The following is a 55338-nucleotide window of genomic DNA, read 5'->3' as shown; positions in this document are numbered from 1 at the left end:
CGGCGCCGTGGCGCTTCGGGGAGTGCTGCTTCCGGTGCTTGACCCTGCGCGGGATGAGCACGTCTCAGCCCTCCGTCTTTTCTGCGGTCTCGGTGGCCGGGGCCGCCTCGGTCGTGGCGGCCGCGGCGGCGCGACCGGCTTCGGTCGAGGTGGCGGTCGTGCCCGACGCGCCGGAACGACGCGGGCGGGACGGCCGGTCGCTGCGGTCACGGTCGCGACGCGGCGCGCGCTCGGCGGCGTCACGGGCCTCGCGAGCCTTCAGGCCACCGACGAGCTCACCCTTGTAGATCCACACCTTGACGCCGATGCGACCGAACGTCGTCTTGGCCTCGAAGAAGCCGTAGTCGATGTCGGCGCGCAGCGTGTGCAGCGGGACGCGGCCATCGCGGTAGTGCTCGGAGCGGGACATCTCGGCACCGCCGAGACGACCGCCGCACTGCACGCGGATGCCCTTGACCTGCGGCGAGCGCATGGAGGTCTGGATCGCCTTCCGCATCGCGCGGCGGAACGCCACGCGGTTGGAAAGCTGCTCCGCGACCGCCTGGGCGACCAGCTGGGCGTCGGCCTCGGGGTTCTTGACCTCGAGGATGTTCAGCTGGACCTGCTTCTTGGTCAGCTTCTCCAGCGCGCCACGGATCCGGTCGGCCTCCGCGCCGCGGCGGCCGATGACGATGCCCGGCCGGGCGGTGTGGATGTCGACGCGGACGCGGTCACGAGTGCGCTCGATCTCGACCTTGGAGATGCCGGCGCGCTCCATGCCCGTCGCCAGCAGCTTGCGGATCTTGACGTCCTCGGCCACGTACTCGGCGTACTGCTTGTCGGCGTACCAGCGCGACTTCCAGTCCGTGGTGATACCCAGGCGGAAACCGTGCGGGTTGATTTTCTGGCCCACTACCGGCCACCTGCCTTCTTCTTGCTCTGAGCCTTCTGCGCGACGGCGGGACGCGACTCCACCTCGACGGTGATGTGGCTGGTCCGCTTGCGGATCCGGTACGCGCGGCCCTGGGCCCGCGGACGGATCCGCTTGAGGGTGGGGCCCTCGTCGGCGTACGCGTTCTTGACCCAGAGCGTCTCCGGGTCCAGCTGAAGGTTGTTCTCGGCGTTGGCCACGGCGCTGGCGAGCACCTTCGCGACCGGCTCGCTGGCCGCCTGCGGGGCGAACCGGAGCACGGCCAAGGCGTCGGCGGCGCTACGTCCCTTGATGAGCTCGATCACCCGGCGCACCTTGGTCGGCGAGTCCCGGACGAAGCGAGCCCGCGCGTACGCCGTAGGCAGTTCAGCCTCGGTCGTCACGTCGTTCTGGGCGTTCATCGCTACTTCCTGTCTGGTTTCGTGCCCGCTCAGCGGCGGCGCGACTTGCGGTCGTCCTTGATGTGACCCTTGAAGGTCCGCGTCGGGGCGAACTCGCCCAGCTTGTGACCCACCATGGCCTCGGTGACGAACACCGGGACGTGCTTGCGGCCGTCGTGCACGGCGATCGTGTGACCCAGGAAATCCGGGATGATCGTCGAACGACGCGACCAGGTCTTGATCACGGTCTTCTTGCCCGATTCGTTCAGCGCGTCCACCTTCTTGAGCAGGTGGTCGTCCACGAACGGGCCCTTCTTGAGGCTACGTGGCATGTTGTTCTACCTCCCTGCTCAGCGCTTGTTCTTGCCGGTACGGCGACGGCGGACGATCATCGCGTCGGACGCCTTGCGGCGACGCGTGCGACCCTCGGGCTTACCGTTCGGGTTGACGGGGTGACGACCACCGGACGTCTTGCCCTCGCCACCACCGTGCGGGTGGTCGACCGGGTTCATGACGACACCACGGACCGTCGGGCGCTTGCCGCGCCAGCGGTTGCGGCCGGCCTTGCCCCAGTTGATGTTGGCGTGGTCGGAGTTGCCGACCTCGCCGACCGTGGCGCGGTTGCGCACGTCCACGTTGCGGATCTCACCCGAGGGGAGACGCAGCTGGGCGTACGGACCGTCCTTGGCGACGAGCTGCACCTTCGCGCCCGCGGACCGCGCCATCTTCGCGCCGCCGCCGGGGCGGAGCTCGATCGCGTGGATCACGGTGCCGACCGGGATGTTGCGCAGCGGCAGGTTGTTGCCCGGCTTGATGTCGGCCCGGGGGCCGTTCTCGACGGTGTCGCCCTGCTTCAGCTTCTCCGGCGCGATGATGTAGCGCTTCTCGCCGTCGGCGTAGTGCAGCAGCGCGATGCGAGCGGACCGGTTGGGGTCGTACTCGATGTGCGCGACCTTGGCGGGGATGCCGTCCTTGTCGTTGCGACGGAAGTCGATGACTCGGTACGCGCGCTTGTGGCCGCCACCCTTGTGCCGGGTGGTGATCTTGCCGGACGAGTTGCGACCGCCCGAACCGCTCAGCGGACGAAGCAGCGACTTCTCCGGGGTGGAGCGGGTGATCTCGGCGAAGTCCGAGACGCTCGAACCGCGACGACCGGGGGTCGTCGGCTTGTACTTGCGGATGCCCATTGTCAGCTCAGTCCTTTACGCGGTGGGTCCGCCGAAGATCTCAATCGCCTTGCTCTCGGGCGAAAGAGTCACGATGGCGCGCTTGGTGTCCTTGCGCTTGCCGAAGCCGGCGCGAGTCCGCTTCCGCTTGCCCTGGCGGTTGGCCGTGTTGACGCTGACCACCTTGACGCCGAACACCTTCTCGACCGCGATCTTGATCTGGGTCTTGTTGGCGTCCGGGCGGACGATGAACGTGTACTTGTGGTCCTCGAGCAGCCCGTAGGACTTCTCGGAGATGACCGGCGCGAGCAGGATGTCGCGGGGGTCCGGAATGGCGACCGAACTCACTTCTCGTCACTCCCTTCCGTGACCTCGCCCGACCGCGCGGAAGCCTTGACGGTCTTACCGCGGACGGGGCCGGCGACGAACGCGTCGTACGCGGCCTTGGTGAACACGACGTCGTCGTTGACCAGCACGTCGTAGGTGTTGAGCTGGTCGGCCCAGAGGATGTGCACCTCGGGCAGGTTCCGCAGGGAAACCCAGCTCAGCTCGTCGTCCCGGTGCAGCACCACGAGCACGCGCTTCGCGGCCGTGACGGCGGCGAGGGCGACCTTGGCGGCCTTGGTCGACGGCTTCTCACCGGTCACCAGCTCGGTGACGACGTGCAGCTGGCCGGCGCGGGCCCGGTCGGAGAGGGCGCCACGCAGGGCGGCGGCCTTCATCTTCTTCGGGGTCCGCTGCGAGTAGTCACGCGGCGTGGGGCCGTGGACGACGCCACCGCCGACGAACTGCGGCGCGCGGGTCGAACCCTGGCGGGCACGGCCGGTGCCCTTCTGCCGGTACGGCTTCTTGCCGCCACCGGAGACCTCACCACGGGTCTTCGTGTCGTGCGTGCCCTGGCGCGCGGCGGCCTGCTGGGCCACCACCACCTGGTGCATCAGCGCGACATTGGCCTGCACGTCGAAGATCTCCTCGGGGAGGTCCACGGTGCCGTCGGCTTTACCGGCCGGGGTCTTCAGCTCGACGCTTGTCATTCGGAGTTACCACCCTTCGCGGCGCTGCGCACGAACAGCAGGCCGCCCTTGGGACCGGGCACAGCGCCCTTGATCAGCAGCAGGCCGTCCTCGGCACGCACGGCGTGCACGGTCAGGTTCTGCGTGGTGACCCGGTCGTTGCCCATCCGGCCCGCCATGCGCAGGCCCTTGAAGACGCGGCCGGGGGTGGCGCAGCCACCGATCGAACCCGGCTTGCGGTGCACGGCCTGGGCACCGTGGCTCGCGCCCTGGCCCTTGAAACCGTGGCGCTTCATGACGCCCGCGTAGCCCTTGCCCTTGCTGGTACCGGTCACGTCGACCTCGACGCCGGCGGCGAACACCTCGGCGGTGATCTCCTGGCCGACCTCGTAGGTCTCGGCGTCGGTGGTGCGCAGCTCGGCGAGGTACCGGCGCGGCGTCACGCCCGCCTTGTCGTAGTGGCCGGTGCGCGGCTTGTTCACCTTGCGCGGGTCGACCGCGCCGAACGCCAGCTGCACGGCCTTGTAGCCGTCCTTCTCCTGGGTCCGAACCTGGGTGACCACGTTCGGACCGGCCTTCACGACGGTGACCGGGACAACCCGGTTCTGCTCGTCGAAGACCTGGGTCATGCCGAGCTTGGTGCCCAGGATGCCCTTCATCTGCCTGTCAGACATGAGTCTCTTATCTCCGCCGCTCGCCCAACGCTTACTGGATGTTGACGTCGACGCTCGCCGGCAGGTCGATGCGCATGAGCGCGTCGACCGTCTTCGGCGTCGGGTCGAGGATGTCGATCAGACGCTTGTGCGTGCGCATCTCGAAGTGCTCGCGCGAGTCCTTGTACTTGTGCGGCGAGCGGATGACGCAGTAAACGTTCTTCTCGGTGGGCAGCGGCACCGGCCCGACGACCCGGGCGCCGGTGCGCGTGACCGTCTCCACGATCTTGCGCGCCGAGGTGTCGATCGCCTCGTGGTCGTAGGCCTTGAGCCGGATGCGGATCTTCTGTCCCGCCATGGTGGCTGCTCGTTCCTTGTCGTCTCGTGCCGCTATCTCACAAACCCCGCCCCGGTGTCCCCACCTTGGCCTGGGTTTCCGCAGTTCAACGGCCCTGTCCCCGGTCCACGCGGTCGGGCGTGTCGCGCCCGACGCACAGACGGATCCCGCGGGATCGTCGTCTTGCCTGGTCTTCCTCAACGTGAGGAGGCTATGAGCCGGCTGACCGTCTCACTGCCCTTGCCCGCTCGCCTGCAACCCGAAGGAAGAGCTCGGCGGACCGTGGCCACTCGCACCGAGGCGGCCGGACCCTTTCGTCGAAAACCCGAAGGGCTCGGCCGCCCCAGGACGAGCAACCTGAATAGTGTCGCACACGTGATTTGACGCCCCTGACCCGGGGGTGTATTGCCCCCCGGGGGGCGCCTAAATCACTTGATGATCTTGGTGACCTGACCCGCACCGACGGTGCGGCCACCCTCGCGGATGGCGAACCGCAGGTTCACGTCCATCGCGACCGGCTGGATCAGCGCGACCGAGATGTCGGTGTTGTCGCCCGGCATGACCATCTCGGTGCCCTCGGGGAGGGTCACGACGCCGGTCACGTCGGTGGTGCGGAAGTAGAACTGCGGGCGGTAGTTGTTGAAGAACGGGGTGTGACGGCCACCCTCGTCCTTCGACAGGATGTAGACCCGGCCCTCGAAGTCGGTGTGCGGGGTGGTGGTACCCGGCTTCACGACGACCTGGCCGCGCTCGACGTCCTCGCGCTTGATGCCGCGGACGAGGAGGCCGACGTTGTCGCCCGCCTGGCCCTGGTCGAGCAGCTTGCGGAACATCTCGACACCGGTGACAGTCGTCTTGGTCGACTTCTCCTTGATGCCGACGATCTCGACCTCTTCGTTCACGTTGACCACGCCACGCTCGACGCGGCCGGTGACGACGGTGCCGCGACCGGTGATCGTGAAGACGTCCTCGATCGGCATGAGGAACGGCTTGTCGAGCTCGCGCACCGGGTCCGGCACGTTGTCGTCGACGGCGGTCATCAGCTCGAGAACGGCCTCGGCCCACTTCTCGTCGCCCTCGAGGGCCTTGAGGCCCGAGACGCGCACGACGGGGGCGTCGTCGCCCGGGAACTCCTGCGAGGACAGCAGCTCGCGGACCTCGAGCTCGACGAGCTCCAGGATCTCCTCGTCGTCGACCATGTCGGCCTTGTTCAGCGCGACCACGATGTAGGGCACGCCGACCTGGCGGGCGAGCAGCACGTGCTCACGGGTCTGCGGCATCGGGCCGTCGGTCGCGGCGACCACCAGGATCGCGCCGTCCATCTGGGCGGCACCGGTGATCATGTTCTTGATGTAGTCCGCGTGACCGGGGGCGTCGACGTGCGCGTAGTGACGCTTTTCGGTCTGGTACTCGACGTGCGAGATGTTGATCGTGATGCCGCGCTGCTTCTCTTCCGGCGCGTTGTCGATCTGGTCGAACGCCCGGGACTCGTTGAGCTCCGGGTACTTGTCGTGCAGAACCTTGGTGATCGCCGCGGTCAGCGTGGTCTTGCCGTGGTCGACGTGACCGATGGTCCCGATGTTGACGTGCGGCTTGCTCCGCTCGAACTTCGCCTTCGCCACTGGAATGTCCTCCTGGACTGATTTCGCTTTGTGCTCGGAGGGCAGCGTGGCTGCTGCCCTCCGAATGTTCCTTCGTCGGTGCTGCGGACGTTCAGGAGAGTCCCTTAATGCCCGCGCGCGGTGGGGGAGTTACTCCCCCGTCGCCTTCGCGATGATTTCCTTCGCGACGTTCGCGGGAACCTCGGCGTAGGAGTCGAACAACATGGAGTAGTTCGCCCGGCCCTGGGTACGGGACCGGAGGTCACCGACGTAGCCGAACATCTCCGACAGCGGGACCAGCGCCTTCACGACGCGGATGCCCGCCCGCTCCTCCATGGCCTGGATCTGACCACGGCGGGAGTTGAGGTCACCGATGACGTCACCCATGTAGTCCTCGGGCGTGGTCACCTCGACCGCCATCATCGGCTCCAGGATCACCGGGCCGGCCTTCTTCGCGGCTTCCTTCATCGCCATGGAACCGGCGATCTTGAACGCCATCTCCGAAGAGTCGACCTCGTGGTACGCACCGTCCAACAGGGTGAACTTCAACCCGACGAGCGGGTAGCCGGCCAGGACGCCGTACTGCATCGCGTCCTGCGCGCCCGCGTCCACCGACGGGATGTACTCCCGCGGCACGCGACCACCGGTCACCTTGTTGTCGAACTCGTAGAGCGCGCCGTCGGTGCGCTCGAGCGGCTCCAGCTTCACGATGACCTTCGCGAACTGGCCGGAACCACCGGTCTGCTTCTTGTGGACGTAGTCGAGCTTGTCGACCGTCCGCTTGATCGTCTCGCGGTAGGCGACCTGCGGCTTGCCGATGTTCGCCTCGACCTTGTAGTCGGACTTCATCCGGTTCACCAGCACCTCGAGGTGCAGCTCGCCCATACCCGCGATGATCGTCTGGCCGGTGTCCTCGTCCAGCTTGACCTGGAACGTCGGGTCCTCTTCGGCCAGCTTCTGGATCGCCAGGGACAGCTTCTCCTGGTCGGCCTTCGTCTTCGGCTCGATCGCGACCCGGATGACCGGCTCGGGGAACGTCATCGACTCCAGCACGATCGGGTTCTGCGGGTCCGCCAGGGTGTCACCCGTGGTGGTGTCCTTCAGCCCGATGACCGCGTAGATGTGGCCGACCTGGGCGTCGTCCACCGGGTTCTCCTTGTTGGAGTGCATCTGGAAGATCTTCCCGATGCGCTCCTTGCGCTCCTTGGTCGCGTTGATGACCTGCGCGCCGGCGGCGACCTTGCCCGAGTAGACCCGGATGTAGGTCAGCTTGCCGAAGAACGGGTGCGCGGCGATCTTGAACGCGAGCGCGGCGAACGGCTCGTCGACCGACGCCTTGCGGGACGCCACGGTCTCGCCGTCGGGCAGCAGGCCCTCGACGGCCGGGACGTCCAGCGGGGTCGGCAGGTAGTCGATGACCGCGTCGAGCATGGGCTGCACGCCCTTGTTCTTGAACGCGGAACCGGCCAGCACCGGGAAGACCTGGCTGGTGATGGTGAGCTTGCGGATGCCGGCCTTGATCTCGGCCTCCGTCAGCTCCTCACCCTCCAGGAACTTCTCCATCAGCGCGTCGTCCGCCTCGGCGACGGTCTCGACGAGCTTCTCGCGGTACTCCGCGGCCTTCTCGGCCAGATCGGCCGGGATGTCCTCGACGGAGTAGTCCTCGCCCTTCTGGACCTCGCCGCGCCAGGTCAGCGCCTTCATGCGGACCAGGTCGACGACGCCTTCGAAGTCGTTCTCGGCGCCGATCGGCAGCTGGATGACCAGCGGGCGGACGCCGAGGCGGTCCACGATGGTCTGCACGGTGTAGTAGAAGTCCGCGCCCAGCTTGTCCATCTTGTTGACGAAGCAGATGCGCGGGACGTCGTACTTGTCCGCCTGCCGCCAGACCTGCTCGGACTGCGGCTCGACGCCTTCCTTGCCGTCGAAGACGGCGACCGCACCGTCGAGCACCCGGAGGTTGCGCTCCACCTCGACGGTGAAGTCGACGTGGCCCGGGGTGTCGATGATGTTGATCTGGTGGTCGTCCCAGAAGGTGGTGGTCGCAGCCGAGGTGATGGTGATACCCCGCTTCTGCTCCTCCTCCATCCAGTCCATGGTGGCGGCGCCGTCGTGGACTTCACCGATCTTGTAGTTGACCCCGGTGTAGAACAGGATCCGCTCGGTGGTGGTCGTCTTGCCGGCGTCGATGTGGGCCATGATGCCGATGTTGCGGACCTTGTTCAGGTCGGTCAGCACTTCACGTGCCACGAGAGTGTTCCCCTGTTCTCAAGCTTGGGGCCCGGCATGGCTTGGTCGACAGCCGGGCGGTCATCACCAGCGGTAGTGCGCGAAGGCCCGGTTGGACTCGGCCATCTTGTGCGTGTCCTCGCGACGCTTCACGGAGGCACCGAGGCCGTTGGAAGCGTCCAGGAGCTCGTTCTGCAGGCGCTCGATCATCGTCTTCTCGCGGCGAGCCTGCGAGAAGGAGACCAGCCAGCGCAGGGCCAGCGTGGTGGAGCGGCCCGGCTTGACCTCGATCGGCACCTGGTAGGTGGCACCACCGACGCGGCGGCTCTTCACCTCGATGGTGGGCTTCACGTTGTCGAGGGCGCGCTTCAGCGTGACGACCGGGTCGGTGCCCGTCTTCTCGCGAGCGCCTTCGAGCGCGCCGTACACGATGCGCTCGGCCAGGGACCGCTTCCCGTCCTTCAGCACCTTGTTCACCAGCTGGGTGACCAGCGGGGAGGCGTAGACGGGGTCGGAGATCAGCGGCCGCTTCGGGGCCGGACCCTTGCGGGGCATTAGCTCTTCTCCTTCTTCGCGCCGTACCGGCTGCGCGCCTGCTTGCGGTTCTTGACACCCTGCGTGTCGAGCGAACCGCGGATGATCTTGTAACGGACACCCGGAAGGTCCTTCACACGACCACCACGCACGAGCACCATCGAGTGCTCCTGCAGGTTGTGGCCCTCACCGGGGATGTAGGCGGTGACCTCGATGCCGCTGGTCAGCTTCACACGCGCGACCTTGCGAAGCGCCGAGTTCGGCTTCTTGGGGGTCGTGGTGTACACGCGAGTGCACACGCCACGCCGCTGCGGGCTCCCCTTGAGGGCCGCGGTCTTCTGCTTGGCAGCCTTGTCCTGGCGGCCCTTGCGGACCAGCTGCTGGATCGTGGGCAATGGACCAGCTTCCTGTCGTGATCTGCTTCTTCGTGTCTTCACCGGCCCCCGCGGTCGGGCGTGTCGGCCCGCGTCACGGTCTCTCGACCGGTAACTTCCCGGAGGGATTTTCCGTCGGAACCCCGACCTGCCGAAGCCGGTGACCGGGTGCCTCAGCACCCCGCCCATGCCGCACGGCACGCGGAGCGGCCCGACGCATGCCGGGCACGGTCTCCAAAGATACCCGCCCGGGTCGGGGCGGAACGCGGCGGGGGGTCCGAAGGTCGGCGAACCTCCAGCGTACCTCCGAACAGGGCCGGGCCGCGGGATGTTCCGGAGTCCGGTCGTCGCGAGGTGGCGCCGCGGTTTCCGGCACCGGCCGCCCCGGGCGTCACTACTGCCCGGGCTTCCGGCCGCACCTGTCCCAACACTCCCGGCCTGGGGAATGTTCCCAGTCCGGGCTCACCCGCTTCCCGTACCCAGAGGGTCGGCTCACGTACCCAGAGGGTCGGGTCGCGTACCCAGACGGTCGGCTCGCCGGCCGACCCTCCAGGTACGCGAGCCGACCGTTCAGGTACGTGAGCCGACCCTCCGGGTACGCGCACCGGCGGAGCCCCCGCACCGCCGGTGGTGGCTCAGTCCTCGTCGGGCTTCGCGTGGTCCGGCTTGCCCGGGTTCGGGTCGCGCGAGAGGTCGATCAGCGGGTGCACGCCCGCCCCCTCGGGAGCCGCGTGGCTACCGGTCGACTTCGGCTCTTCGGCGGGCCGCTCGGCCCCTTCGCTGCTGGTCATCACACACTCCTGGCGACTCTTCCCTGCTTCCCCTTGCAGGCGGAACCTACCCATTACCCGGTCGGGTGACGCAGTGGGATCGGATCGGGCGTTCCGTACGTCACACCGTCGCCGAGGCGCCACGATGGGTGGCGAGCACCGGGCGAGCGGGGAGGAACGAAAGACATGTCGGCCGAGTTCGACCAGCTGCTGGCGGAGTTCGAGCGGTTCGAATCGAGCATCCGGGACGTCGACGACCGGTTCGCCGGCGTCGGCGCGATGCGGCAGGAACTGACGGAGCTGCGCGCGAGCGCGTCCTCGCCGGACGGCGGCGTGACCGTGGTCACCGGCCCCGGTGGCGCGGTCCTCGACGTCACGTTCACCGACGCGGCGCTCGCGAAGGGCCCGCAGGCGCTGTCGGCGACGTTGCTGACGACGCTGCGCGAAGCCGTCGGCGAGGCGGCCCGCCGGCAGGCGGTGCTCGTCCAGCAGCACGTCGGCGACGACCTCGGCCTGGTCGACCAGGTCCTCGAAACCCAGGCCGTCGCGTTCGGAACCACCGTCGAGGAGCTGCGGTCGAAGCTCGCGGAAGGACCGCCGGAGCCGCCGGCCCCGGCCGAGGACTTCTCCGAGGAGCGGGTGCTGCGCCAGGCCGACGCGCCGCCCCCGCCGCAGGCACCTCCCGCGGGCGGGTCCGCCGGCGACACCTTCCTGCGCACCCTGTTCGACGAGGAGGACTGATGCCCGACGGAGCCGGCGGTTACCAGGTGGAGGTCGCCGCGCTGCGCGCGTACGTCGGCGTGCTGGGCAAGTACAAGGACCAGGGCGCGAAGTTCACCGAGAAGGTCGGCCAGGCCGACGTCGGCGACAAGTCGTGGGGCGTCGTGGGCCTGTTCACCAAGCACGGGTACGACGAAACGCTGCACGAGCTGCGCGACCTGCTCGCGTCGATGGCCGAGGGCCTGACGTCGGCGCAGGGCAAGTTCACCGACGCGGCGAACGTCTACCAGGGCACCGAAGACGACCACACGGCCTTCTTCGGGCAGGTCGAGATCCTGCTCGACGGCCCGAAGCAGCCCTGAGGGAGGCACGATGGCGGAGTTCCAGGACGTCGCGAGCGGCGTCGGCGTGAAGAGCGACGACCCGGCGACCGTGCTCGGGGTGAACGTCGAGAACGCGGTCAAGGCGACGCCGTTCGCGGGCAGCGCCGTGACCGTCGGCAAGGACGTCGGCTCCGTGTACCAGGCGGTGACCGCGCCCCACCCCGACGGCGTCGACATCGCGCTCGGCGTGGCGACGATCGCGTCGGACACGACGAGCTTCATCCAGTCCAGCGCGAGCACCATCACCGACATCGCCACCGACCCGCTCGGCTGGCTCGTCGGGCAGGGCCTGAACTTCCTGATCAGCGCGGTCCAGCCGATCCAGGACGCGATCCACTTCGTGAGCGGCGACGGTCCCGCGCTCGCCACCGCGGCCGGCAACTTCGGCGCCATCGCCACCGGGCTGGACGAGCTGGCGAAGAACTTCGCCGCCGTCGCCGACACGTCGCTGGCGGCGTGGAAGGGCGACGCCGGCGACGCGGCGCGCAGGTCGCTCGGCGAGTTCGCGCACGGCATCGCAGGCGTCTCCGCGAAGTCCGGGGACATGGCGCAGATGCTGCAGCTGAGCAGCATGCTGATGAGCTTCGTCGAGGACCTGATCAAGGCGATCCTCACCGAGCTGGCCACCTGGCTGATCATGATCTGGATCCCGGCGCTGGCGGCCGCGGTGCCCACCTGCGGGGCGTCGGTCGCCACCGCGGGCACGGCGTCGGAGGTCAAGCTCGGCACGACCACCGCGAAGACGACGCAGAAGGTGTCGAAGGTCCGCGAGCTCCTGCAGAAGATCCTCGACTGGCTGCGGAAGATGAAGGCCAAGCTCGCGGCCACGAAGCTGGGCCAGGTGTTCGCCGAGGGCAAGACCGCGGACAAGCTGAAGGAGATCGCCGAGGGCAACGCGGGCAAGAGCATGGTCGGCAAGCTCACGGGTGCCGAAGGGATGATCGGCAAGCGGGCCGGGAAGAACGCCTTGTCCGAGATCGCGAAGAAGGGTGGCGAGGCGGCGGCCAAGGGCGTCTTCGGGTTCAACCCGGCCAAGCCCGGCGACAACCCGGCGAAGACGCTGAACGACCACCTCGGGAAGCTCACCAGCCACGTCAAGAACGCCAAGAAGGCAAGCGACTACGGCGAAACCGGCCGGAACCAATCCGACGAAGAGACGCGCGAGGACCTGGACTTCTGATGGCAGGCGTGGTGGCGGTCGTCCTGATCGCGGCGGTGTTCGCGGTGGTCGCGGCGATCTGGTGGCGGTCGCACACGAAGTACGTCGAAGGCCGCAAGGAGCACTGGTTCAAGGCCTTCGCGGCCGAGCGCGGCGGCACGTTCCACAGCGGGGTCGCCGGCGAGCCCGCCCCGGCGCCGACGTTCGGGGTGATCCACTCGACCGGCCGCCCGCTGGCGGAAAGCACCCACACGTCCTGGGTCGAGTTCCGCCACCGCGACCGGCCGGTGATCGCCGTCGACACCCAGGAGCCGTACCGGCACTTCGACGACCACACGTACTTCCGCGACCTCCACATCACGCAGGTGCAGGTGCCGCCGTGCCCGGAACTGCGGATCGCGCCGGGGAAGGCCCTGTCGATGCCGACGCTGCCTCCGGACTCTCCGCTCGAGGGCGAGCTGACCCGGTGGCTGGCCGCGAACCCCCACTTCGCCCAGCGAGACGTCGTCGTGGCGCACGGCTCGGCGCGGACCTGGGCGCAGGGGTGCGCGACCCGGCAGAACATCGTCGCCGAGGCGGGCTACCTCGCCGACCTGGCCGATCGGTTGCCCGCCGCGCTGTGGAGCGTCAACGACGGCGCGTCGTGAGGTGCGTCAAGCCCGCCGACAGCGCGAAAACCAGGCCCAGGCCTACGATGTAGGGCCCCGCCAGCAGCGCGAACCCCGCGCCGATGTTGGCGTCGGCCTGCTCGTCGGACCGGAAGCCGATCGCCCCCACCGACAGCAGGATCGCTCCCACTGTGATCAGCAGGACGGCCACCACAGTCAGGCGCTTCGTGATCGTCGTCATACCTTCATGGTGCCCGGGGCCCGGCCAATTCGCTGGACAGCGGCCCCAGGATGAGGACGTGAACTGGAAGATCACCCAGATCGACGTCGCTCACCCGGACGCCGTCGCGATCATGCGCGAGTACATGGACGAAGTCGCTTCGCGCTACTACGGGCGCCCGATCACCGAGGCCGAACTCACGCAGTACGTCGCCGAGGAACCCGGGACCGACCTCGTGCCGCCCACCGGGGCGTTCCTCATCGGCTACCGCGACGGCGACGTCGCGGGCTGCGCCGGTACCCGCGTCGTCGCGCCCGGGGTCAGCGAGCTGACGAAGGTGTTCGTCAAGCCGGCCCACCGCGGTTCGGGGCTCGCGCCCGAGCTGGTGGCGGCCGCCGAGGACGCCGCCCGGCAGCTCGGGTCGGACCTCATGCGGCTCGACACCCGCCACGACCTCGTCGAGGCTCGCGCTCTCTACGCGAAGAGCGGTTACGCCGAAGTAGAGCCCTTCAACGACGGGCAGTTCGCCGAGCACTGGTTCGCGAAGACCCTCAGCTGACGCAGGCGGCGACCTCGCCCGGCGCCGACTGCTGCGTCTTCACCACCCGGCCGCCTACGGAGACGCGGCATTCGACCGCCCCGCTCCCCTGCCCGAGCAGCTGGATCGACCCGGCCGCCGGCCACGAGAGCACTTTTCGCCACGGCAAGGCGACGTCGAGCTCCTGGTGGACCAGGCCGAGGCCGTTCGAGTCGTAGACGACCGTCGCCGTGCCGGAGCCCGTCAGCTCGTACGTCACCTGGTACCCGGACGGCGCCGGCGGGGTCGAGGTGTACGTCGCCGTCGCCATGATCGTGCGCGGCGGCACCGACGACAGCGACGGCTCCCCCACCACCGCGACCGACGGCGGAGGAGGCGGCGAACCGTTGTCGCCCAGGATGAAGATGCCGGCGGTGACCGCCGCGATGGCGATCACCGCGATGCCGAGCCTGCCGACGAGCTGCCGGTTCATGGGGACTCCCGAGGAAACGGCGGCCCCTCGCCCGAGGGGCCGCCGGAGGGTCAGAAGGAGGGCAGGAGCTTGCCCGGGACGCCGTTGATCGACTGGATCAGGCCGAGCACCGGGACGCCGAGCGGCGCGAACGTCCAGATGTTGTCGAGGCCGCTGGTGTCCGGCTCGTCGACCACGACGACACCGGGGGCGTCGGCCGCGAGAGCCGGCGCGGCCGCGCCGAACAGGGCGGCACCGGCGAGGACCGCGGCACCGGCCGCGCGAGCGAGGTTCTTCTTCATCGTTTCTCTACCTTTCAGGAAACCGCGGTGATCAGGTCGAAGACGGGGGCGAGCAGGTCGACCGGCTGGCCGAGCGGGCCGAGGACACCGCCGAGGTCGACGCCGGGCACGAGCCAGACGGAACCGTCGGTCGGGTCGGCGGACGCCACACCGGCGGCCAGGCCGGTGAACGCCGTCGCCGCGACGAGCGGCAGCAGCACGCGGGCGGCAAGACGCTTCATGCTTTTCCTTTCGTAGCTGGGGTTTTCAGCGGAGAACCGACGTGATGGGCACGATGGTTCCGTCGGGGACCCACTGGCCCGCGTAGTCGCGGTCCATCACCATTCCGGTGGCGTGGGGTTCGGTGGGGTACATCGGCATGGCGTTGACCTGGGCGGCGGCGAAGATCTGCACATCGCCCGCCGACCGGTCGGCGCCCAGCCAGCTCCGGAAACCGCCGAGCGTCGGGCTTTCGCCGCCGAAGCGGTCGCCGACCGCGACGGCGTACCCGACCGCGGTCGCTTCCCGCGGGTCGAACCGCAGCGGCAGCGACGCGCTCGCGACCGCGTTGACGATGGGCCCGTTCAGCAGCCACGGCGCCAGGTAGAGCCCGTACTGGTGGGTGGGTTCGAGGCGCTGCAGCTCGGCGGCCCGCGTCATCGCCGTGTACCCGGCGGCCCAGCCGGAGACGACGACGAGCGCGGTGTCGGGCCCGGGATCAGGCCGCACGGCCAATCCGGCGCGCGCGGCGGTGTCCCGCACCAGTCTCGCCGCCGCGACCCCGCGCGGGGAGTCGTCCTCGACCAGCGTGATCGCGGACGGCTTCCGCCCGGCGAGGAACTCGACGAGCTTGACCAGCGCCCCGGCGTCCTCCGGTGTCAGGGCGTCGGACGGGCACGCCGTCAGGACGTCGGAGCGGCCCGCGACCAGCCCGCCGAGGGCCGCCGACGCGCATTCCGGCGCATCGGCTTCGGTGATCGACGGGCCGGGTGCGCTGCCCGCGTCGACCTCGACGACCGTCGTCGTACCGCCGCGGCGGATCTCCAGGTCGCTGCGGCCGGGCGGCAGGTCGACGTCGGCCCAGGTGCCCTCGGCGCCGGGCCGGGCGACGGCCTTCGTGATGATCCCGCCACGGACGCCGGCGGAGAGGTCGTCGCCCGCGCTCGGCGGGAAGTGGATGATGTTGTGCCCCGGCCGTTGGGGGCTGACCAGCACCGGGAACTCCGGCGCGTCGGCCAGCAGCGGCACGCCGGGCACGGGCAGCGGGGGCGGTGCCGGGATGGCACCGAGCGCACTCCAGGCGAGGAACGCGACGGCGACTCCGGCCGCGCCGAAGCGGTAGGCGCGGGCCCGCAGCACCGCCGCGAGCCCGCTGACCAGGACCGGGACCACCACGACCGCCAGCACCGCGAGGCCGCCGAGCGTGCCGACGAGCCGCCGGTCGAACCCCAGGCCGGAGAGGCCGAACCGCACCGCACCGGCCAGGACCAGCAGGCCCCCGAGGGTGATCGCCAGCGGCCCGGGCCGCACCGCCGCCGTCTCCGGCACCGCCGGGCCGAGCAGCGCGAAACCGAACCACACCGCGGCGCCGGCGACGAACACCGTGCCGACCGCGAACTCGGCACCGGCACCACCGAGCGCGGTCTCCAGCACCAGCAGCGCCAGCAGCGCGACCGACGCCCAGCGAGCGGCCGACGGCCACCGCAGCAGCACCGGCACGGCCACCGCGAGCACGACGTGCGCGGCCAGCGCGACGACGTGGACGTCGGCCGCGAACGCCGAAACCACGGCGAGCAGGGCGGAACACCCGCCGAGGGCGGACAGGGCGAGCTTCGTCCGGCGCGGCACCTCGGTCACCAGCGGAAGCAGCAGGCCGCCGCCCGCGAGCAACGCCGTGGCGAGGAGCAGCGCCAGCCGGATGACCAGGGCCAGTGCGTCCACTGTGGACGAACCGGTGGATGGCGTGTCGTGGTGGTCCATCGGCCCTACCTGATGTCCGCGTCCGCGACCACGAACAGCTCGGAGTGCGGCTTGGCGTTGCCGAAGTCCCCGTGCGGCCACGACTTGCGGTTGAAGTTGATGCCGACCTGCCCGGTGAACTCGTCCCGGAAGTTCTGGTCGACCGCGACCTTCCCGTCCGGCCCGAGGTTCAGCAGGTTGACCTTGTGGTCACCGTCCAAACCGGACCGTGCGACGAAGTAGTTCGACACCGCGAGGTGCTGCGGCGACGTGGTTTCGTGGTAGAAGCCGTCGCTGCCGAGCGCCCAGTTGTCGTAGGCGCCCCAGTGCGGGCCCGCGCCCGGCGTGCCGGGGTTGATCGGGGCCGCGCCGACGACGGTCGGCAGGTCGCCGCCCCCGCCCTGCTGCGCCTTCGCCTTGGTGTCGACCCGGCCCTGGATGTCCTCGATCCGGTCGCCGGCGTTGACCAGCTTCTGGATGTCGAGGACGTAGACGCCGCCGGTGGTGCCGGGGTCGTCGGCCGAGAGGGTGCCCTTCTGCCGCCCGACGATCGCGCGGTAGAGGTACTTGTCGTCCGGGCTGGTCTGGATCCAGCCACCGTTGGAGCTGGCACCGTTCGAGTCGTTGTTGGCGTAGATGGACTTGTTGGCGGCGCCGTCGTCGAACACCTCGATCCAGTGCGGCTCGGCCGCGGTGATGTCCGGCGTGTAGAACACCGCGCCGCCCTGCATGGTCTGGGCGAACGCGCCCTTGTGCCCCGGCAGGTTCGTCACCGTGGTCTCCATGACCGCGCGGCTCTCGGCGTGCAGCGGGTCGGCGGGATCGGCGCGCGGGCCGTCCTGCAGGTACGACACCGACTTCAGCTTCGGGTGGTTGCGGTCGGAGATGTCCCAGGTCCGCACGGTCGGCCGCCGCAAGTACGGCGACGGCTGCTTCACCGGGTCGAGGATGATGTTGCGCGGCTCGGCGTAGTCGCTGGTGACGAGCGTGTTCAGGTCCTCGCGGGCCTGGATGCCGTGCGGGTTGGCGCAGGTCGGCTTGCCCAGCTGCGGCAGGTTGTCGCAGAGCTTTTGGTTGTCGCCCTGCGGGGTGGCCGCCGGGGACTCCGACAGGACTTCGGCGTTCTGTCCGAAGTGGACGACCTCGCCGGGGCTGCCCGCGAAGCCGTTGCCGATCTGGGTGGAGCCGTCGGCGTAGGAGTGCGGGCCGGGGACGACCGGGCCGCCCATGTACGTGCCGTACGCGGTGCCGTCCTTCAGGACCCAGTAGGCGTCCGGGACGCTCCCGCCCAGCGTGTTCGTCGGCAGGCTGACGCCCTTGAGCTTCAGCTGCGGCAGCGCGCTGACGTCGAAGGCGTACGTCGCCGCGGCGAACAGCGCGCCCGCGTAGATGGTGTCGCCCCGGTGCCACACGTACTGCATGTGGTGCGGCTCGTTCTCGACCAGCGGGCCGACGGTGGCGGTGTTGACGACCTTGCCGTAGGTCGGCGAACCCTGCGTCGCGTCGATCACGGCGAGGAAGTCCGGGCCCGGCAAGGCGTTCTTGATCTTGTTGAGCCCACCGCCGAGGGTGCCCGGCAGGTTCTTGACGTCCTTGACGAGCGTGTCGGCGATGTTCTCGTCACCGGCCCAGACGAGCAGCCACTTCTTCGGCGTGCCGCTCGCGGAACGGGCGAGATCCTTGGACACCAGGTGGTTCTGCACCCAGTACTGCTTGCCGTCGGACGCCGTCTTCGCGTCGGTGACGGTCTGGACGTCGGCGTAGGCGCCGGTGGACGAGCCGGTGTACGTGACGGCGCCGGCCGCGAGAGCGAGCGCGGCGGCGCCGGTCACCACCTTTCGCCACCGGCCCGGGCGCGACGGGGTTGAGCGCATGGTTCTCCCTGTTCTCTTCTCACGGACGAAACCGTTGGCCTGCAACGGAAAGAGGACGTCAGCTGACTCGAACGGGATATTCGCGCCAAGCGGGCAAAGGGTCCAGCCGTGATCAAAGAATGAGAACCGCCCCGAACGGGTCAATCTCCCACCAAGTGGGCCGATTTGACGAGATCCGCTGCGCCGAATGGGTGAGTAGTAGAACTAGACCAATCGGCGGTGTCACGGTTGGTCACAATGACGCAGCCCCCGCGCCTGAACGCCGGGGCTGCGAGTTACGTATTCGTTATGAAGTGGCGGGAACTCCGGTCAGAGTTTGCTGCCGCAGTCCGAGCAGAACAGCGCGCCGGGCTTGTTGCTCTCGCTTCCGCAGCCGCCGCAGCGGACCTTGAGCGCCAGCGACGTCCCGCACGACGAGCAGAACTTCCCGCCCTCGGCCTTCAGGCCGCAGCCCGGGCAGGTCACCTTCGCCCGGGTGCCGAGGTCCAGGTCGGACGTCCAGTCCTTCTCGCGGGCCTTGTCCCAGATCTGGTCGCGCTGCGCCGACGCCTGCGCGCGCGAGATTTCCTCGGCGACGCTCGGCGAGCAGCGCAGGCACTGGCCGATCTCCTCGTTCCAGCACTGGTCGTGGCACATCCAGTCGCCGCAGCCGCGGCACTGGCGGAAGCTCGGGGTGATCTCCTTGACCGCCGCCGTCAGCGCGCGGTCCTTCGCGGGCGAGTTGGTCGCGCGGTCGTAGCGCCACTGGTCGGCCGAGTTGCTCAGGTCCCGCAGCGTCCCGCCGAAGAACGAGCCGACCGTGCGAAGCACGCTTCGCCCGGTTTCCATGGTGTCGCGCTGGAACGCGGAGCGGAAACCGTTCCCGCAGCGTTCGCAGCGGAACTCGAACTGGTACCCCTGCGTGTTGGAGAGGTCCGAGAAGTTGTCCGTGAAGGGCACAGAGTCAGCCACGGCCCATCTTCGCCAGCGCGCCGCCGCCGCGGCGACGAGAGATTTGCCGACAACGACGCGGCTACCGGCCGTCACGGGATGCCAGCAGGGCCAACGGAAGCAGCGCCAGCACGCCGCCGACGACCGCGACGAGCGCGTACCCGCCGCCGGCGAACAGCTGTCCTGACCCCAAACCGGCCAAAGCGGACGCGGACCAGACCACGGCGTCCACCGTGCCCTGCACCCGGCTGCGCGTCTCCGGCGCGAGGTCGCGGCTCAGCTGCGCGCTGCCGCCGACGAACACCAGGTTCCAGCCGTACCCCAGCAGGAACAACGCGACCGGCAGGCCGGACGTGTGCGCCGTCGGTGCCGCGAGCGCGGTCGCCGACGCCAGCGCCAGGACCCCGAGGCCCGCGTTGATCGCGACGCGCGGGCCCCAGCGGTCGGCGATCCGGCCGGACAGCGGCGCCAGCGCGAACATGCCGAACAGGTGCGCGCTCAGCACCCAGCCGACGACGTCGAGACCGTGGCCGTGGTTCTCCAGCTGCAGCGGCGTCATCGTCATCACCGCGACCATCGTCAGCTGGGCGGCGACCATCGCGACCAGCGGCCGCACGACGCCGGCCGCCCGCACCGGCGCGACCGCGGTCACCGGCTTCTCGCGTGGGAGCGGGACGTGCCGCGGGAGGAACGCGGCCGCCAGCGCGGCACCCGCCGTGGCCAGTACCGCGACCGCGACCGGCCCGGACAGCGACGGCCAGCCGAACCCGGTGGCGACGTCCGCCGCCGGGGCCATCAGCGCCGGCCCGGCGAGCGCGCCGACCGTCCCGGCCCACACGACGTTCGACAACGCGCGGCCCCGGCGGTCCTCCGGGTAGAGGTCCGCGGCCAGGTAACGCGACAGCTGCGCGCCGCCGTTGCCGAGGCCGACCAGCAGGATGCCGAGCAGGAGCGGCACGAGCGACGTCGTCAGCGCGCCGGCGAACGCGATCAGCGCCCCGGCCGCGGCGACGCCGTAGCCGACGGCCAGCACCCGGCGGCGGCCGTGGCCCGGCAGCAGCAGCCCCGCGCCGAACGCCCCGGCGGCGGTGCCGAGCACGTTCGCGACGCTCGGCAATCCACTCCAGCCCGGCCCGCTGCCCGCGGCGACGATCAGCGTCGCCGCGGTGCTCAGGCCGACCGTGGCCGTGTTGAGCAGTGCCACGCCGGCGAACAGCGCGCCCATCGACCGAGCTCGGCCGGTCACCGTCAAAGTCCCCATGACCAGCAACTTTAGGAACTCCCAGCCTACTTTCGAAGGGGCGATCAACGGCAAATGCGTCGCCCCGCCCGCTCTTCGGAAGGAAGATGGGGGCCATGACCTTCCGTTCGGAAAAGCCCCTGGACGACGTCGACTGGCGGCTGCTGGAGCTGCTGCAGGCCGACGGGAGACTGTCGTTCAAGGAGCTGGGCCGGCGCATCAACCTCTCGGCGCCGGCGGTCGCCGAGCGGGTGCGGCGGCTGGAGGAGACCGGCGTGATCACCGGCTACCGCGCGCAGGTCGACGCGCGGCGCGCGGGCCAGCCGCTGCAGGCGTTCGTCGAGATGCGGTGCGCACTCAGCAGCTGCCTGCTGAAGACGTCGAAGGCCGAGGACTACCCGGAGGTCGTCGAGATCCATCGCCTCTCCGGCGACCACTGCACGATGCTGAAGATCCGCGCGGCCTCGCTCGAGCACTTCGAGGGTCTGCTGGAGCGGCTCGGCAAGCACGGCGAGCTGCGGTCGACGGTGGTGCTGTCGACGCAGTTCGAGGGACGGCCGGTGCAGCCGCCGACGGAGGACTTCCTGCGCGCGACGACGTCGCAAGGCTGGGTTTCCCCCTGAGCGGCGGCTGATCGCGCGGCGGTTACCTGCTAGAGGAGAGGGATGCCGATTCTCCGTCGCGCGCTCGCCGTCCTCCTCGCCGTCTTCGTCGGGGTCACCGTGCCCGGCACGGCCCAGGCGACCGCCGCACCCCGTGACTTCGTGGCGCTGTCCGACGTCGCGCCGTCGATCCTCCAGGACATCCGCTACGCCACCCGGCACAACTTCGTCGGCCGGCGCATCGACGGCTACCTCGAGCCCACCTGCATCCTGACTCGGCAGGCCGCCGAAGGCCTGCGCCGGGTCCAGGCCCGGTTGCGGAAGCAGGGCTACACCCTCAAGGTCTACGACTGCTACCGCCCGCAGCGCGCGGTCGACCACTTCGTGCGGTGGGCGAAGGACCTCGCCGACGAGAAGATGAAGGCCGAGTTCTACCCGAACGTCGCCAAGGACCGGCTGTTCGAGGAGGGGTACATCGCCGAGAAGTCCGGCCACAGCCGCGGCAGCACCATGGACCTGACCGTCGTGAAGCTCCCGCCGCGGTTCCAGCGCCCGTACTTCCCCGGCGAACCGCTCGAGCCGTGCTTCGCGCCGCGGAACCAGCGCTTCCCCGACAACACGGTCGACATGGGCACCGGCTACGACTGCTTCGATCCGCTCGCCCACACCGACAACCCGGCGATCACCGGCGTCGCGCGGCAGAACCGCGACCTGCTGCGGGACACGATGATCGGCGCCGGCTTCCACAACCTGCCCGAGGAGTGGTGGCACTACACCCTCGACAACGAGCCGTTCCCGGACACCTACTTCGACTTCCCGGTGTCGCGCCGCGACGTTCGCTGACCCGAAAGCGCCCCGGTCCACTGTGGACCGGGGCGCTGCCCGTCACCGCGGGGTTGACCGGCACCTCAGGCTGCGGGGCGTCCCCCTCTTCGGCGGCGATCCGGTACGCGTAGTGGTTCGCCGGCGGACCCTGGACCTCGATGCCCGTCGGGTTCTCGTACTTCGTCTTCCAGCCCGACGGCGTCAGGAAGTACAGCCGGTATTCGGGCCCGGGCGCCACGTCCTCGAAGAGGAAGTGCCGGTTCTCGTCACTGCTCTGCCGGCCAGTGACCGGGCAGTGCCGGTCGGACACCAGCACGACCTCGGTGCCGGCCACCCCCCGCGTCACCTCGCCCCGGTCGTCCACGACTCCGATGGCGCCCTCGACGACAGCCTTGCCGCCGGGCACGGCGGCTTCGACGCGGGCGTCCACGTGGTTGTCGAGGTCGACTTCGCTGTACCCGAAGTCGTAGGCAGCCACCACCTTGCCGCGGTCGAGGGACGCCTGCGGCACCGTCTCGGACACGTCGAAGGTGCGCGTTTCGCCCGCGGCGATCGTCACGCCGCGGTTCCACACGAGGTCGCCCCAGCCGGGACCGGTCCCGTTCAGCAGGTAGCCGTCACCGATGCGGTTGCACGCGGCCACGATGCCGATGAGCGGGGTAGAGCCCGAGTTGGCCAGCGTCACGGTGAGGTGCGCCAGTTCGCCGGGCTGGTAGCTGTCCTGGGTGAAAGCCATCGACACCGCCAGCGCGCCGTTCAACGGCGGCGCGCCGCGGACGAGCAGGTCCGGGGTGCCCGGGTCAATCCGGACGGCCTTCCACGGGATCAGCCAGCCGTCGACGACCTCACCGCCGAGGGTATAATCCCCCGCCGAGACGTCGAAGCTGAACTTCCCGGCGGCGTCACTCGTGGCCGTGTAGGTGCCGTTGCCGTGGACGTACCACAGGGTGAGCGTGGCGCCGGGCAGCTGTTCGCCCGCATCGAGCGCGCCGTTGCCGTTCCCGTCGCCGTACACGACACCCGCCGCGTGGCCGCGCACCCGGATGATCGGCACGCTGGAGTCGAACGTCCCGACCCCGAACCCGGTCTCGTCGTACACGTGGCCCCGCACCGCGGTGGTGGTCTGCTCGGGATCGCGGACGTGCCCGGAACGGCCAGCCCGAAGCTCTGACCGGGCTTGTCGAAGGTGACCGAAACACCGATCCGGTCCCGCTGAAACGCGCAAAGCCCCCGAATCGCGCAGAACCGCCTCACTGTAACCAGAGCGGGTAAAAGAGAAACAGCCTCCGCGGCCGATTGGCCGCTTCCGGACACACGGGAAAGGCCCCCGCCGGAAACCCGGCAGGGGCCTTTCTCGTGACTCAGCTTCAGCGGAAGTCGCGGCCGAAGTCGTAGTCGTCCAGCGGAACCGCGGCACCGGTGCCCGTACCGAACACGTCCGGGGTGTAGTAGCCGTCGTCGTAGGACGGGATCGCGTACGCCGCGACCCGGGCCTCTTCCGTCGGCTGCACCTGGATGTTGCGGTACTTGTTGATGCCCGTACCGGCCGGGATCAGCTTACCGATGATCACGTTCTCCTTGAGGCCCACGAGCCGGTCCGAGCGGCCGTTGATGGCCGCGTCGGTCAGGACGCGCGTGGTCTCCTGGAACGACGCCGCCGACAGCCACGAGTCCGTGGTGAGCGACGCCTTCGTGATCCCCATCAGCACCGGACGGCCCGAAGCCGGCTCGCCGCCCTCGGCGACCGACGCGCGGTTCGTCGCCTCGAACTTGGTCCGCTCGGGCAGCTCGCCCGGCAGGAAGTCCGTGCCACCGGAGTCGATGACCGTCACCCGGCGCAGCATCTGCCGGACGATGACCTCGATGTGCTTGTCGTGGATCGACACACCCTGCGCCCGGTACACCTTCTGGACCTCGTCCGTCAGGTGCATCTGCGCCTCGCGCGGCCCCATGACCCGCAGGACCTCGTGCGGGTCCGGCGTGCCCTCGAGCAGCTGCTGGCCGACGTTGACGTGGTCGCCGTCGCCCAGCGGGCCGTTCGGGGTGTTCGCGAGCCGCTGACGCTTGGACAGCTTGTCGAAGACGATCTCTTCGCCGCCGTCGTCCGGGATCAGCGTGATCTTCCAGAACCGCTCGCTCTCCTCGATGCGCACGCGGCCATCGACGTCGGCGATCGGCGCCTTGCCCTTCGGGACACGAGCTTCGAAGAGCTCCTGCACACGGGGCAGACCCGTCGTGATGTCGTCACCGGCGACACCACCCTGGTGGAACGTACGCATCGTCAGCTGCGTACCCGGCTCACCGATCGACTGGGCCGCGACGATACCCACGGCCTCGCCGACGTCGACGAGCTGACCGGTCGCCATCGAGCGGCCGTAGCAGGTCGCGCAGATGCCGACGGCCGACTCGCAGGTCAGCACCGAGCGGACCTTGACCTTCGAGATGCCGCTCGAGAGCAGCTTGTCGATGGCCGGGTCGCCGATGTCGTCGCCCGCGTTCAGCACGACGTTGCCCTTGGCGTCCACCGCGTCCGTCGCGAGGTTCCGCGCGTACACGGAGGTCTCGACGTGCTGGTCGCGCAGGACCTTGCCGTCGCCGATGTCCTCGCCGATCGGCATCATGATGCCGCGGGTGGTGCCGCAGTCGACCTCGCGGACGATGACGTCCTGCGAGACGTCCACCAGACGCCGGGTCAGGTAACCCGAGTCCGCGGTCCGCAGCGCCGTGTCCGCCAGGCCCTTCCGGGCACCGTGCGTCGCGATGAAGTACTCCGCCACCGACAGGCCCTCACGGAAGTTGGCCTTGATCGGACGCGGGATGTACTCACCCTTCGGGTTCGACACCAGGCCACGCATGCCGGCCAGCGACCGGACCTGCGTCATGTTGCCCGCCGCGCCCGACTTCACGATCATGGCGATCGGGTTGTCGTCCGGCAGCGCCGTCTCCATGATCTTGTGGACCTCTTCGGTGGCCTGCGTCCACACCTTGACGAGCTCGTTGTTGCGCTCGGTGTGCGACAGCTGACCACGCTGGTAGCGCTTCTCCACCTGGGAGGCCTTGCCCTCGTACTCGTCGAGGATGGCGGCCTTGCCCACCGGGGTGAGCACGTCCGAGATGGCGACGGTGACGCCCGAGCGGGTCGCCCAGTAGAACCCGGCGTCCTTCAGGCGGTCCAGGGTCTGCGCGACCTGGGTCATCGAGTACCGCTCGGCGAGGTCGTTCACGATCGCGGCCTGCCGCTTCTTCGGCATCGGCTCGTTGATGAACGGGTAGTCCGCCGGCAGCAGCTCGTTGAACAGCACGCGGCCCAGGGTCGTCTCGGCCAGCCACGCCTTGCCCGGCTCCCAGCCCTTCTCCGCGAGCGCCGCTTCGTCGGCCTTGGCCGGCTGGCGGTCGGTGATGCGGATCTTGACCGGGGCGTGCAGGCTCAGCGCCTTGAGGTCGAAGGCCATGATGGCCTCGGCCGTCGACGAGTACGCGTTGCCCGCGCCCGCGGCGTTTTCGGTGAGGCGGGTCAGGTGGAACAGACCCGTCACCATGTCCAGCCGCGGCATGGCGAGCGGACGGCCCGACGCCGGCGACAGGATGTTGTTCGCCGACAGCATCAGGATCCGGGCCTCGGCCTGCGCCTCGGCCGACAGCGGCAGGTGCACCGCCATCTGGTCACCGTCGAAGTCCGCGTTGAACGCCTCGCAGACCAGCGGGTGCAGCTGGATGGCCTTGCCCTCGACCAGCTGCGGCTCGAAGGCCTGGATACCGAGGCGGTGCAGCGTCGGCGCGCGGTTCAGCATCACCGGGTGCCCGGTGATGACCTCTTCCAGCACGTCCCACACCTGCGGCCGCGAGCGCTCCACCATCCGCTTGGCGGACTTGATGTTCTGCGCGTGGTTCAGGTCGACCAGCCGCTTCATGACGAACGGCTTGAACAGCTCGAGCGCCATGTCCTTCGGCAGGCCGCACTGGTGCAGCTTCAGCTGCGGGCCGACGATGATGACCGAACGGCCCGAGTAGTCGACGCGCTTGCCGAGCAGGTTCTGGCGGAACCGGCCCTGCTTGCCCTTGAGGAGGTCGGACAGCGACTTCAGCGGCCGGTTGCCCGGGCCGGTGACCGGACGCCCGCGGCGGCCGTTGTCGAACAGCGCGTCGACGGCCTCCTGCAGCATCCGCTTCTCGTTGTTGACGATGATCTCGGGCGCGCCGAGGTCGATCAGCCGCTTGAGGCGGTTGTTCCGGTTGATGACCCGGCGGTACAGGTCGTTCAGGTCGGAGGTCGCGAAGCGGCCACCGTCCAGCTGCACCATCGGGCGCAGGTCCGGCGGGATGACCGGGACGGCGTCCAGCACCATGCCGCGCGGGTCGTTGCCGGTGGCCTGGAACGCCGCGACGACCTTGAGCCGCTTCAGCGCGCGGAGCTTCTTCTGCCCCTTGCCGTTGCGGATCGTGTCGCGCAGGTTGTCGGCCTCGGCCGCGACGTCGAACTCGGTGGCCAGCTTCTGGATGGCCTCCGCGCCCATGCCGCCGGTGAAGTACTCGCCGTAGCGGTCGACCAGCTCGCGGTAGAGCAGCTCGTCGGCGATCAGCTGGCGGGTGTCGAGCTTCGTGAAGGTCGTCCAGACCTCCTCGAGGCGGTCCAGCTCGCGACCGGCGCGGTCACGCAGCTGGCGCATCTCGCGCTCGCCGCCCTCCTTGACCTTGCGGCGGACGTCGGACTTGGCGCCCTCCGCCTCCAGCTCGGCCAGGTCGGCTTCCAGCTTCTGCGCGCGAGCCTCGATGTCCGCGTCACGCTTGGTCTCGAGGTTCTTGCGCTCGACGCCGATCTCGTTCTCGAGGGTCGGCAGGTCGTTGTGGCGCAGCTCCGTGTTCACGCCCGTGATGACGTAAGCAGCGAAGTAGATGATCTTCTCGAGGTCCTTCGGCGCCAGGTCCAGCAGGTAGCCGAGGCGCGAGGGAACACCCTTGAAGTACCAGATGTGGGTGACCGGGGCGGCCAGCTCGATGTGGCCCATCCGCTCGCGGCGCACCTTCGCGCGGGTCACCTCGACGCCGCAGCGCTCACAGATGATGCCCTTGAAGCGAACGCGCTTGTACTTGCCGCAGTAGCACTCCCAGTCCCGGGTCGGACCGAAGATCTTCTCGCAGAAGAGGCCGTCCTTCTCGGGCTTGAGCGTCCGGTAGTTGATGGTCTCCGGCTTCTTGACCTCGCCGTACGACCACTGACGGATATCGTCGGCCGTGGCGAGACCAATGCGGAGCTCATCGAAGAAGTTGACGTCCAGCACGTCTAGATCCCCTTGGGGTTGTTTCGGCTAGAGGGGGTTGGCGGGCGAGCTGGGCCCCGCGGGAGGTGGGGCCCAGCTCAGCACGCGATCAGTGCACGACGTCGTCCACCGAGGGCGACTCGTTGCGGGACAGGTTGATGCCGAGATTGGCCGCGGCGCGCTCGAGGTCCTCGTCGTCGGAGTCGCGCATCTCGATCGAGGAGCCGTCGCTGGAGAGCACCTCGACGTTGAGGCACAGCGACTGGAGCTCCTTGAGGAGCACCTTGAACGACTCCGGGATGCCCGGCTCGGGGATGTTCTCCCCCTTGACGATGGCCTCGTACACCTTGACGCGGCCGACCACGTCGTCCGACTTGATCGTCAGCAGCTCCTGCAGCGTGTAGGCAGCGCCGTACGCCTGCATCGCCCAGCACTCCATCTCACCGAAGCGCTGGCCACCGAACTGCGCCTTACCACCCAGCGGCTGCTGCGTGATCATCGAGTACGGGCCGGTGGAGCGGGCGTGGATCTTGTCGTCGACCAGGTGGTGCAGCTTCAGGATGTACATGTAGCCGACGGCGACCGGGTACGGGTACGGCTCGCCGGAGCGGCCGTCGAGCAGCGTGGCCTTGCCGTTCTCCTTGACCATGCGCTCGCCGTCGCGGTTCGGCTTGGTCGCCCCGAGCAGCCCGGTGAGCTCCTCTTCCTTCGCGCCGTCGAACACCGGGGTCGCGGTGTTCGTGCCGGGCGCGACGTCGTAGAGCTCCTCGTTGAGGTTCTTCGCCCAGTCCGGGTTGCCTTCGATCGTCCAGCCCTGCGACGCCAGCCAGCCCAGGTGCAGCTCGAGGATCTGGCCGATGTTCATCCGTCGCGGCACACCGTGCGTGTTCAGGATGATGTCGACGGGCGTGCCGTCCTCCATGAACGGCATGTCCTCGACCGGCAGGATCTTGCCGATGACACCCTTGTTCCCGTGCCGGCCGGCGAGCTTGTCGCCCGGCTGGATCTTGCGCTTCTGGGCCACGTAGACGCGGACCAGCTCGTTCACGCCCGGGGGCAGCTCGTCGTCGTCCTCGCGCGAGAACACGCGGATGCCGATGACCTTGCCGGTCTCGCCGTGCGGCACCTTCAGCGAGGTGTCGCGGACTTCGCGGGCCTTCTCGCCGAAGATCGCGCGGAGCAGGCGCTCTTCCGGCGTCAGCTCGGTCTCGCCCTTCGGCGTGACCTTGCCGACCAGGATGTCGCCGTCGCGGACCTCGGCACCGATGCGGATGATGCCGCGCTCGTCGAGGTCAGCGAGCACCTCCTCGGAGACGTTCGGGATGTCCCGGGTGATCTCCTCGGCGCCCAGCTTCGTGTCGCGGGCGTCGATCTCGTGCTCCTCGATGTGGATCGACGTCAAGACGTCGTCCTGCACCAGGCGCTCCGAGAGGATGATCGCGTCCTCGTAGTTGTGGCCCTCCCACGGCATGACCGCGACGAGCAGGTTCTTGCCGAGCGCCATCTCACCGTTCTCGGTGGACGGGCCGTCGGCGATGACCTGGCCCTGCTCGACCCGGTCGCCCTCGTTGACGATCGGGCGGTGGTTGAAGCAGGTGCCGTGGTTCGAGCGGCGGAACTTGTACAGTCCGTAGCTCTTCCGCGTGCCGTCGTCGTGCATGATCGTGATCAGGTCCGCCGAGAGCTCCTCGACGACACCGGCCTGCTCGGCGACCAGCACGTCACCGGCGTCGACCGCGGCGCGCAGCTCCACACCCGTGCCCACGTACGGGGCCTGGTTGCGCAGCAGCGGCACGGCCTGGCGCTGCATGTTCGCACCCATCAGGGCGCGGTTCGCGTCGTCGTGCTCGAGGAACGGGATCATCGCCGTCGCGACCGAGACCATCTGCCGCGGCGAGACGTCCATGTAGTCGATGTCGAGCGGGTCGATCAGCTCGACCTCGCCGCCCTTGCGGCGGGCCATGACCCGGTCTTCGACGAAGGTGCCGTCGTCCGAGATCGGCGCGTTGGCCTGGGCCTTGACGTACCGGTCCTCTTCGTCCGCGGTCAGGTAGTCGACCTGGTCGGTGACCCGGCCTTCGACGACCTTGCGGTACGGCGTCTCGATGAAGCCGAACGGGTTGACCCGCGCGTAGGAGCAGAGCGAGCCGATCAGGCCGATGTTCGGGCCTTCCGGCGTCTCGATCGGGCACATCCGGCCGTAGTGCGACGGGTGGACGTCCCGGACCTCCATGCCAGCGCGCTCACGGGACAGACCACCCGGGCCGAGGGCCGACAGACGACGCTTGTGCGTCAGGCCCGACAGCGGGTTGTTCTGGTCCATGAACTGCGACAGCTGCGAGGTGCCGAAGAACTCCTTGATCGCCGCGCCGATCGGGCGGATGTTGATCAGGGTCTGCGGCGTGATCGCCTCGACGTCCTGCGTGGTCATGCGCTCACGCACGACGCGCTCGGTGCGGGACAGGCCGACCCGGATCTGGTTCTGGATCAGCTCGCCGACCGTGCGCAGGCGCCGGTTGCCGAAGTGGTCGATGTCGTCGGTCTCGACCGGGATCTCGGTGCCGTTCGCCGCGACCACCTTGTCCTCGCCGGCGTGCAGCCGGACCAGGTACTCGATGGTGGTGACGATGTCCTCTTCGGTCAGCGTCCCGGTGTCGTACGGCGTGTCGAGGCCCAGCTTCTTGTTGACCTTGTACCGGCCGACCTTGGCCAGGTCGTAGCGCTTCGCCTTGAAGAACAGGTTCTCCAGCAGGGTCTGCGCGCTCTCCTTCGTGGGCGGCTCGCCCGGGCGCAGCTTGCGGTAGATGTCGAGCAGCGCCTCGTCGGTGCCGGCCGTGTGGTCCTTCTCGAGGGTCGCCAGCAGCGTCTCCGAGAAGGAGAAGCGCTCGCGGATCGCCTCGGTGGTCCAGCCCAGGGCCTTCAGCAGCACGGTGACCGGCTGGCGGCGCTTGCGGTCGATGCGGACGCCGACGGTGTCGCGCTTGTCGACGTCGAACTCGAGCCACGCACCGCGGCTCGGGATCACGCGGACGCTGAAGACGTCCTTGTCGGTCGTCTTGTCGACGTCCTTCGAGTAGTAGACGCCGGGCGAGCGGACCAGCTGGGACACGACGACACGCTCGGTGCCGTTGATGATGAACGTGCCCTTGTCGGTCATGACCGGGAAGTCGCCCAGGAAGACCGTCTGGCTCTTGATCTCGCCGGTGTTGTTGTTGACGAACTCGGCCGTGACGAACAGCGGCGCGGCGTACGTCATGTCCTTGTCCTTGCACTCCTCGATCGAGGCCTTGACCTCGTCGAAGCGCGGAGCGGAGAAGGACAGGGACATCGAACCGGAGAAGTCCTCGATCGGGGAGATCTCGTTCAGGACCTCTTCGAGGCCGCCGACCGGGTTTTCTTCACCTTCTTCGACACGGCGTTCGAACCACGCTTCGTCCCCGGTGAACCACTGGAACGACTGGATCTGGACGTCGAGCAGGTTGGGAGTGTTGAGCGGTTCGCGAATCTTTGCGAAGGAAACCCGCTTGGGCGCGCCGGGGATTCCCGTGGACTCCGAGCGAGATTCAGCCGAGGTGGTCGCAGCAGTGGCCTGGTTCGCGGGAGAGACTGCCAAGATGCGTCCTTCCGGGGACAATGAGCGGTGACGGCCGCCATAGCAACAGCTATGAGCGACTGTCAAGGGTGCCGTGTGCCCACTATCCTAACTACCGGCTCCGGGCAGCCTGAAAGAGGGCAGCGCAAAGAGGCAGTCTAGCCCGAACGGCGCGGTCTGTCCAGGGGGCGCTCCCGATGGGGCCCAGCCTGCCTCGCGACGTCTTCAGGTATGCCTCCAGGCGAGCCGGTTGTCCCTCCCGCAAGGGCCGCCGGTTTCGCCGTTCGGGAGTAAGCGTGAACCCACCGGGCCCGAGAGTCAAGATGCCACACGGGGGTCCCGCCGGTTGGCGCAGCGTTGAAGAAGGTCAGCGGAGCGTGAGCGGCCGAATAGTGTTCCAGCTACTGGCCGGTAGCGCCAGTAGCAGGGGGTGGACCTGGGTGTTTACCCCGTTTCGACCCTGGCGGGAGGTGTGCTCCAGGCCACTTCGGACGGCACCGGTTCCGCCGTTGGCGGCGTGTCGCGGAGGTTTTCGGTAACCGGCCGGGGCGGGCTTCGGGGGTGTCACACGGGCATCAGGTGTCGCAGGCGTACCGCGCCCGGTGGGGCCGCCGCTGGCGCTCGGCGGGCCCGCTGGAGGGGGCTGCCGGGCCACGCCGCTCACGCGGGCGCGAGAGGCGGCTTGGGTCAGCCGTCCGCGGGGCGCCGGTGGGCCTCCGCCGGACGTGGAGCGCTGCGGGGCCCGCGTGAGCGGGCCGGGCGAACTGGCCGGGCGAGATAGCCGCTCACGCTCCGGATGCCGCCGGACGCGGGCCGGTGGCCGATGGCCTCCGCCCACCGCGGAGCGCTGCGGGCCCGCGTGAGCGGGCCGGGCGGGCCAGCCAGGCGAGGTCGCCGCGCACCCTCCGAACGCCGTGAATGACCCATTCATGTCCTGGGACGCCGTGAATGACTCATTCACGGCATCATCGCCGAACGCGGACCGGTGGCCTCCACCGGACGCGGAGCGCCGCGGGCCCGCGTGAGCGGGCCGGGCGAGCCGGGCGAGCGGGCCAGGTGAGCCGGGCGGGGCGGGCCAGGCCAACCGGCCAGGCGAGATCACCGCGCACCCTCCGAACGCAGTGAATGACCCATTCATGTCCTGGGACGCCGTGAATGACTCATTCACGGCATCGCCGCCGGACGCGACCGCGTCCCGCGACCCCGATCGAGGTGGCGGGCCGCGGCCGGCAGAGCGCTACTTCGTCGGCGAGGGGGACGCCGGCGGGGCCGAGGACGCCGGTGCCTGGGTGGCCGCCGGGACCTTGGGCGCGTTGTACGTGTCCATGTCCGTGATCTTCCACTTGTCGCCCTGGAGCTGGGCGTTCAGGTGGAGCTGGGCGGTGCCCGCGGTCGTCTTCTTCGTGTCCGTGCGGGTCGAGGTCTGGTCGACGAAGACCATCACCTTCGCCAGGTCGCCGTTGAGCATGATGACCGCCGCGCGCGTCACCTTGCACGTCACGATCATCTTCTGCGCCGGCGCGAGCCGCTTCACCTCGCCCATCAGCGAGTTGTACTTGTTCTTGACGTCGTCGTTGGCGAGCAGGTCGTTCGCCGCGTCCTCGGTCTTCTTGATGTTGTTGAAGTCGTAGGAGAACAGCGCCTCGGCCGCCTTCGACACGGCGTCCTTGACCTGGGCCGTCTTCGCGACGTCCAGCAGCGCGGTGTTGCTGGTCGCCTGCGACACGGCGACCTCCTCGGACTTGAACCAGAACGCCAGGCCGCCCAGGACCAGCGCGACGAGCACCAGCGCGCCCGCGACCACGTACGGCTTCTGGACCTGCGAGACAGCGGGCTTCGCCGGTTCCGCCGAAGCCACCGGGACCTCGGACTCGTCCGTCGGCTTCGCGATGCCCGTGTCGCGCTTCTTCCGCCGCGGGGCCGGCTTCGCCGGGGCCTCGTCGTCGACCGGCTCGGCTTCGGGCTCGCCGGTGAGCGCGTCGACCTTCGGCTCGTCCTCGACCGCCGCGAACACCTGCGTGTCCTCGGCCGACGGCGCCGTGTCGAGCTGCCCGCTCGCGGCTTCGAACGACTCGGCGGGCTTGGCGACCGGCCGCGGCATCGGACGCGGTGCCGGGCGGGGCCGCGGCTTGGCCGGGACCGCGGGGAGCCGGCCGGTCCGCTCGGCGGCGGACTCGTCCGCCGGAGGCTTGCGCAGACCGGCCACGCGGGGCCGGCGCGACGGCGGAGTGGGCGGCTGGCGGCGGGAGGGGGGCACTACGAGCTCCTTCTCGGTGACGCTACTGGCCGGCCGCGACGAGCGGGACGCTGTCGATGCCGGACAGCTTCCAGTCTTCGCCCACGCGGGTCATCGACACCTCGAGGCGCAGCGGCTTCGCGCTGCTCTTGTCCCCCTGGGTGACGGTCGTGGCGATGGCGGCGAGGAAGCTGGCCTTGCCTTCGTGGTCGTCCAGCTCCTCGACGGCGATGTCCTGGACGTCCGTGGTGACCTTCGTCTTCGCGTCGGCGAGCGCCTTGCGGAACGTCGGCGCCGACTGGTCGATCTGCTGCGACATCTTGTCGTCCGACACGGACTTCTGCCGGGCGAAGAAGCCGTCGAGGTCGGTGTAGTCGACCTCGGTGTAGGCCTTCAGCGCGTTCGTGCCCGCCTTGACCACGGCCTCGCGCGACGCCGCCAGGTCGGCGTTGTCGTCGTTCGCCGCCATCCACCACTGGACGCCGAAGATCGCCGCCGCGATCAGCGCGGCCAGGGCCAGCGCCGCGGCGCCGAGCACCAGGATCCGCGAGGACGGCTCCTTCGGCGTCTCGCCGGCCGCAGATGCCGCTTCGGGCTCCTTGACCGCCACGTCGGCCGGCTCGTCCGAACTCATAGCACTCCAGGGTAGGTAACGGTCATCAAATCCACGTCAGGCCAGGCCGAGCAGCGAACCCAGGCTGGTCAGGCTGACGCCGGGGCTGCCGACGATGCCCGGCACACCCCGGGTGGCGCGCTCCTCGGCCAGCTCCTCCGCCGGCCGGTTCGCGTTGGCCGACACGTCGGCGCCGGACGGCGCGACCGGCACCCCGCCGTACGGCGCGTTCTGCGCGCCGCGGACGCTGATCGGGCTGCCCTTCGGTTCGGCACAGTACGCGTCCTCCTTCGCCGGCCTCGGCGAAGTCTCGGCCCCGGTGCGGAACTGCGAGTACGGGATGTAGCCCTTCGTGCAGGACGGCGGGTTGAACAGGTTGAGCACCAGGCCGAGGTGCGCGGTGCCGTCGCCCGGCGCGACGCTGCTGACCGCGCCGGCCAGCGCCGGGTAGGTCACCAGGCCCTGCTCGATGCCGTCCAGCCGGGTCACGGTCAGGTTGGCCGTGGTGAGCAGGTTCGCCGTCAGCGCGCCGAGGCCCGGGCCGGACTCCCGCAGCACCTGGCTGATCTGCGTCGCCACCTGCGGCGTGATGCCGATGAGCTTGCGCAGGTCGCCGTCGGAGTTCTTCAGGGTGCCGGTGAGCTCGTTGAGGCTCTTGCTGAACGACGCGAAGTTCGCCGCCTGGTCGTTCTGCGTGTCCAGCACCTTGCCGCCCTGCTCCAGCAGCTGGATCGTCTGCGGCAGGTACTCCTGCGCGGTCGTGGTGAAGCTGCGCGCGGTGTCGAGCAGCTTCTGCAGGTCGCCGCCGGTGCCGCGGAAGGCGTCGTAGGACTCGTCGACGACCGTGCGCAGCGAGTCGACCGGGACCGACGCGGCGAGCGAGTCGAGGTCGCCGATCAGCCGGTCGGTGCTGACCGGGGTGGTCGTCTTCGCCGCCGGGATGACCGAGCCGCCCGCCAGGTACGGGCCCTTGTCGGCCTTGGGCTTGAGGTCGACGTACTGCTCGCCGACCGCCGACCGGTTGGCGACGACCGCGTCGAGGTCCGCGGGCACCTGCGGCGCCGACGGGTCGATGTTCAGGTCGGCTTCCAGCCCGGTCGGGGTCAGCCGCATCTCCCCCACCCGGCCGATGTTGTAGCCGCGGTAGGTGACTTCGGCGTTGGTGAAGATGCCGCCCGACTCGTTGAGCTGCAGCTTCACCGTGTAGCCGTCGTTGCCGAACACGGTGCCGAGCCCGGCGAACCGGATCAGTGCGTAGACGATCGCGACGACGGAAATGATCGCGAAGGCGACCAACTGGATCTTCGTCCGGCGAACCAGCATCAGCCCGCACCTCCCGACAGGAGCCCGAAGAGGTTCCCGAGCCCCGGCTTCGACTGCCCGGACCGCGGCTGGCCGCTCTCCCCGGGGATCGGCAGCGGCGGGTTGCCCGCCGCGCCCTCGGTGCCGCCGGTCAGCCCGGCCAGCGGCAGCTGCCCGGACAGGATGTTCTGGCGGCTGTTGCCCAGGTTCTCGACGACGGTCTTCAGGTTCAGGTCCACCTTCGCGTACAGGTTGAAGTAGTCGCCCTTGACGCCGTTGACGGCCTGGTCGCTGAACGGGAACGTCAGCAGGAGCTGCAGGGCCTTCGGCAGGTCGTTGCCCGCCTCGCCCAGCTTCTGCAGCGTCGGGGTCAGCGCCTTCAGATCGGCGACGAGGTCCTTCTGCGACCGGTTGACCGTGTCGGTGGCGACGCCGGAGAGGTTGTCCAGCGCCTGCAGCATGGTGACCAGCTGGCCGCGCTGCTGTTCGAGCACGCCGAGGCCGGGCCCGAGGTTGTCGACGGCGCCGACCAGCTTGTCCTTTTGGCCGTTCAGGGTCGAGGACAGCCGGTTGAGCCCGTCGATGGCCCGCGTGATGTTCCGCGACTGCTGGTCGAGGTTCGTGACCAGCTGGTTCGCGTTGTCCAGCAGCGCCTTGATGTCCGGCTCGCGGCCGGACGTGGCGTTGTTGAGCTCCTTGGTGATGGTGTTGAGCTGGTCGACCCCACCGCCGTTGAGCAGCAGCGACAGCGCGCCGAGCAGCTCTTCGACCTCCACGCTGCGGTTGGTCCGGGCCAGCGGGATGGTCGCGTTGTCGGCGAGCTTGCCCTGGGCCTGGTCGTCGCCAGGCGAGGCCAGCTCGACGTACTTCTCGCCGAGCAGGCTCGACTGCTTCACGTTGGCGATCGCGTTGGCCGGCAGCTTGATGTCACCGTTGACCCTCAGCGTGACCAGGGCGTGCCAGCCGTCCTTGGTGAGCCCGACGTTCTCGACGCGGCCGACCGGCACCTCGTCGACCTTCACCCCGGCCTGCGGGGTCAGGTCGAGCACGTCGCGGAACTCGACGTTGACCGTGTACGGGTGGTCACCGAGGTCGGCGCCGCCGGGCAGCGGCAGGTCGTAGATGCCGTTGAAGGCGCAGCCGGACAGCGTCAGCGCGGACACCGTCACGAGCGCTCCCACGCTCAGCAGCTTCCTCACCGGCCACCTCCGTAGAGCTGCCCGGCGATGGGCAGCGGCAGCGGCGGCAGCTGGCCCGCCTGCAGCGCCTGGACCGTCTGCGCCAGGGACGGCAGCGGGACGATCCCGTCGACGACACCGGCGATGCCCTCACAGGCGTTGCCGAGCACGTCCGGGATGCCCTTGCCGGCCTGCTTGAGCAGCCGGCAGATCATCACCAGCGGCGGCTGGGTCAGCTCGTTGAGGTTCGGCCGGGCGTCGAGCGTGCCGGCCGAGCCGTTGTAGGTGTTGACCAGGTTGCTCAGGCCGACGGGCGCGACGTCGAGGATCTCGGCGAGCGAGCTGCGCTGGTCGACGAGCACCTTGGTGATGCCGGCCAGCTTGTCGACGTTGGACTTGAGCCGGTCGTGGTTCTGGTCGATGAACGCCTGCACCGAGGTGAGCGTCGTGCCCAGCTGCTGCACGGTCGCGGCGAGGTTGTCCTTTTCGGACGCCAGGTAGCCGCTGACGTCGGCGAGCTGGCTCTCGAAGCTGCGGACCTGCTTGTCGCTGTCGGCCAGCGTCTGCGAGAACTTGCCGAGGTTCTCCACGGTGGAGAACAGGTCGTCCTTGTTGCCCGACAGCGTCCCGGCCGCCTGGCCGAGCTTGGTGATCGTGTCGTGCAGGGCCTGGCCGTTGCCGTCGACGTTGGCCGCCGCGGTGGTCAGCAGGTTCGACAGCGACCCGTTCTTGTTGGCGCCGTTCGGGCCGAGGGTCTCGCTGACCCGGGCCAGGCTGGCCGCCAGCTGGTCGACCTCGAGGGGCACCTCGGTGCGGTCGAGGCCGATGACCGCGCCGTCGGAGATCCGCGGGCCGCCGGTGTAGGCGGGAGCGAGCTGGACGTAGCGGTCCGACACCAGCGACGGCGCCACGATGAGCGCCTTGGCGTCGGCCGGGACGGCGACCGAGCGGTCGTACTCGACCTCGACCTTCACCTGGTTGCCCATGGGCTGGATCTTGGTGACCGTGCCCATGTCGACGCCGAGCATCCGCACGCTGTTGCCCTCGTACAGGCCGACAGCGCCGGCGAAGTACGCGGTGAGGTGGTTGCGGCCGGCGTCCTTGAGGGTCCACCAGATCCCGCCGGCGACGACGAGCGCGAGGACGATCGCGATGGTGAAGCCGCGGGTCAGGGCCGCCCCGAAGCGGGTGTCACTCATTTCGTGTAGCACCCCTCTTCGTTGATCGGGCCGAACGACGGCAGCACCAGGCCGCAGATGTAGTTGTCGAACCAGCGGCCGTTGCCGATGGTGTTGGTGAAGACGCGGATGAACGGCGCGAACTTCGCGATGCCCTGGGCCAGCGAGTCCTGGTTGCGCTGCAGCATCGACGTCAGCTGGTCCAGGGACGTGAGCACCGGGTCGAGCTGCTTGCCGTTGTCGTCGATCAGGCCCTGCAGCTGGGTCGCCAGCTCGCGGGAGCCGTTCAGCAGCGACGTGATCGCGTCTTCGCGCTTCGAGAGCTCGTCGAGCAGCTTGTTGCCGTCGGTGAGCAGCTTCTGCACCTCGGCGTCGCGGTCGACCAGCGTCTGCGACACCTCGCGCGTGTTGGCCAGCAGGTTCGACAGCTGCGTGTCGCGCGAGGCGATCGTGTCCGACAGCTTCGACAGCCCGGACAGCGCGCCCCGCACGTCTTCGGGCGTGTTGGCGAAGGTCTGCGAGATCGTGTCGAAGCTCTGCGCCAGCTGCTTGGTGTCGATGTCGTCGACGGTCTGCGACAGCCCGCGGAACGCGTCGAGCACGTCGTAGGGGGCCATCGTGCGGTCCCGCGGGATCGCGTTCCCCGGGTTCAGCGAGCCCTGGCCCTGCGGGTCCAGCGCCAGGTACTTCTGGCCGAGCAGCGTCTTGATCTTGATCGCGGCGCTGGTCCGGTCGCCCAGCCAGGCGTCCTTGACCTTGAACGACACCTTGACCGACGCGCCGTCGAGCTCGATGTCGCTGACCTTGCCGACCTTGACGCCGGCGACCCGGACGTCGTTGTCCACCTGCAGGCCGGAGGCCTCGCTGAACTCGGCGGAGTAGGTCGTGCCGCCGCCGATCACCGGGAGGTCTTCGGAGTTCAGCGCGGCGATGAACCCGAGGGCCAGGACGGCGATGCCGACCAGCGCGATCGGGACGGGGTTGCGCTTCTGGAAGGACTTCATCCCGTGCACCTCTCCCGGTTGACCGGGATCAACGGGAGCGCGACGTCGTTGATCAGTGGCGGCAAGCTGACGCTCCCGGAGAACTCGCAGGCGTAGAAGTTGAACCAGGAGCCGTAGTCCGCGGTGCGGGTCAGCGTGCTCACCTTGGTCGGCAGGAACTGGATGAAGTGCTCCAGCTCCGGTTCGTTCTTGTTGAGCTGGTTCGTGAGGTTCCCGAGGGCGCTGATGTCGTTCTTCAGCGGCTCCCGGACGTCACCCAGCAGGCCGGACGTCGTCTCGGCCAGGTTGCCGAGGCTCTCGATCGCGTCGCCGATCGGCTTGCGGTCGGCGGCCAGCCCGGACACGAGCTGCTGCAGCTTGACGATCAGGTCGTTGAGCTGCGGGGTGTGCGCGTTGACCGTGTCGAGCACCGAGTTGAGGTTGTCGATGACCTGGCCGATCACCTGGTCCTTGCCGGCGATCGTGGTGGCCAGCGATGCCGTGTGCGACAGCAGGCTTTCCACGGTGCCGCCTTCGCCCTGCAGGACCTGGATGACCTCGTAGGACAGCTTGTTGACGTCGTCCGGGTTGAGCGCGGTGAACAGCGGCTTGAAGCCGTTGAACAGCTCGGTCAGGTCCAGCGCCGGGGTGGTGCGGTCGAGCGGGATCGTGCCGCCGGGCTGCAGGGTCTTGCCGGTGCTGTCGTCGCCTTCGCCGAGCGAGACGTAGCGCTGGCCGACCAGGTTGCGGAACTTGATCTGCGCGGTCACCCCGGCGGGCAGCGTCCGCCCGGCGTCGACCTCGAACTCGACCTCGGCCTGGCGCTTGTCGACGATCTTGACGTCCTTGACCTGCCCGACGCGGACGCCCGCGATGCGGACGTCGTCGTTGGGCAGCAGCAGCGTCGCGTCGGTGAAGCGCGCCTTGTAGGCGTTGGTGCTCGTGGTGTTGATGTTGGCGATGCTGATCCCGAGGATCGTCGTGAACAGCACGGTGACGACCACGAAGATGCCGAGCTTGATCAGCGGTGCGAGCAGTCCCCTCACTTCACCGTCACCTCCGCCCCGCGGTAGAGCGGTCCGACGAGCAGCGAGCTCCAGCCCGGGACGTCGGCGGAGTCCATGCCCAGCTGCGGGCCGAGGAGGTCGGCCAGGAAGCCCTGCTCCGCGGGCGAGTAAGCCAGGTCGCCGCCACTACCGTTGCCGCCGGCCGCGTCGGCCTTGAACTTGGCCGGGTTGAGGCCGTCGCCGACGGTCTTCGGCGCGGTCTGGTGCTTCGTGCCGTCCTGGAACGCGCCGTCCGGCGGCTCCGAGGGGAACGGCTTCGGGAGGTCCTTCATGTCGTAGCACCGCGGGCCGCGCTTGTCGTCGAACCGCGGCTCTTCCTTGCCCGCCTGGTACGGCGCCCGCGGCACGATGATCTCGATCGTGGCGTGCAGGCCGGGCTGGTTGGTGCCCTTGCCCAGCGCCTGGTCGATCAGCGGGACGTTGTCGGCCATCTGGGAGATCACGCAGGGGTACTCCGGCGCGTACTTCGCCAGCAGCTCGGCCGTGGGCCGGGCGGTGTCGGCGAGGGAGATGATGTTCTCCTTGTTGTTCTGCAGGAACGTCTGCAGGTCCACCGAGGCCTGGGTCAGGCTGCCGTAGAGGTTCCACAGGTTCTGCTGCTGGTCGACGACGGTCCGGGTCGTCGTGCTCAGGTTGTCGAGGCTCTGCACCAGGTCCGGCGCGGCGTCCTTCAGGTGGTCGGAGAACTCCGCGAGCGCCTTCAGGTTGTGCTGCAGCTCCGGCTCGTGCGGGTTCAGCTCGCCGATGTAGGTGCCCAGCTGCGTCAGCGTGTCGCCGAGCTGGTCGCCGCGGCCCTGCAGCGCGGTCGAGATCGCGGTGAGCGTCGCCGACAGCTTCTGCGGCTGCACCGCCTGCAGCACCGGCATCAGGTGCTCGAACGCCTGGTCCAGCTCGATGGCGCTCGACGTGCGGTCCTGCGGGATGACGTCGCCGCTGGCCAGCGTCTTCGCCGACGGGTCCTTCGGGATCTCCAGCGAGACGAACCGCTCGCCGAAGAGGGTCTTCGGCAGGAACCGCGCCGAGACGTTCGCCGGGATCAGCTTCGCCGACTCCGGCTTGAGCGCGAGGGTCAGCTCCGCGCCGTGGTCGGTGGCGACGATGTCCTGCACCGAGCCGACGATCAGCCCGCGCACCTTGACGTCGGACTGCTTGATCAGCTGGTTGCCGATCTTGTCGGCCTGCAGCTTGACCGTGACGACGGGCGTGAAGGCCTTGTCGTAGAGCTCGATGGACAGCGCCACCCCGCCGACCATCACGGCGATGAGCAGCAGGCCGAGCAGCCTGCGTCGGAGCGTCCTCATCCCGCGATCCTTACCGTGACGTCGGTTCCCCAGATGGCGAACCCGATGAAGAAGTTCATGATCGACACCGTGACGATGGAGAGGCGCACGGCCTTGCCGACCGCGACGCCGACACCGGCCGGGCCACCGGTCGCCCGGTACCCGAAGTAGCAGTGCGACAGGATGATCAAGACGCTGAAGATCAGCACCTTGATGAACGAATAGAGCACGTCCTGCGGTGGTAAGAACAGGTCGAAGTAGTGGTCGTAGGTACCGGCCGACTGGTTGTAGATGTAGATCACGACCAGTCGTGACGCGAGGTACGAGCTCAGCAGGCCGATGATGTAGAGCGGGATGACCGCGACGAACCCGGCGATGATCCGCGTGGTCACCAGGTACGGCAGGCTCGGCACGCCCATGACTTCCAGCGCGTCGATCTCCTCGGAGATCCGCATCGCGCCGAGCTGCGCGGTGAACCCGGCGCCGACGGTGGCGCTCAGGGCGAGGCCGGCGACCAGCGGGGCGATCTCGCGCGTGTTGAAGAACGCCGTCAGGAAGCCGGTGAAGGCCGACGTCCCGATCGAGTTCAGCGCCGAGTAGCCCTGGAGGCCGACGAGGACACCGGTGAACAGCGTCAAGCCGACCATCACGCCGACCGTGCCGCCGATGACGGCGAGCGAGCCGGACCCGAAGCTCACCTCGGCCAGCAGCCGGAGGACTTCCTTCGTGTAGCGGCGCAGCGTCCGCGGCGTCCACAGCAGAGCGCGGCCGTAGAACGACATCTGGTCGCCCAGCGTGTCCAGCGTCTGGAGGGGTCGGTTGGCGACGCGCTTGGCGCCCTGGAGGAACGTCATGGCGCTAGTCCAGCTTTCCGGGCACGATCTGCAGGTAGATCAGGGTGATCACGAAGTTCACGACGAACAGCATGAGGAACGTGATGACCACCGACTGGTTCACCGCGTCCCCGACGCCCTTCGGGCCGCCGGAGGGGTTGAGGCCCCGGTAGGACGCGACGACGGCGGCGATGAACCCGAAGATCAGCGCCTTGAGCTCACCGACCCACAGGTCGGGCAGCTGCGCGAGGGCGGAGAAGCTCGCCAGGTACGCCCCCGGCGTCCCGCCCTGCAGCACGACGTTGAAGAAGTAGCCGCCCAGCACGCCGATGACGCTGACCATGCCGTTGAGCAGCAGCGCGACCAGCATCATCGCGAGCGTGCGCGGCACGATCAGCCGCTGCACCGCGGAGACGCCGAGCACCTCCATCGCGGCGATCTCCTCGCGGATGGTCCGCGCGCCGATGTCGGCGCAGACGGCGGAGCCGCCCGCGCCCGCCACCAGCAGCGCGGTGACCAGCGGACTGGCCTGCTGCACGGTGGCGAGCACGGAGCCCGCGCCGGTGTAGGACTGCGCGCCCAGCTGCCGGGCAAGCGAACCGAACTGCAGCGAGATGACCGCGCCGAACGGGATCGCCACGAGGGCCGTCGGCAGGATGGTCACGCTCGCGATGAACCACGACTGCTGGATGAACTCCCGCAGCTGGAACGGGCGCTGGAAGATGCCACGAACGATGTCGAGGCCGAGGGCGAACAGGTTCCCGGTTTCGCGGAGCATGCCGATTCCGGGGATCTTCGCCTGTGAAGCGGGAGAGCTCACCGGCCACCTGGCCCGTTGTTCGGCGGCGGTGGCATCCGGCGCGCGCCCGGTCTCGGCGGCTGGCCGCCGGGGATGCGCGCGACCTGGTCGGCGGGCAGCTGGCCGTGGTGCTGGTTCGGGACGCCGTCACCCTGCCGGGCGCCCGCCGGGACCTGCTGCTGTTGCTGCTGCTGGGCCTGCGCGACCAGCCGCGGGCTGACGCCGTAGTGGCGCTGCTCTTCCGGGCTCAGCGAGGCGATGATGCTCTCCTGCGCGGCCTGCGGCAGCCGGTGCATGATCTCCATGACGCGGTCCTTGCGGCGGACCGCGCCCATCCGCGTCGGCACTCCCGGCGTCGTCTGCATCTGCGGCGGCACCCCGGTGACGTCCTCGACCCCGCCCGCGTGGTGGCCGGCGTCGAACATCGCCTGCTCGGCGGCCATCTGGGCGTGGTCCTTCTCCTCGGACATGCCGATCGGGCCCTGCATCTTGCCGTTGAGGAACTGCTTGACGACCGGCTCCTCGCTGGTCAGCAGCACCTCGCGCGGGCCGAACATGACCAGTTCCTTGCGGAAGAGCATGCCCAGGTTGTCCGGCACCGTGCGGGCCAGGTTGATGTTGTGCGTGACGATCAGGAACGTCGCGTCGATCTGCGCGTTGACGTCGAGGAACAGCTGCGAGATGTAGGTGGTGCGGACGGGGTCGAGGCCCGAGTCCGGCTCGTCGACCAGGATGATCTCCGGGTCCAGCACCAGGGCGCGGGCGAGGCCGGCGCGCTTGCGCATACCGCCGGAGATCTCGCCCGGCAGCTTCTTGTCGGCGCCGTTCAGACCGGTCATGTCGAGCTTCTCGAGGACGATCCGGCGGATTTCCGTCTCGGACTTCTTCGTGTGCTCGCGCAGCGGGAAGGCGACGTTGTCGTAGAGGTTCATCGAGCCGAACAGCGCGCCGTCCTGGAAGAGGACGCCGAAGAGCTTCCGGATCTCGTACAGCTTGTGCTCGGAGCAGGTGACGATGTCCACCCCGTTGATCACGCAGCGGCCGCGGTCGGGCTTGAGCAGGCCGATCATCGACTTGAGGAACACCGACTTGCCGGTTCCGGACGGTCCGAGCATCGCCGACACTTCGCCCGGAGGCAGCGTCAGCGTGACGTCCCGCCAGATGGCCTGCTTACCGAAGGACTTCGTCAGACCTTCGATGACCACCTCGGCACCCATCGCACCTCCAGGAGCTGTTCCGCGTCATTGCGCCCGCTGCCACACCCATGCCACCCACGTCGGCGGCGGGGTGCGGGTCCGGCGCCCCAAGAACCCGCGTCAACCAGGTGCAACGAGCTGAGTGCGAACAGGTTACTCACCAGTTTTCTTTTCTGGCCAGCCCTCGTTCCATCGTCACCCCGCCGTGATCGGCAACTGCAGGCACGGTAGTCCATTCGGGGCAACGACGCAGAACTCTCGAGCCCCGAAACCGCGATTTAGGGACCCGGGGCCAATCGGACACCACTCCTAGGGGATCACCGCGAAAAGCGGCGTCGGCCAGCGGAAACGCATCGAGCGCTCCGGGCAAAACGGAAGGGGCGGGCATCCGCGTGGATGCCCGCCCCTTCTCGAGGTGGTGCACAGGCGCTCACGCGCCCGGAATCACTTGATGGAGATCTTGGCGCCCGCAGCCTCGAGCTTCTCCTTGGCGGCCTCGGCGGCCTCCTTGTCGACCTTCTCCAGGAGGGCCTTGGGAGCGGCCTCGACCAGCTCCTTGGCCTCCTTCAGGCCCAGACCGGAGACGACCTCGCGGACGACCTTGATGACCTGGATCTTCTTGTCGCCGGCGCCCTCGAGGACGACGTCGAACTCGTCCTGCTCCTCGGCGACCGGGGCAGCGGCACCGGCCGGGCCGGCGGCGGCGACGGCGACCGGCGCGGCGGCGGTCACGTCGAAGACCTCTTCGAACTCCTTCACGAACTCGGACAGCTCGAGGAGGGTCAGCTCCTTGAAGGCGTCGATCAGCTCGGCGGTGCTCAGCTTCGCCATGATGGCTTCCTCTCAGAAAAACGAACTAGACGTTCGGGGTGGGGGGTGTTCAGCTCTCGGCGGGTGCTTCGGCTGCTTCGGTACCGGTGGCGTTGCGCTGCTTCTCCTCCAGCGCGGCAGCCAGGCGGGCGACCTGGGACGCCGGCGCCTGGAACAGCGCGGCGGCCTGGGACAGCTTCGCCTTGAACGCGCCCGCCGCCTTGGCGAGCAGGACCTCACGGCTGTCGAGATCGGCGATCCGGTTGATCTCGTCCACGGACAGCGCTTTGCCGTCCATGTAGCCGCCCTTGATCACAAGCGCGTTGTTGTCCTTCGCGAAGTCGCGAAGCGCCTTGGCGGCGTCGACAGCCTCACCCTCGACGAAGGCGATGGCGGTCGCGCCGACGAACAGGTCCTCGAGCCCCGTGACGCCCGCGTCTTCGGCGGCGCGCTTGACGAGGGTGTTCTTCGCGACCCGGTACTTGGCACTGGTGCCGAGAGCGCGGCGCAGCTGGGACAGCTGGGACACGGAGAGGCCGGTGTACTGGGTAACGACGGTGGCCGAGCTGGTGCGGAAGCTCTCCGCGATCTCGGCGACGGCCGCCACCTTGTCGGGCTTCGCCATGGTCGCCTCCTCTCTTGGCTAGTGTTTCCACTGGCACCGAGGGGCCCCCGAAACGACGAAACGCCCTCGCGCAAGCAGGCGCGGGGCGTCATCCCGGCACACGTGCCGGGGCCTCGTTCCTCCTGCGCGGGCCGCCCGGCGAGTGCGGGACCTTCGTTCCCCGTTGAGGCGGGGAAAACCAGCGGTCTTCGGTAGAACGTCTTCAACTATACCCGGCTGGTTCTCGAGGCTTCCTCGGGCCCCCGTCCTGACCTGCGTTTAGGGCGGCTGGGGGTTCCTTGGTGAGCTCGGGAGGGCATCATGGTCACGTGGCGGAGCAGCGCGATGACGGAAAGCCGGGCTCGGACATCGAACCGGCGGGCTCGAACGCACCCACGCCTCCCGGCGGTAACGCTCAGCCGCCGGCTTCCCCGCCGCTGCCCCAGCCCGGCAGCGCCCTCACCCCCGGCCAAGGCTCTTCGGCCCTCCCCCAGCCTTCCGGCGGCACGCAGCCGCCGATGGACCCGGCGGAGCTGGAGCAGTTCCGCCGGTTCCAGCAGTTCCAGGACTACCTGCGGTTCACGCAGTCCCAGCAGGGCAACCAGCCGGCACCCGCGCCGGACGCCGGCGTGGTCCAGGCTCCGCCGTCCCAGCCTGTTCCGCAGCAGGGCGCCCAGCCGCCGATGATTCCGCCGGGCTACGAGCTGGTCCCGACCGAGCGCCGCCGGGCGCCTCGCTGGCTCAGTTGGCTGGGCAAGAAGGTGATCGCTTGGGTGCTGGCGATCGTGATCCTCGGCCTGGCGGGAACGTGGCTGTACAACCACTTCTTCCCGAACGACGCCGGAAAGACGTCGGCCCAGCTGGCCCAGGAGGGCGGCGGGAAGTACCACACGAACCACGTGTTCTCGACGAACCCGTACGAGGCGGTGCGGTTCGTCTACCACAACATCGCCCAGGGCCGGGTCGCCGACGCCTGCGGCCGCTTCCAGAACGAGGGTCAGCGCGACATCCAGACGCAGTTCGCGCAGGACATCGCGCAGACGTTCCGGCAGAACACCGCCGAGACCGACTGCAAGAAGGCCGTCGAGTTCCTGGCCACCCAGGTGACGAACAAGAACGACTACGCGGAATCCCTGCCGTCGAGCGTCTCGGACCCGCTGCCCGGTGACACCGTGACGATCGATTCCTGCACCTTCGCCATCAGCGGCGGCCCGGCACTGGGCGTCTTCACGGTCTCGAAGGTGGAGAAGGGCCAGTGGCTGATCACCGGCCACGCCATCGGCCCGGCGAAGTGCAGCGGAGTGCCCACGACCACGTCGCCGACCGGCTGAGCCGGCTCGGGGTCCGTGACTCAGCGGGGCTGCGGAGCCGTCAAGAAGGTCACCAGCGCCTCCGAGAACGACGGTGACATCACCGCCGTCATGTGGTCGCCCGGGATGCGCACCAACCGGGCCCCCGCGATGGCTGCCGCCAGGCGCTCCGGCTCCGCCGCCAGCAGGTCCTGATCGCCCGCCAGGACCAGGGTCGGTACACCGATCGACGACAGGTCGAGGTGGCCCTCCTGGGAGGCCAGCGCCACCGCCGCCAGTGCCTGGCGGTCGCCGCCGGTCGCGTCGGCCAGCAACCTGAACGGCACTCCGGACGGCGGGACCGTCGACGGGTCCTCGGCCAGCAAGGCCGCGGCGATCTCCGACGGCTTCACCACTCGCAGGTCGACGCCGCCGAAGTCGACGATGCCCGAACCGACGCCGCCCGTGGCCAGGCAGCGGATGCGCTTGTCCGTCGCCGTGGCCGCCAGGGCGATGATCGCGCCCATCGAGTAGCCGACCAGCGACACCTCGTCGAGGCGCAGCTCGTCGAGCAGGGCCGAAATGTCCCGGGCCATGCTGTCGCCCGTGTAGCGGCACTCGTCGTGGGGCTTCTCCGAACGGCCGTGGCCGCGGGCGTCCAGGGAGATCACCGTCAGGCCGGCTGCGCGCAGCGCCGCGACCACGCCGGTCGAGATCCAGTTCGCGTTCGTGTCGGCCGCGAAGCCGTGTTGGAGCAGCACCGGGTGGTGGGCGGCGGCGCCCTCCCACACGGTGTAGTTCAACCGGAGCCCGTCGAACGACGCGAAAGTCGGCATGACTCCCATGAGACACGAAGAAAGGGCGCCCCCGCAGCAAGCGGGGACGCCCTTTCTGGTGATGTCCGACTCAGGCGTTCGCGTCCTCGGAAAGGAGGTTGCGGGTGCGCAGCGGGTCGACCGGGATGCCCGGGCCCATCGTCGTGGTGAAGGTGACCTTCTTGAGGTAACGGCCCTTCGCCGAGGACGGCTTGGCGCGGAGGATCTCGTCCAGCGCGGCGGCGTAGTTCTCGACCAGCTTCTCCGTGTCGAAGGAAGCCTTGCCGATCACCAGGTGCAGGTTGGCCTGCTTGTCGACGCGGAAGTTGATCTTGCCGCCCTTGATGTCCTTCACGGCCTTCTCGACCGCGGGGGTCACCGTGCCGGTCTTCGGGTTCGGCATCAGGCCACGCGGGCCGAGGATGCGGGCGATGCGGCCCACCTTGGCCATCTGGTCCGGCGTCGCGATCGCGGCGTCGAAGTCGAGCCAGCCACCCTGGATGCGCTCGATCAGCTCGTCGGTGCCGACCGCGTCCGCGCCGGCGGCTTCGGCCTCGGCGGCCTTGTCGCCGACGGCGAAGACGATGACGCGGGCGGTCTTACCGGTGCCGTGCGGCAGGTTCACGGTGCCGCGGACCATCTGGTCGGCCTTGCGGGGGTCCACACCGAGACGCATCGCGACCTCGACGGTCGCGTCCATCTTGGTCTTGGAGGTCTCCTTCGCCAGCTTCGCGGCATCGAGCGGCGCGTAGAGGCGCTCCTTGTCGATGAGCTCCGCAGCCTGGCGGTAAGCCTTGCTGTGCTTGGTCATGCTTCTGTCCTTAACTTCGAAAACGGATCAGTGTGGTGACGAGCCAGCACCTGGCTCTCCCACGGGTAGTGCTGCAGACGTCAGGCGTCGACGACCGTGATGCCCATGGAGCGGGCAGTGCCGGCGATGATCTTCGCCGCCTGGTCGATGTCGTGCGCGTTGAGGTCGGTCTCCTTGGTCTTGGCGATCTCGCGGACCTGGTCCCAGGTGACCTTGGCGACCTTGGTCTTGTGCGGCTCGCCGGAGCCCTTCTCGACACCAGCGGCCTTGAGCAGCAGGCGCGCGGCCGGCGGCGTCTTCAGCTTGAAGTCGAACGACCGGTCCTCGTACACGGAGATCTCGACCGGGACGACGTCCCCACGCTGCGACTCGGTCGCGGCGTTGTAGGCCTTGCAGAACTCCATGATGTTGACGCCGTGCTGACCCAGAGCCGGGCCGACCGGCGGCGCGGGGTTGGCCGCGCCCGCCTTGATCTGCAGCTTGATGATCGCCGCAAGCTTCTTCTTCTTGGGTGGCATTTCTTTTCCTGTCCTGTACTACGTTCCCCGCGTACCTGCCGTGGACGCGGGGACTGCGGCCGAACGGGCGGCCGTCAGATCTTGGAGACCTGGTTGAACGACAGCTCGACCGGGGTCTCCCGGCCGAAGATCGACACCAGGACCTTCAGCTTCTGCCCGTCGACGTTGACCTCGGAGATCGTCGCCGGCAGCGTGGCGAACGGGCCGTCCATGACCGTGACCGACTCGCCGATTTCGAAGTCGACTTCGACGGCCGGGCCGCCGAGCGGGGCCGCGGTCGCGGTGGACTCGCCCTTGCCGCCCTTGGCCGGGGCTTCGTTCTCGACCTTCGGGGCGAGGAACTTCAGGACCTCGTCCACGGTCAGCGGCGACGGCCGCGAGGTGGCGCCGACGAACCCGGTCACGCCCGGCGTGTTGCGCACCGCGCTCCACGAGGCGTCGTTCAGGTCCATCCGGACCAGGATGTAGCCGGGCAGCACCTTGCGCTGCACCTGCTTGCGCTGGCCGTTCTTGATCTCGGTGACCTCTTCGGTCGGGACCTCGATCTGGAAGATGTAGTCCTCGACGTCCAGGGTCGTGGTCCGGGTCTCGAGGTTGGTCTTCACCTTGTTCTCGTACCCGGCGTAGGAGTGCACGACGTACCACTCGCCGGGCGCGGCGACCAGCTCGGCGCGCAGCTTGGCGACCGGGTCCTCGTCGTCCGCTTCGGGCTCGGCTTCGTCGGACGCGGCCTCGGCCACATCGTCGGTGCTGTCCTCGGCGCCATCTTCGTCGGAAGCGGCTTCGTCGACCTCGTCGGACACCTCGACGGGCTCGAGGTGCGCGGATTCCTCGTCACCGAGTGCCGCGTGCACCTGCTCGTCGGAAAGCTCGGTCAGGTCGTGACCGGCTGATGTGCCGTTGTCGGAGGTCACGTTCCGTCCTCTCAGTTGATCATTGCCGGGGTCAGGCCGGGACCTGAGCCCCAATCGGCGCGCGCCGAGGCGCGTCAGCCGAAGATCTTGCCGATGCCCCACTTGAATGCCAGATCGAGCACGCTGACGAGGGCCACCATGAACACCACGAAGGCCAGCACGACGGCGGTGTAGGTGACCATCTGCTTGCGGTTCGGCCAGATGACCTTGCGCAGCTCCGCCCACACCTCGCGGATGAAGCGCACCAGCCGCGCGAACACCGACGCCTTCTTCGGCTTCTGGTCCCGCTTGGGAGTCGGAGCGCCCTTCGCGTCGGAGGCGGCCTTCTCCCCCGACTTCCCGGCCGGCCGGGACTTGTCGTCCGCACGTGCCGCGGACTTGCCCGCCGGGCGAGCGGTCGCACGGCGCTCACGCCTGGCAGCGGCTGTGACGGGACGGGACGGGCTGTCGGGCTTCCGCCCGGTGCCGTCCTGCTCCTGCTCGCCGCCGCTGGCGTCGCTGTCGCTCACGACCACTCCTCTGCTCCACCAGTTCCGTTACGCAGGGGTGACAGGACTTGAACCTGCAACCTGCGGTTTTGGAGACCGCTGCTCTGCCAATTGAGCTACACCCCTGTGGAGCCCCGATCGCTCGGAGCCCCGGAGGACGCATTCCAGCATCCCCACCATCCAGGCGGGGATGACCGTAGTGCGTTCCAAGTCCCGAAGTCTACGGCAAGCCTCACGAGAGCCCGCAACCGCGCCCCCCGATCGACCGCCGCACCCCGGCCGGCCAGCGGAAAACTCCCCGCCGACCACCTGATCATGCCAGGATGTCCGCCATGACGAGCAACCCGGAGTCCCGCTCACCGGTGAGCGGGACTCGGCTCGGCCTGGCGCTGCCCCAGTACGGCGCCCTCGCCGACCCCGCCGCCGTCGCGCGCTTCGCGACCGCCGCGGAGGACCTCGGCTTCGGCTCGCTGTGGGTCGGCGACCGGATCTTGACGCCGCGCGAGCCGTCCGACCTGTACCCGGGCGGCGGGACGCCGGAGCACCCGTACCCCCGCGAGTTCGAGACGTTCGCGGACCCGTTCACGACGCTCGCGACCGCGGCCGCCGTGACCCGCACGGCCCGTCTGGGGATGAGCGCGCTGACCGGCCCGGTCTATTCCCCGGTGCTGCTCGCCCGGGCCCTGACCTCGCTCGACCTCGCCAGCGGCGGCCGGCTGGACGTCGGCCTCGGGCTCGGCTGGCTGCGCGAGGAGTACTTCGCGACCGGGGTGCCGTGGGAGCACCGCGGCAAGCGCCTCGACGCGGTGCTCGACGCGCTCGAAGCGATCTGGACCGGCGATCCGGTGGCGCACGAGGGCCCGCAGTGGCGGATCGCGCCGTCGACGGTCGGCCTCCGCCCGGCGCAGGACCCGCGGCCGCCGGTGCTGCTCGGCGGGTTCTCCCCGCCGGCGCTGGCCCGCATCGGGCGCCGGGCCGACGGCTGGCTGGCCGGCTGGATGCCGAAGCAGTACCTGAACGGCCTCTGGTCGGTGGCGCTCGAGGCGGCGGAGAAGGCCGGGCGCGACCCCGGCGCCCTGCGGCGCGTGCTGCGGATCAACCCGCGTGCGGGCACCGGGGTCGAAACGGTCGCGGACGTGGCGCCGTGCCTGGACGTGGCCCGCGAAGAGGGCATCACCGAGGTGCTGGTCGACCTGCACTACGTCGCCAAGGACGTCGACCACGCCCTGGAGCTCGCGGCCGAGCTCGTCAACTCCCGGTAGCGGTCCTGGAGTTTTCCCTAATCACCCGGATCGCCGCAGTAATCAAGGGCCTACTTTCGGTACAAACGAAGGGTGGCGAAGAACAGCGGGGGCGGCTGCCTCGTCGTGGTGCTCGTGGTCGGGCTCCTGGCGTTCGGGTACTACAAGTGGGACCACGGCTCGTCGTCCGCACCGCCCGCCGGCGCCGCCACCGGGGACGGCACCGGCCGCTACGTCGCACTGGGTGACTCCTACACGGCCTCGCCGCGCACCGGGAAGAACGTCGGGACCCCGCCCGGCTGCGACCGGTCCGACGACAACTACCCCCGGCTCGTCTCGGCGGATTTGAAGCCGGCCGAGTTCGACGACGTCAGCTGCAGCGGCGCGACGACCGCCAATTTGACCGCGGCGCAGAAGACGGGGAACGGTTCCAATCCGCCTCAGCTGGACGCCGTGACCGCGAAGACGACGTTGGTGACCCTTGGAATCGGGGGCAATGACATCGGGTTCTTGTCGCTCGCCTCGTCCTGTGCGACTGCGCACCGGTCCTCGTCGCCGTGCAAGGACCGGCTGACCGCCGGCGGGCGTGATCAGTTGGCTGAGCGGATCGATGCCACGGCGCCGAAGGTGGGTGCTGTGCTGGATCGGATCCACAAGCAGGCTCCGAAGGCGAAGGTCGTCGTTGTCGGGTATCCGTCCGTGCTCCCCGATGGGGATGGGTGCTGGCCGGTTCTTCCGCTTGGTGCGGGGGATGTTGCTTACTTTCGCGGGGCTTTGGGGAAGTTGAACAAGATGCTCGAGGACCAGGCTGATGCTCATTCGGCGGGGTATGCCGATACCGCTACGCCCGGGAAGGGGCATGACGTTTGCACTGGTTCGGAGACTCGGTGGGTGGAGGGTGTTGTTGCCGGCCTGCACTCCACTCCGCTGCATCCCAATGCTCGGGGGGAGCAGGGGATGGCTGATGCCGTTCTGGGGGTTCTGAAGCTGTTTTAGACGGTATTGCCGCCGGCACCCCGAAGCCTGATTGTGACTACGGCCGACGTCACCGCGTCAAGGCGGGAAAGATGCCTTGACCCGGTGGCGGCGGCCGTGTTCTGGCTTCGGATCGGGGTGCGGGGGGCGGTCTGGGTCCGCGGTGCCCCGCTTTCGATGCCGTCCCCTGTGGGTCTGCGCCTGCGGCGGGCCTTAGACCCTGACCAACGCCTGCGGCTTGCCCAGGACCGTCTTGCCGTCGAACTTGACCACCAGGTCGATGCGTGCGGTGCCTTCGTCGTTGATCGCCGCTACCTTGCCCGTGATCTCCACCAGCGCGCCCTCTGGTGTGTTCGGGACTACCACCGGGCGGGTGAAGCGGGCGCTGAAGTCGATCAGGCGGCCTGGGTCGCCCAGCCAGTCCGTCACCACTCGGCCGGCCACCGCCATCGTCAGCATGCCGTGCGCGATCACGTCGGGGAGGCCGACCTCTTTCGCGAACTGCTCGTTCCAGTGGATCGGGTTGAAGTCCAGTGCCGCGCCCGCGTAGCGGACCAGCTGGTCGCGGGTGATGCGGACCTCGAGGGCGGGGAGTTCGTCTCCGGTGTTCATGCGTCCTCCCCCCGCACCACGAGCTGGGCCTTCGTGGTGGCGATGTGCGCGCCGTCGGCGTCGGTGATCTCGGCGCGCAAGTTGATGAAGTCGTTGCCCGCCCGGGCCATGATGCGGTCGATGTGCGTCGTCAGCAGCAGCTTGTCGCCGGCGTGGGCCGGGCGGCTGTACGTGAACTGCTGGTCGCCGTGGACCATTCGGGAGTAGTCGAGGCCCAGCTCGGGGTCGGACACGATCGAGTTGATCGAGGCCAGGTTGATGATCGTGAGGAACGTCGGGGGCGCGATCACGTCCGGGTAGCCGGCCGCGCGGGCCGCCTCCGGGTCGCGGTAGAGGGGGTTCTGGTCGCCGATCGCGTCGGCGAACTCCCGGATCTTCTCCCGGCTCACTTCGTAGCTGGTCTGCGGCGGGTACACCCGCCCGGTGAACGACTCGTCCAAGGGCACCCCGAGAGGCTACCGGGCGGCCGACAGCAAGAAGCCGCCCTGGTGGTCCAGGGCGGCTTCTTGAAGCTGGTGAACGCGCTACGCGGTCAGCGGGTTTCCTTGTGCGTCCGGTGCGTACCGCAGTTCGGGCAGAACTTCTTCATCTCCAGGCGATCCGGGTTGTTGCGCCGGTTCTTCTTGGTGATGTAGTTGCGGTGCTTGCACTCTTCGCACGCCAGCGTGATCTTGGGTCGCACGTCGGTGGCAGCCACAGCGTTTCCTTCTCTCTCAGGTCCCGGGGGCCAGCCCCAGTCGTTACCGCGTAGCGGTGGCCGGACTTGAACCGGCGACACAGCGATTATGAGCCGCTTGCTCTGCCAACTGAGCTACACCGCCCTGACAGACGCCCGACCACCGGGGGTCCAGGGGGCGAAGCCCCTGGCGGGGGTCTGGGGGTTCGACCCCCAGAAGGACGCCGCGAAGCGAGCTAGGCTTGCGTTTTCCGCAAGCATAGCCCGCCCACTCGCGAGCCCCTTTACGGAATCGAACCGTAGACCTTCTCCTTACCATGGAGACGCTCTGCCGACTGAGCTAAAGGGGCCTGGCCTCTCGCGAGGACTTCGAAAGATTACCAACCCCCGTCACCCGGCCGTGCAACCGGGGTCCTCAAAGAGCAAAACCTCAGGTCAGCAGGGTCAGCACAGTCTCGGAGTGACGTCCCGGCGAGCGCGCCGTGCGGGCCTGCAGCCACGCCTCCAGGCGGTCCTCCGGCAGCGGCCGCGAGATCAGGTAGCCCTGGGCGACGTCACAGCCCATCGCCTCGAGCTGGTCGCGCGCCACGTCCTCCTCGACGCCCTCGGCGACCACCGTCAGCCCGAGCGAGTGCCCCAGCTCGACGATCGACCGCACCACCGCGAGGTCGCCGAGGTCGGTGCCCATGCCGAGGACGAAGCTCTTGTCGATCTTGACCTGGTCGACCGGCAGCTGCCGCAGGTAGGCCAGCGACGAGTAGCCGGTGCCGAAGTCGTCCACGGCGAGGGTGATGCCCAGCGAGTGCAGCTCGCGCAGGATCGGCAGCGCCTTCTGCGGGTCCGACATCACACCGGACTCGGTCAGCTCGAACGTCAGCAGCTCCGGCGGGATGCCGACGCGCTCCAGCTCGCGGGCCACCTTGTTCGGGAAGTCCTCGTCGGCGAGGTTGCGCACCGACAGGTTGACTGCCACCGAGATCCGCAGGCCCTCGTCGAGCCACTTGCGGCAGCGCTTCAGCGCCTCGCCGAGCACGAACGACGTCAGCACGCCGATCAGGCCGGCCGCCTCGATGGCCGGGACGAACTCGTCCGGGCCGAGCCTGCCGAACTCAGGGTGCACCCAGCGGACGAGCGCCTCGACGCCCGCCACCTGCCGGTTCGGCAAGGTGATCTTCGGCTGGTAGTGGACGCTGACCTGGCCGTCTTCGAGGGACTGCCGGAACTGCGTGACCATCTGGAAGCGGCGCAGGAAGATCTGGCCCATGCTCGGCACGTACCCGCGGACCTCTTCGCCGCCCTTGGTGGCGCGAACGGCCACGTCGGCGCGCTGCAGCAGGCCTTCGATGTCGACGACGTCGCCCGGTTCCTCCGCGGACGTCGTCGCGTAGCCGATCATCGCGTTGGCCTCGACCGAAAGCCGGTCCACCGGGTAGGGCGCGGAAAGCTCTTCGCGCAGCCGTTCCGCCGCCGCGTGGGCGTCTTCGGGCGGGCAGCCGACGAGCAGCGCCGCGAACGACGCGCCTTCGAGACGGGCGAGCGGGACGTCGGGGCCGAGCGCGTCGCGGATGCGGCGGCCGGCGGCGATCACCATCCGGTCGGCCCAGGCGTAGCCCAGCGCGTCGCTGACCGTCGAAAAGACGTCGAGGTCGATCCGCAGCACCACCGCGTTCGCAAAGTCCCGCAACGGTTCCTTCGCCACCTGCCGGAAGCCCGGCCGGTTGAGGTGCCCGGTGAGCGGGTCGTGGTAGGCGTCGTGGCGCAGGGTCGCGAGCAGCCGCCGGTTGTCCAGCGACGTCGCGAGGTGGCTGGCCATCGTGCCGAGCAGCTGGACGTCGTACTTGCCGAAGCCGCGCCAGCGGGACAGCCGGTCGTGCGCCTCGACGACGCCGAGCAGCTGGTTCGCGCTGCGCAGCGGGACGACGAGCGCCTCCTGCGCGCCGCGGTCGAGCAGCGCCGCGCGGACGTCGGGGTTGGCCTCGGTGATCCGGAAGTGCCGGACGTGCGCGCCGGGCAGGCGCAGCAGCGGGTCGTCGGCGGCCGGGTCGGCGGGCGGCAGGTCGTCGCCGGCGACGACGACCCGCATGGTGTCCTTCGGTTCGAGCCGCAGCCGAAGCACGACGCGGCCCGCGGCGAGCTGGTCCTTGATGCGCTCGGCGATCGTGGCCCACTCGCGGACGTCGACCCCGCCGACGAGCTCGTCCGCGCGGCTGGCCGGGCGCGCCGCCGCCTGCTGGCCCGAGCGGGCCACCATCAGGCTGACGTCGGAGAGCGCCTCCATGTCCCGCTGCTCGCGCAACAGGTCGGAGTAGGCCC

The 55338-nt window shown here is 69.1% G+C and carries 56 protein-coding genes and 3 tRNA genes (2 of these 59 only partly in view); 10 read left to right on the top strand and 49 right to left on the bottom strand.

Annotated elements, in window-relative coordinates:
* The 14 genes from rplP to AB0M83_RS08560 form a co-directional block, all read right to left on the bottom strand.
* Positions 1-61, bottom strand: partial view of a 50S ribosomal protein L16 gene (rplP, locus tag AB0M83_RS08625; RefSeq protein WP_004558864.1) — the 5' end (the start) only. 359 nt of this gene lie to the left of the window's left edge; only the first 61 of its 420 coding nucleotides appear in the window; its start codon is at positions 59-61; its stop codon lies off the left edge, out of view.
* Between the two features lie 3 nt (positions 62-64).
* On the bottom strand, positions 65-892 hold the full coding sequence (gene rpsC / locus AB0M83_RS08620; protein ID WP_086842942.1) for a 30S ribosomal protein S3: 828 nt from the start codon (positions 890-892) through the stop codon (positions 65-67).
* Positions 892-1311, bottom strand: coding sequence for a 50S ribosomal protein L22 (gene rplV, locus AB0M83_RS08615; protein ID WP_086675501.1), 420 nt, complete (start codon positions 1309-1311; stop codon positions 892-894). Before rplV ends, rpsC begins: the two co-directional genes overlap by 1 nt.
* A gap of 29 nt (positions 1312-1340) precedes the next feature.
* On the bottom strand, positions 1341-1622 hold the full coding sequence (rpsS, locus tag AB0M83_RS08610; RefSeq protein ID WP_003102083.1) for a 30S ribosomal protein S19: 282 nt from the start codon (positions 1620-1622) through the stop codon (positions 1341-1343).
* 18 nt (positions 1623-1640) lie between these two features.
* Entirely contained in the window at positions 1641-2477 is an 837-nt protein-coding gene (gene rplB, locus AB0M83_RS08605; protein ID WP_364514463.1) for a 50S ribosomal protein L2, read from the bottom strand.
* A 15-nt stretch (positions 2478-2492) separates the two neighbouring features.
* On the bottom strand, positions 2493-2804 hold the full coding sequence (rplW, locus tag AB0M83_RS08600; protein WP_003102087.1) for a 50S ribosomal protein L23: 312 nt from the start codon (positions 2802-2804) through the stop codon (positions 2493-2495).
* Positions 2801-3490, bottom strand: coding sequence for a 50S ribosomal protein L4 (gene rplD / locus AB0M83_RS08595; RefSeq protein ID WP_364514460.1), 690 nt, complete (start codon positions 3488-3490; stop codon positions 2801-2803). Before rplD ends, rplW begins: the two co-directional genes overlap by 4 nt.
* On the bottom strand, positions 3487-4143 hold the full coding sequence (rplC, locus tag AB0M83_RS08590) for a 50S ribosomal protein L3 (RefSeq protein WP_125306110.1): 657 nt from the start codon (positions 4141-4143) through the stop codon (positions 3487-3489). Before rplC ends, rplD begins: the two co-directional genes overlap by 4 nt.
* Before the next feature lie 31 nt (positions 4144-4174).
* The gene (gene rpsJ, locus AB0M83_RS08585) at positions 4175-4480 is read right to left on the bottom strand and encodes a 30S ribosomal protein S10 (RefSeq protein WP_003102098.1); all 306 of its coding nucleotides are present in this window, start codon (positions 4478-4480) and stop codon (positions 4175-4177) included.
* 407 nt (positions 4481-4887) lie between these two features.
* Positions 4888-6081, bottom strand: coding sequence for an elongation factor Tu (gene tuf / locus AB0M83_RS08580; RefSeq protein ID WP_155548869.1), 1194 nt, complete (start codon positions 6079-6081; stop codon positions 4888-4890).
* A 129-nt stretch (positions 6082-6210) separates the two neighbouring features.
* Positions 6211-8310: an elongation factor G gene (fusA, locus tag AB0M83_RS08575; protein WP_364514456.1), complete on the bottom strand. Its 2100-nt coding sequence runs from the start codon at positions 8308-8310 to the stop codon at positions 6211-6213.
* Between the two features lie 63 nt (positions 8311-8373).
* Positions 8374-8844, bottom strand: a complete 471-nt coding sequence (gene rpsG / locus AB0M83_RS08570) for a 30S ribosomal protein S7 (RefSeq protein WP_003102106.1) — start codon at positions 8842-8844, stop codon at positions 8374-8376.
* Positions 8844-9218, bottom strand: coding sequence for a 30S ribosomal protein S12 (rpsL, locus tag AB0M83_RS08565; protein WP_003102113.1), 375 nt, complete (start codon positions 9216-9218; stop codon positions 8844-8846). The genes rpsG and rpsL overlap by 1 nt, the downstream gene beginning before the upstream one ends.
* A 614-nt stretch (positions 9219-9832) precedes the next feature.
* The gene (locus AB0M83_RS08560) at positions 9833-9988 is read right to left on the bottom strand and encodes a hypothetical protein (RefSeq protein WP_364514454.1); all 156 of its coding nucleotides are present in this window, start codon (positions 9986-9988) and stop codon (positions 9833-9835) included.
* Positions 9989-10153: 165 nt separating this feature from the next.
* Between AB0M83_RS08560 and AB0M83_RS08555 the strand changes: the two genes are divergently transcribed.
* From AB0M83_RS08555 to AB0M83_RS08540, 4 genes are read left to right on the top strand one after another with little or no spacing between them, the layout of a single operon-like run.
* Positions 10154-10708 carry a YbaB/EbfC family nucleoid-associated protein gene (locus AB0M83_RS08555; protein ID WP_364514451.1) on the top strand — a complete coding sequence of 185 codons (555 nt, stop codon included), beginning with the start codon at positions 10154-10156 and terminating at the stop codon, positions 10706-10708.
* On the top strand, positions 10708-11049 hold the full coding sequence (locus AB0M83_RS08550; RefSeq protein ID WP_364514449.1) for a hypothetical protein: 342 nt from the start codon (positions 10708-10710) through the stop codon (positions 11047-11049). Before AB0M83_RS08555 ends, AB0M83_RS08550 begins: the two co-directional genes overlap by 1 nt.
* A 10-nt stretch (positions 11050-11059) precedes the next feature.
* Positions 11060-12250 (top strand): hypothetical protein, encoded by a 1191-nt coding sequence (locus tag AB0M83_RS08545; RefSeq protein WP_364514446.1) that lies wholly within the window; start codon positions 11060-11062, stop codon positions 12248-12250.
* Positions 12250-12876: a hypothetical protein gene (locus tag AB0M83_RS08540; RefSeq protein WP_364514443.1), complete on the top strand. Its 627-nt coding sequence runs from the start codon at positions 12250-12252 to the stop codon at positions 12874-12876. Before AB0M83_RS08545 ends, AB0M83_RS08540 begins: the two co-directional genes overlap by 1 nt.
* On the opposite strand, the gene AB0M83_RS08535 is transcribed toward AB0M83_RS08540, so the two are convergent.
* Positions 12857-13078 (bottom strand): hypothetical protein, encoded by a 222-nt coding sequence (locus AB0M83_RS08535; RefSeq protein WP_284745377.1) that lies wholly within the window; start codon positions 13076-13078, stop codon positions 12857-12859. The two genes, AB0M83_RS08540 and AB0M83_RS08535, sit on opposite strands and share 20 nt — an antisense overlap.
* 58 nt (positions 13079-13136) lie before the next feature.
* On the opposite strand from AB0M83_RS08535, the gene AB0M83_RS08530 reads away from it, so the two are divergent.
* Complete coding sequence (locus AB0M83_RS08530) at positions 13137-13616, top strand: GNAT family N-acetyltransferase (RefSeq protein ID WP_364514440.1); 480 nt, start codon at positions 13137-13139, stop codon at positions 13614-13616.
* On the opposite strand, the gene AB0M83_RS08525 is transcribed toward AB0M83_RS08530, so the two are convergent.
* From AB0M83_RS08525 to AB0M83_RS08495, 7 genes are all read right to left on the bottom strand, one after another.
* Positions 13609-14067: a hypothetical protein gene (locus tag AB0M83_RS08525; protein WP_364514437.1), complete on the bottom strand. Its 459-nt coding sequence runs from the start codon at positions 14065-14067 to the stop codon at positions 13609-13611. The genes AB0M83_RS08530 and AB0M83_RS08525 overlap by 8 nt on opposite strands.
* A gap of 50 nt (positions 14068-14117) precedes the next feature.
* Positions 14118-14348, bottom strand: a complete 231-nt coding sequence (locus AB0M83_RS08520) for a hypothetical protein (protein WP_364514435.1) — start codon at positions 14346-14348, stop codon at positions 14118-14120.
* Between the two features lie 14 nt (positions 14349-14362).
* Positions 14363-14569, bottom strand: coding sequence for a hypothetical protein (locus AB0M83_RS08515; RefSeq protein ID WP_086857720.1), 207 nt, complete (start codon positions 14567-14569; stop codon positions 14363-14365).
* Positions 14570-14594: 25 nt separating this feature from the next.
* Positions 14595-16307 (bottom strand): hypothetical protein, encoded by a 1713-nt coding sequence (locus AB0M83_RS08510; protein ID WP_364514432.1) that lies wholly within the window; start codon positions 16305-16307, stop codon positions 14595-14597.
* 5 nt (positions 16308-16312) lie between these two features.
* A complete protein-coding gene (locus AB0M83_RS08505) occupies positions 16313-18160 on the bottom strand; it encodes a hypothetical protein (RefSeq protein WP_364514430.1) in 1848 nt (615 codons plus the stop codon).
* 309 nt (positions 18161-18469) lie between these two features.
* Complete coding sequence (locus AB0M83_RS08500; RefSeq protein ID WP_364514427.1) at positions 18470-19111, bottom strand: zinc ribbon domain-containing protein; 642 nt, start codon at positions 19109-19111, stop codon at positions 18470-18472.
* Positions 19112-19172: 61 nt separating this feature from the next.
* The gene (locus tag AB0M83_RS08495) at positions 19173-20351 is read right to left on the bottom strand and encodes an MFS transporter (protein WP_364514424.1); all 1179 of its coding nucleotides are present in this window, start codon (positions 20349-20351) and stop codon (positions 19173-19175) included.
* Between the two features lie 95 nt (positions 20352-20446).
* On the opposite strand from AB0M83_RS08495, the gene AB0M83_RS08490 reads away from it, so the two are divergent.
* Both AB0M83_RS08490 and AB0M83_RS08485 read left to right on the top strand, forming a co-directional pair.
* A complete protein-coding gene (locus AB0M83_RS08490; RefSeq protein WP_364514421.1) occupies positions 20447-20953 on the top strand; it encodes an Lrp/AsnC family transcriptional regulator in 507 nt (168 codons plus the stop codon).
* Positions 20954-20995: 42 nt separating this feature from the next.
* Positions 20996-21775, top strand: coding sequence for a M15 family metallopeptidase (locus AB0M83_RS08485; protein ID WP_364514418.1), 780 nt, complete (start codon positions 20996-20998; stop codon positions 21773-21775).
* A 1349-nt stretch (positions 21776-23124) separates the two neighbouring features.
* Here AB0M83_RS08485 and AB0M83_RS08480 read toward each other — a convergent pair.
* The 15 genes from AB0M83_RS08480 to rplJ all read right to left on the bottom strand — a co-directional run bounded on the left by AB0M83_RS08480 (position 23125) and on the right by rplJ (position 44707).
* Entirely contained in the window at positions 23125-27036 is a 3912-nt protein-coding gene (locus AB0M83_RS08480) for a DNA-directed RNA polymerase subunit beta' (RefSeq protein ID WP_364514415.1), read from the bottom strand.
* 88 nt (positions 27037-27124) lie between these two features.
* Complete coding sequence (locus AB0M83_RS08475; RefSeq protein ID WP_364514413.1) at positions 27125-30628, bottom strand: DNA-directed RNA polymerase subunit beta; 3504 nt, start codon at positions 30626-30628, stop codon at positions 27125-27127.
* Positions 30629-31844: 1216 nt separating this feature from the next.
* Entirely contained in the window at positions 31845-32813 is a 969-nt protein-coding gene (locus AB0M83_RS08470; RefSeq protein ID WP_364514576.1) for a hypothetical protein, read from the bottom strand.
* Positions 32814-32886: 73 nt separating this feature from the next.
* On the bottom strand, positions 32887-33477 hold the full coding sequence (locus AB0M83_RS08465) for a hypothetical protein (RefSeq protein WP_364514411.1): 591 nt from the start codon (positions 33475-33477) through the stop codon (positions 32887-32889).
* A gap of 36 nt (positions 33478-33513) precedes the next feature.
* Positions 33514-34779: an MlaD family protein gene (locus AB0M83_RS08460; protein ID WP_364514408.1), complete on the bottom strand. Its 1266-nt coding sequence runs from the start codon at positions 34777-34779 to the stop codon at positions 33514-33516.
* A complete protein-coding gene (locus AB0M83_RS08455) occupies positions 34779-35957 on the bottom strand; it encodes an MCE family protein (RefSeq protein WP_364514406.1) in 1179 nt (392 codons plus the stop codon). The genes AB0M83_RS08460 and AB0M83_RS08455 overlap by 1 nt, the downstream gene beginning before the upstream one ends.
* Entirely contained in the window at positions 35954-37135 is a 1182-nt protein-coding gene (locus tag AB0M83_RS08450; protein ID WP_364514403.1) for an MCE family protein, read from the bottom strand. The genes AB0M83_RS08455 and AB0M83_RS08450 overlap by 4 nt, the downstream gene beginning before the upstream one ends.
* Positions 37132-38118 carry an MCE family protein gene (locus tag AB0M83_RS08445; protein WP_364514400.1) on the bottom strand — a complete coding sequence of 329 codons (987 nt, stop codon included), beginning with the start codon at positions 38116-38118 and terminating at the stop codon, positions 37132-37134. Before AB0M83_RS08445 ends, AB0M83_RS08450 begins: the two co-directional genes overlap by 4 nt.
* Positions 38115-39143, bottom strand: a complete 1029-nt coding sequence (locus tag AB0M83_RS08440; RefSeq protein WP_364514397.1) for an MCE family protein — start codon at positions 39141-39143, stop codon at positions 38115-38117. Before AB0M83_RS08440 ends, AB0M83_RS08445 begins: the two co-directional genes overlap by 4 nt.
* The gene (locus AB0M83_RS08435) at positions 39140-40465 is read right to left on the bottom strand and encodes an MCE family protein (protein ID WP_364514394.1); all 1326 of its coding nucleotides are present in this window, start codon (positions 40463-40465) and stop codon (positions 39140-39142) included. The genes AB0M83_RS08440 and AB0M83_RS08435 overlap by 4 nt, the downstream gene beginning before the upstream one ends.
* Positions 40462-41298, bottom strand: a complete 837-nt coding sequence (locus tag AB0M83_RS08430) for an ABC transporter permease (RefSeq protein WP_284747835.1) — start codon at positions 41296-41298, stop codon at positions 40462-40464. Before AB0M83_RS08430 ends, AB0M83_RS08435 begins: the two co-directional genes overlap by 4 nt.
* A gap of 4 nt (positions 41299-41302) precedes the next feature.
* A complete protein-coding gene (locus AB0M83_RS08425; RefSeq protein WP_364514573.1) occupies positions 41303-42055 on the bottom strand; it encodes an ABC transporter permease in 753 nt (250 codons plus the stop codon).
* A gap of 38 nt (positions 42056-42093) precedes the next feature.
* Positions 42094-43293 (bottom strand): ABC transporter ATP-binding protein, encoded by a 1200-nt coding sequence (locus tag AB0M83_RS08420; protein ID WP_364514391.1) that lies wholly within the window; start codon positions 43291-43293, stop codon positions 42094-42096.
* A 423-nt stretch (positions 43294-43716) separates the two neighbouring features.
* Complete coding sequence (gene rplL / locus AB0M83_RS08415) at positions 43717-44103, bottom strand: 50S ribosomal protein L7/L12 (RefSeq protein ID WP_364370873.1); 387 nt, start codon at positions 44101-44103, stop codon at positions 43717-43719.
* 49 nt (positions 44104-44152) lie between these two features.
* The gene (gene rplJ, locus AB0M83_RS08410) at positions 44153-44707 is read right to left on the bottom strand and encodes a 50S ribosomal protein L10 (protein ID WP_257921889.1); all 555 of its coding nucleotides are present in this window, start codon (positions 44705-44707) and stop codon (positions 44153-44155) included.
* Between the two features lie 308 nt (positions 44708-45015).
* On the opposite strand from rplJ, the gene AB0M83_RS08405 reads away from it, so the two are divergent.
* On the top strand, positions 45016-46017 hold the full coding sequence (locus tag AB0M83_RS08405; protein WP_364514388.1) for a hypothetical protein: 1002 nt from the start codon (positions 45016-45018) through the stop codon (positions 46015-46017).
* A 20-nt stretch (positions 46018-46037) separates the two neighbouring features.
* On the opposite strand, the gene AB0M83_RS08400 is transcribed toward AB0M83_RS08405, so the two are convergent.
* The 6 genes from AB0M83_RS08400 to AB0M83_RS08375 all read right to left on the bottom strand — a co-directional run bounded on the left by AB0M83_RS08400 (position 46038) and on the right by AB0M83_RS08375 (position 49647).
* Positions 46038-46811, bottom strand: a complete 774-nt coding sequence (locus AB0M83_RS08400) for an alpha/beta fold hydrolase (protein WP_364514385.1) — start codon at positions 46809-46811, stop codon at positions 46038-46040.
* Between the two features lie 70 nt (positions 46812-46881).
* Positions 46882-47601 carry a 50S ribosomal protein L1 gene (rplA, locus tag AB0M83_RS08395; RefSeq protein WP_364514383.1) on the bottom strand — a complete coding sequence of 240 codons (720 nt, stop codon included), beginning with the start codon at positions 47599-47601 and terminating at the stop codon, positions 46882-46884.
* An 80-nt stretch (positions 47602-47681) separates the two neighbouring features.
* The gene (gene rplK, locus AB0M83_RS08390; RefSeq protein ID WP_003079266.1) at positions 47682-48119 is read right to left on the bottom strand and encodes a 50S ribosomal protein L11; all 438 of its coding nucleotides are present in this window, start codon (positions 48117-48119) and stop codon (positions 47682-47684) included.
* Positions 48120-48193: 74 nt separating this feature from the next.
* A complete protein-coding gene (nusG, locus tag AB0M83_RS08385) occupies positions 48194-49033 on the bottom strand; it encodes a transcription termination/antitermination protein NusG (RefSeq protein WP_364514380.1) in 840 nt (279 codons plus the stop codon).
* A 74-nt stretch (positions 49034-49107) separates the two neighbouring features.
* Entirely contained in the window at positions 49108-49548 is a 441-nt protein-coding gene (gene secE, locus AB0M83_RS08380; protein ID WP_364514377.1) for a preprotein translocase subunit SecE, read from the bottom strand.
* A gap of 26 nt (positions 49549-49574) precedes the next feature.
* Positions 49575-49647, bottom strand: a tRNA-Trp gene (locus AB0M83_RS08375).
* A 206-nt stretch (positions 49648-49853) separates the two neighbouring features.
* On the opposite strand from AB0M83_RS08375, the gene AB0M83_RS08370 reads away from it, so the two are divergent.
* Positions 49854-50783, top strand: a complete 930-nt coding sequence (locus AB0M83_RS08370; RefSeq protein WP_364514570.1) for a TIGR03619 family F420-dependent LLM class oxidoreductase — start codon at positions 49854-49856, stop codon at positions 50781-50783.
* Between the two features lie 72 nt (positions 50784-50855).
* Entirely contained in the window at positions 50856-51758 is a 903-nt protein-coding gene (locus AB0M83_RS08365; RefSeq protein ID WP_364514375.1) for an SGNH/GDSL hydrolase family protein, read from the top strand.
* Positions 51759-51950: 192 nt separating this feature from the next.
* On the opposite strand, the gene AB0M83_RS08360 is transcribed toward AB0M83_RS08365, so the two are convergent.
* The 6 genes from AB0M83_RS08360 to AB0M83_RS08335 form a co-directional block, all read right to left on the bottom strand.
* On the bottom strand, positions 51951-52349 hold the full coding sequence (locus AB0M83_RS08360) for a MaoC family dehydratase (RefSeq protein WP_364514372.1): 399 nt from the start codon (positions 52347-52349) through the stop codon (positions 51951-51953).
* Positions 52346-52795 carry a MaoC family dehydratase N-terminal domain-containing protein gene (locus AB0M83_RS08355; protein WP_364514370.1) on the bottom strand — a complete coding sequence of 150 codons (450 nt, stop codon included), beginning with the start codon at positions 52793-52795 and terminating at the stop codon, positions 52346-52348. The genes AB0M83_RS08360 and AB0M83_RS08355 overlap by 4 nt, the downstream gene beginning before the upstream one ends.
* Positions 52796-52881: 86 nt before the next feature.
* Positions 52882-53046, bottom strand: a complete 165-nt coding sequence (rpmG, locus tag AB0M83_RS08350; RefSeq protein ID WP_005152047.1) for a 50S ribosomal protein L33 — start codon at positions 53044-53046, stop codon at positions 52882-52884.
* A 51-nt stretch (positions 53047-53097) separates the two neighbouring features.
* A tRNA-Met gene (locus tag AB0M83_RS08345) sits at positions 53098-53170 on the bottom strand.
* Between the two features lie 132 nt (positions 53171-53302).
* Positions 53303-53375 (bottom strand) — tRNA-Thr (locus AB0M83_RS08340).
* A gap of 80 nt (positions 53376-53455) precedes the next feature.
* Positions 53456-55338: the 3' portion of an EAL domain-containing protein gene (locus tag AB0M83_RS08335; RefSeq protein WP_364514367.1), read on the bottom strand. Its footprint extends 763 nt past the window's final position; only the last 1883 of its 2646 coding nucleotides appear in the window; its start codon lies beyond the right edge, outside the window; the stop codon is at positions 53456-53458.

This window comes from Amycolatopsis sp. NPDC051106, from assembly GCF_040682775.1.
In the GTDB taxonomy this organism is placed as follows: Bacteria; Actinomycetota; Actinomycetes; order Mycobacteriales; family Pseudonocardiaceae; genus Amycolatopsis.
This window is presented reverse-complemented; position numbering and strand designations above follow the sequence as displayed.

Bases quoted from the DNA above. Each gene is read 5' to 3' on its own strand.
- rplV (WP_086675501.1), bottom strand. From the start codon at position 1,311: ATGAACGCCCAGAACGACGTGACGACCGAGGCTGAACTGCCTACGGCG.
- rpsS (WP_003102083.1), bottom strand. From the start codon at position 1,622: ATGCCACGTAGCCTCAAGAAGGGCCCGTTCGTGGACGACCACCTGCTC.
- rplB (WP_364514463.1), bottom strand. From the start codon at position 2,477: ATGGGCATCCGCAAGTACAAGCCGACGACCCCCGGTCGTCGCGGTTCG.
- rplD (WP_364514460.1), bottom strand. From the start codon at position 3,490: ATGACAAGCGTCGAGCTGAAGACCCCGGCCGGTAAAGCCGACGGCACC.
- rplC (WP_125306110.1), bottom strand. From the start codon at position 4,143: ATGTCTGACAGGCAGATGAAGGGCATCCTGGGCACCAAGCTCGGCATG.
- rpsJ (WP_003102098.1), bottom strand. From the start codon at position 4,480: ATGGCGGGACAGAAGATCCGCATCCGGCTCAAGGCCTACGACCACGAG.
- rpsG (WP_003102106.1), bottom strand. From the start codon at position 8,844: ATGCCCCGCAAGGGTCCGGCCCCGAAGCGGCCGCTGATCTCCGACCCC.
- AB0M83_RS08560 (WP_364514454.1), bottom strand. From the start codon at position 9,988: ATGACCAGCAGCGAAGGGGCCGAGCGGCCCGCCGAAGAGCCGAAGTCG.
- AB0M83_RS08555 (WP_364514451.1), top strand. From the start codon at position 10,154: ATGTCGGCCGAGTTCGACCAGCTGCTGGCGGAGTTCGAGCGGTTCGAA.
- AB0M83_RS08550 (WP_364514449.1), top strand. From the start codon at position 10,708: ATGCCCGACGGAGCCGGCGGTTACCAGGTGGAGGTCGCCGCGCTGCGC.
- AB0M83_RS08545 (WP_364514446.1), top strand. From the start codon at position 11,060: ATGGCGGAGTTCCAGGACGTCGCGAGCGGCGTCGGCGTGAAGAGCGAC.
- AB0M83_RS08540 (WP_364514443.1), top strand. From the start codon at position 12,250: ATGGCAGGCGTGGTGGCGGTCGTCCTGATCGCGGCGGTGTTCGCGGTG.
- AB0M83_RS08535 (WP_284745377.1), bottom strand. From the start codon at position 13,078: ATGACGACGATCACGAAGCGCCTGACTGTGGTGGCCGTCCTGCTGATC.
- AB0M83_RS08525 (WP_364514437.1), bottom strand. From the start codon at position 14,067: ATGAACCGGCAGCTCGTCGGCAGGCTCGGCATCGCGGTGATCGCCATC.
- AB0M83_RS08520 (WP_364514435.1), bottom strand. From the start codon at position 14,348: ATGAAGAAGAACCTCGCTCGCGCGGCCGGTGCCGCGGTCCTCGCCGGT.
- AB0M83_RS08515 (WP_086857720.1), bottom strand. From the start codon at position 14,569: ATGAAGCGTCTTGCCGCCCGCGTGCTGCTGCCGCTCGTCGCGGCGACG.
- AB0M83_RS08510 (WP_364514432.1), bottom strand. From the start codon at position 16,307: ATGGACCACCACGACACGCCATCCACCGGTTCGTCCACAGTGGACGCA.
- AB0M83_RS08505 (WP_364514430.1), bottom strand. From the start codon at position 18,160: ATGCGCTCAACCCCGTCGCGCCCGGGCCGGTGGCGAAAGGTGGTGACC.
- AB0M83_RS08495 (WP_364514424.1), bottom strand. From the start codon at position 20,351: ATGGGGACTTTGACGGTGACCGGCCGAGCTCGGTCGATGGGCGCGCTG.
- AB0M83_RS08490 (WP_364514421.1), top strand. From the start codon at position 20,447: ATGACCTTCCGTTCGGAAAAGCCCCTGGACGACGTCGACTGGCGGCTG.
- AB0M83_RS08485 (WP_364514418.1), top strand. From the start codon at position 20,996: ATGCCGATTCTCCGTCGCGCGCTCGCCGTCCTCCTCGCCGTCTTCGTC.
- AB0M83_RS08465 (WP_364514411.1), bottom strand. From the start codon at position 33,477: ATGAGTTCGGACGAGCCGGCCGACGTGGCGGTCAAGGAGCCCGAAGCG.
- AB0M83_RS08460 (WP_364514408.1), bottom strand. From the start codon at position 34,779: ATGCTGGTTCGCCGGACGAAGATCCAGTTGGTCGCCTTCGCGATCATT.
- AB0M83_RS08450 (WP_364514403.1), bottom strand. From the start codon at position 37,135: ATGAGTGACACCCGCTTCGGGGCGGCCCTGACCCGCGGCTTCACCATC.
- AB0M83_RS08445 (WP_364514400.1), bottom strand. From the start codon at position 38,118: ATGAAGTCCTTCCAGAAGCGCAACCCCGTCCCGATCGCGCTGGTCGGC.
- AB0M83_RS08435 (WP_364514394.1), bottom strand. From the start codon at position 40,465: ATGAGGACGCTCCGACGCAGGCTGCTCGGCCTGCTGCTCATCGCCGTG.
- AB0M83_RS08430 (WP_284747835.1), bottom strand. From the start codon at position 41,298: ATGACGTTCCTCCAGGGCGCCAAGCGCGTCGCCAACCGACCCCTCCAG.
- AB0M83_RS08425 (WP_364514573.1), bottom strand. From the start codon at position 42,055: ATGCTCCGCGAAACCGGGAACCTGTTCGCCCTCGGCCTCGACATCGTT.
- AB0M83_RS08420 (WP_364514391.1), bottom strand. From the start codon at position 43,293: ATGGGTGCCGAGGTGGTCATCGAAGGTCTGACGAAGTCCTTCGGTAAG.
- rplL (WP_364370873.1), bottom strand. From the start codon at position 44,103: ATGGCGAAGCTGAGCACCGCCGAGCTGATCGACGCCTTCAAGGAGCTG.
- rplJ (WP_257921889.1), bottom strand. From the start codon at position 44,707: ATGGCGAAGCCCGACAAGGTGGCGGCCGTCGCCGAGATCGCGGAGAGC.
- AB0M83_RS08400 (WP_364514385.1), bottom strand. From the start codon at position 46,811: ATGCCGACTTTCGCGTCGTTCGACGGGCTCCGGTTGAACTACACCGTG.
- rplA (WP_364514383.1), bottom strand. From the start codon at position 47,601: ATGACCAAGCACAGCAAGGCTTACCGCCAGGCTGCGGAGCTCATCGAC.
- rplK (WP_003079266.1), bottom strand. From the start codon at position 48,119: ATGCCACCCAAGAAGAAGAAGCTTGCGGCGATCATCAAGCTGCAGATC.
- AB0M83_RS08370 (WP_364514570.1), top strand. From the start codon at position 49,854: ATGACGAGCAACCCGGAGTCCCGCTCACCGGTGAGCGGGACTCGGCTC.
- AB0M83_RS08360 (WP_364514372.1), bottom strand. From the start codon at position 52,349: ATGAACACCGGAGACGAACTCCCCGCCCTCGAGGTCCGCATCACCCGC.